Source organism: Streptomyces sp. NBC_01216 (genome assembly GCF_035994945.1).
GTDB lineage: Bacteria > Actinomycetota > Actinomycetes > Streptomycetales > Streptomycetaceae > Streptomyces.
On record NZ_CP108677.1, the window covers coordinates 5,589,457 to 5,647,127 of the forward strand.

Annotated in this window: 46 protein-coding genes and 1 tRNA gene (2 of these 47 only partly in view); 23 read left to right on the plus strand and 24 right to left on the minus strand. The window is 72.5% G+C overall.

The genetic code is table 11. The features are described from left to right. The 5 genes from rbsK to OG393_RS25095 all read right to left on the minus strand — a co-directional run. Window positions 1–139 carry the beginning of a ribokinase gene (gene rbsK, locus OG393_RS25075; protein WP_327376958.1) on the minus strand. 782 nt of this gene lie to the left of the window's left edge, so the window shows 139 of its 921 coding nt (coding positions 1–139); it begins with the start codon at window positions 137–139; its stop codon lies off the left edge, out of view. Continuing rightward, on the minus strand, window positions 136–1,557 hold the full coding sequence (locus tag OG393_RS25080) for an ADP-ribosylglycohydrolase family protein (protein ID WP_327376959.1): 1,422 nt from the start codon (window positions 1,555–1,557) through the stop codon (window positions 136–138). The genes rbsK and OG393_RS25080 overlap by 4 nt, the downstream gene beginning before the upstream one ends. Further along, the gene (locus OG393_RS25085; protein ID WP_327376960.1) at window positions 1,554–2,705 is read right to left on the minus strand and encodes an ADP-ribosylglycohydrolase family protein; all 1,152 of its coding nucleotides are present in this window, start codon (window positions 2,703–2,705) and stop codon (window positions 1,554–1,556) included. The genes OG393_RS25080 and OG393_RS25085 overlap by 4 nt, the downstream gene beginning before the upstream one ends. Continuing rightward, on the minus strand, window positions 2,686–3,873 hold the full coding sequence (locus OG393_RS25090; RefSeq protein ID WP_327378539.1) for an ADP-ribosylglycohydrolase family protein: 1,188 nt from the start codon (window positions 3,871–3,873) through the stop codon (window positions 2,686–2,688). The genes OG393_RS25085 and OG393_RS25090 overlap by 20 nt, the downstream gene beginning before the upstream one ends. Before the next feature lie 167 nt (window positions 3,874–4,040). After that, complete coding sequence (locus OG393_RS25095; RefSeq protein ID WP_327378540.1) at window positions 4,041–5,045, minus strand: ADP-ribosylglycohydrolase family protein; 1,005 nt, start codon at window positions 5,043–5,045, stop codon at window positions 4,041–4,043. Between the two features lie 306 nt (window positions 5,046–5,351). On the opposite strand from OG393_RS25095, the gene OG393_RS25100 reads away from it, so the two are divergent. From OG393_RS25100 to OG393_RS25120, 5 genes are all read left to right on the plus strand, one after another. Further along, window positions 5,352–6,080, plus strand: coding sequence for a VIT1/CCC1 transporter family protein (locus OG393_RS25100; RefSeq protein ID WP_327376961.1), 729 nt, complete (start codon window positions 5,352–5,354; stop codon window positions 6,078–6,080). Between the two features lie 681 nt (window positions 6,081–6,761). After that, on the plus strand, window positions 6,762–11,351 hold the full coding sequence (gene gltB, locus OG393_RS25105) for a glutamate synthase large subunit (RefSeq protein WP_327376962.1): 4,590 nt from the start codon (window positions 6,762–6,764) through the stop codon (window positions 11,349–11,351). Next, window positions 11,344–12,804 carry a glutamate synthase subunit beta gene (locus OG393_RS25110; RefSeq protein ID WP_327376963.1) on the plus strand — a complete coding sequence of 487 codons (1,461 nt, stop codon included), beginning with the start codon at window positions 11,344–11,346 and terminating at the stop codon, window positions 12,802–12,804. The genes gltB and OG393_RS25110 overlap by 8 nt, the downstream gene beginning before the upstream one ends. Before the next feature lie 271 nt (window positions 12,805–13,075). After that, window positions 13,076–13,795 carry a vWA domain-containing protein gene (locus OG393_RS25115; RefSeq protein ID WP_327376964.1) on the plus strand — a complete coding sequence of 240 codons (720 nt, stop codon included), beginning with the start codon at window positions 13,076–13,078 and terminating at the stop codon, window positions 13,793–13,795. 537 nt (window positions 13,796–14,332) lie between these two features. Further along, window positions 14,333–14,845 (plus strand): pyridoxamine 5'-phosphate oxidase family protein, encoded by a 513-nt coding sequence (locus OG393_RS25120; protein ID WP_327376965.1) that lies wholly within the window; start codon window positions 14,333–14,335, stop codon window positions 14,843–14,845. Between the two features lie 93 nt (window positions 14,846–14,938). Here OG393_RS25120 and OG393_RS25125 read toward each other — a convergent pair whose 3' ends face one another. Both OG393_RS25125 and OG393_RS25130 read right to left on the minus strand, forming a co-directional pair. After that, on the minus strand, window positions 14,939–15,964 hold the full coding sequence (locus tag OG393_RS25125) for an acyl-CoA dehydrogenase family protein (protein WP_327376966.1): 1,026 nt from the start codon (window positions 15,962–15,964) through the stop codon (window positions 14,939–14,941). Then, window positions 15,964–17,106: an acyl-CoA dehydrogenase family protein gene (locus OG393_RS25130; protein ID WP_327376967.1), complete on the minus strand. Its 1,143-nt coding sequence runs from the start codon at window positions 17,104–17,106 to the stop codon at window positions 15,964–15,966. The genes OG393_RS25125 and OG393_RS25130 overlap by 1 nt, the downstream gene beginning before the upstream one ends. Window positions 17,107–17,168: 62 nt before the next feature. Here OG393_RS25130 and OG393_RS25135 point away from each other — a divergent pair, with 62 nt between their 5' ends. The 6 genes from OG393_RS25135 (at window position 17,169) to OG393_RS25160 (ending at window position 23,115) form a co-directional block, all read left to right on the plus strand. Continuing rightward, on the plus strand, window positions 17,169–18,302 hold the full coding sequence (locus tag OG393_RS25135; RefSeq protein WP_442817433.1) for an acyl-CoA dehydrogenase family protein: 1,134 nt from the start codon (window positions 17,169–17,171) through the stop codon (window positions 18,300–18,302). After that, window positions 18,299–19,090 carry an SDR family oxidoreductase gene (locus tag OG393_RS25140; protein WP_327376969.1) on the plus strand — a complete coding sequence of 264 codons (792 nt, stop codon included), beginning with the start codon at window positions 18,299–18,301 and terminating at the stop codon, window positions 19,088–19,090. The genes OG393_RS25135 and OG393_RS25140 overlap by 4 nt, the downstream gene beginning before the upstream one ends. A gap of 69 nt (window positions 19,091–19,159) precedes the next feature. Continuing rightward, on the plus strand, window positions 19,160–19,774 hold the full coding sequence (locus OG393_RS25145; protein ID WP_327376970.1) for a TetR/AcrR family transcriptional regulator: 615 nt from the start codon (window positions 19,160–19,162) through the stop codon (window positions 19,772–19,774). Window positions 19,775–19,793: 19 nt separating this feature from the next. Next, complete coding sequence (locus tag OG393_RS25150; RefSeq protein ID WP_327376971.1) at window positions 19,794–20,954, plus strand: acetyl-CoA C-acetyltransferase; 1,161 nt, start codon at window positions 19,794–19,796, stop codon at window positions 20,952–20,954. A gap of 174 nt (window positions 20,955–21,128) precedes the next feature. Beyond that, window positions 21,129–21,332 carry a cold-shock protein gene (locus tag OG393_RS25155; RefSeq protein ID WP_005318814.1) on the plus strand — a complete coding sequence of 68 codons (204 nt, stop codon included), beginning with the start codon at window positions 21,129–21,131 and terminating at the stop codon, window positions 21,330–21,332. Between the two features lie 91 nt (window positions 21,333–21,423). Beyond that, window positions 21,424–23,115, plus strand: a complete 1,692-nt coding sequence (locus OG393_RS25160) for a DEAD/DEAH box helicase (protein WP_327376972.1) — start codon at window positions 21,424–21,426, stop codon at window positions 23,113–23,115. Between the two features lie 214 nt (window positions 23,116–23,329). Here OG393_RS25160 and OG393_RS25165 read toward each other — a convergent pair whose 3' ends face one another. From OG393_RS25165 to OG393_RS25180, 4 genes are read right to left on the minus strand one after another with little or no spacing between them, the layout of a single operon-like run. Beyond that, complete coding sequence (locus OG393_RS25165) at window positions 23,330–24,460, minus strand: NAD(P)H-dependent flavin oxidoreductase (protein WP_327376973.1); 1,131 nt, start codon at window positions 24,458–24,460, stop codon at window positions 23,330–23,332. Next, window positions 24,457–25,206: a CoA-transferase subunit beta gene (locus tag OG393_RS25170; protein ID WP_327376974.1), complete on the minus strand. Its 750-nt coding sequence runs from the start codon at window positions 25,204–25,206 to the stop codon at window positions 24,457–24,459. The genes OG393_RS25165 and OG393_RS25170 overlap by 4 nt, the downstream gene beginning before the upstream one ends. Beyond that, window positions 25,203–26,030: a CoA transferase subunit A gene (locus OG393_RS25175; RefSeq protein ID WP_327378541.1), complete on the minus strand. Its 828-nt coding sequence runs from the start codon at window positions 26,028–26,030 to the stop codon at window positions 25,203–25,205. Before OG393_RS25175 ends, OG393_RS25170 begins: the two co-directional genes overlap by 4 nt. 23 nt (window positions 26,031–26,053) lie before the next feature. Then, on the minus strand, window positions 26,054–26,812 hold the full coding sequence (locus OG393_RS25180) for an enoyl-CoA hydratase family protein (RefSeq protein WP_327376975.1): 759 nt from the start codon (window positions 26,810–26,812) through the stop codon (window positions 26,054–26,056). A 68-nt stretch (window positions 26,813–26,880) separates the two neighbouring features. On the opposite strand from OG393_RS25180, the gene OG393_RS25185 reads away from it, so the two are divergent. Beyond that, window positions 26,881–27,729, plus strand: a complete 849-nt coding sequence (locus OG393_RS25185; RefSeq protein ID WP_327376976.1) for an SDR family oxidoreductase — start codon at window positions 26,881–26,883, stop codon at window positions 27,727–27,729. A gap of 49 nt (window positions 27,730–27,778) precedes the next feature. Next, entirely contained in the window at window positions 27,779–28,666 is an 888-nt protein-coding gene (locus OG393_RS25190) for an SDR family oxidoreductase (protein WP_327376977.1), read from the plus strand. A gap of 70 nt (window positions 28,667–28,736) precedes the next feature. Here the strand turns inward: OG393_RS25190 and OG393_RS25195 are convergent, their stop codons facing one another. Next, the gene (locus OG393_RS25195) at window positions 28,737–30,236 is read right to left on the minus strand and encodes an ankyrin repeat domain-containing protein (RefSeq protein WP_327376978.1); all 1,500 of its coding nucleotides are present in this window, start codon (window positions 30,234–30,236) and stop codon (window positions 28,737–28,739) included. A 111-nt stretch (window positions 30,237–30,347) separates the two neighbouring features. Beyond that, window positions 30,348–31,232, minus strand: coding sequence for a hypothetical protein (locus OG393_RS25200; RefSeq protein ID WP_327376979.1), 885 nt, complete (start codon window positions 31,230–31,232; stop codon window positions 30,348–30,350). A 157-nt stretch (window positions 31,233–31,389) separates the two neighbouring features. Here OG393_RS25200 and OG393_RS25205 point away from each other — a divergent pair, with 157 nt between their 5' ends. From OG393_RS25205 to OG393_RS25230, 6 genes are all read left to right on the plus strand, one after another. After that, window positions 31,390–32,172: a S1 family peptidase gene (locus OG393_RS25205; RefSeq protein ID WP_327376980.1), complete on the plus strand. Its 783-nt coding sequence runs from the start codon at window positions 31,390–31,392 to the stop codon at window positions 32,170–32,172. Between the two features lie 261 nt (window positions 32,173–32,433). Continuing rightward, window positions 32,434–32,739, plus strand: a complete 306-nt coding sequence (locus OG393_RS25210; RefSeq protein WP_327376981.1) for a chorismate mutase — start codon at window positions 32,434–32,436, stop codon at window positions 32,737–32,739. Then, a complete protein-coding gene (locus OG393_RS25215) occupies window positions 32,739–33,728 on the plus strand; it encodes an asparaginase (RefSeq protein WP_327376982.1) in 990 nt (329 codons plus the stop codon). Before OG393_RS25210 ends, OG393_RS25215 begins: the two co-directional genes overlap by 1 nt. Before the next feature lie 67 nt (window positions 33,729–33,795). Next, complete coding sequence (gene pepN, locus OG393_RS25220; RefSeq protein WP_327376983.1) at window positions 33,796–36,291, plus strand: aminopeptidase N; 2,496 nt, start codon at window positions 33,796–33,798, stop codon at window positions 36,289–36,291. Between the two features lie 139 nt (window positions 36,292–36,430). Next, on the plus strand, window positions 36,431–37,828 hold the full coding sequence (locus OG393_RS25225) for a pyridoxal phosphate-dependent decarboxylase family protein (RefSeq protein WP_327376984.1): 1,398 nt from the start codon (window positions 36,431–36,433) through the stop codon (window positions 37,826–37,828). Next, the gene (locus tag OG393_RS25230) at window positions 37,825–39,270 is read left to right on the plus strand and encodes a lysine N(6)-hydroxylase/L-ornithine N(5)-oxygenase family protein (protein ID WP_327376985.1); all 1,446 of its coding nucleotides are present in this window, start codon (window positions 37,825–37,827) and stop codon (window positions 39,268–39,270) included. Before OG393_RS25225 ends, OG393_RS25230 begins: the two co-directional genes overlap by 4 nt. Before the next feature lie 148 nt (window positions 39,271–39,418). Here OG393_RS25230 and OG393_RS25235 read toward each other — a convergent pair whose 3' ends face one another. Further along, window positions 39,419–41,218 carry a bifunctional metallophosphatase/5'-nucleotidase gene (locus tag OG393_RS25235; RefSeq protein WP_327376986.1) on the minus strand — a complete coding sequence of 600 codons (1,800 nt, stop codon included), beginning with the start codon at window positions 41,216–41,218 and terminating at the stop codon, window positions 39,419–39,421. Window positions 41,219–41,352: 134 nt separating this feature from the next. On the opposite strand from OG393_RS25235, the gene OG393_RS25240 reads away from it, so the two are divergent. Beyond that, window positions 41,353–42,033 carry an SIMPL domain-containing protein gene (locus OG393_RS25240; RefSeq protein WP_327376987.1) on the plus strand — a complete coding sequence of 227 codons (681 nt, stop codon included), beginning with the start codon at window positions 41,353–41,355 and terminating at the stop codon, window positions 42,031–42,033. A 191-nt stretch (window positions 42,034–42,224) separates the two neighbouring features. After that, on the plus strand, window positions 42,225–43,661 hold the full coding sequence (gene pyk / locus OG393_RS25245; RefSeq protein ID WP_327376988.1) for a pyruvate kinase: 1,437 nt from the start codon (window positions 42,225–42,227) through the stop codon (window positions 43,659–43,661). Between the two features lie 168 nt (window positions 43,662–43,829). Here pyk and OG393_RS25250 read toward each other — a convergent pair whose 3' ends face one another. Together OG393_RS25250 and OG393_RS25255 are read right to left on the minus strand one after the other, a co-directional pair. Beyond that, window positions 43,830–44,444: a helix-turn-helix domain-containing protein gene (locus OG393_RS25250; protein ID WP_327376989.1), complete on the minus strand. Its 615-nt coding sequence runs from the start codon at window positions 44,442–44,444 to the stop codon at window positions 43,830–43,832. Between the two features lie 99 nt (window positions 44,445–44,543). Next, window positions 44,544–44,618, minus strand: a tRNA-Leu gene (locus tag OG393_RS25255). A 97-nt stretch (window positions 44,619–44,715) separates the two neighbouring features. On the opposite strand from OG393_RS25255, the gene OG393_RS25260 reads away from it, so the two are divergent. Continuing rightward, the gene (locus OG393_RS25260) at window positions 44,716–45,372 is read left to right on the plus strand and encodes an ANTAR domain-containing response regulator (protein WP_327376990.1); all 657 of its coding nucleotides are present in this window, start codon (window positions 44,716–44,718) and stop codon (window positions 45,370–45,372) included. A 93-nt stretch (window positions 45,373–45,465) separates the two neighbouring features. Here the strand turns inward: OG393_RS25260 and OG393_RS25265 are convergent, their stop codons facing one another. The 8 genes from OG393_RS25265 to OG393_RS25300 all read right to left on the minus strand — a co-directional run bounded on the left by OG393_RS25265 (window position 45,466) and on the right by OG393_RS25300 (window position 56,132). Next, entirely contained in the window at window positions 45,466–46,182 is a 717-nt protein-coding gene (locus OG393_RS25265) for an ABC transporter ATP-binding protein (protein WP_327376991.1), read from the minus strand. Continuing rightward, window positions 46,179–47,219 carry an ABC transporter ATP-binding protein gene (locus OG393_RS25270; protein ID WP_327378542.1) on the minus strand — a complete coding sequence of 347 codons (1,041 nt, stop codon included), beginning with the start codon at window positions 47,217–47,219 and terminating at the stop codon, window positions 46,179–46,181. Before OG393_RS25270 ends, OG393_RS25265 begins: the two co-directional genes overlap by 4 nt. A 5-nt stretch (window positions 47,220–47,224) precedes the next feature. Further along, complete coding sequence (locus OG393_RS25275; RefSeq protein WP_327376992.1) at window positions 47,225–48,970, minus strand: branched-chain amino acid ABC transporter permease; 1,746 nt, start codon at window positions 48,968–48,970, stop codon at window positions 47,225–47,227. 5 nt (window positions 48,971–48,975) lie between these two features. Further along, window positions 48,976–49,908, minus strand: coding sequence for a branched-chain amino acid ABC transporter permease (locus OG393_RS25280; RefSeq protein ID WP_327376993.1), 933 nt, complete (start codon window positions 49,906–49,908; stop codon window positions 48,976–48,978). Between the two features lie 106 nt (window positions 49,909–50,014). Then, window positions 50,015–51,247: a branched-chain amino acid ABC transporter substrate-binding protein gene (locus tag OG393_RS25285; protein WP_327376994.1), complete on the minus strand. Its 1,233-nt coding sequence runs from the start codon at window positions 51,245–51,247 to the stop codon at window positions 50,015–50,017. 448 nt (window positions 51,248–51,695) lie between these two features. After that, complete coding sequence (locus tag OG393_RS25290) at window positions 51,696–52,172, minus strand: hypothetical protein (RefSeq protein WP_327376995.1); 477 nt, start codon at window positions 52,170–52,172, stop codon at window positions 51,696–51,698. Window positions 52,173–53,277: 1,105 nt separating this feature from the next. Further along, window positions 53,278–53,772, minus strand: a complete 495-nt coding sequence (locus OG393_RS25295) for a PaaI family thioesterase (protein WP_327376996.1) — start codon at window positions 53,770–53,772, stop codon at window positions 53,278–53,280. Between the two features lie 77 nt (window positions 53,773–53,849). Next, window positions 53,850–56,132, minus strand: a complete 2,283-nt coding sequence (locus OG393_RS25300; RefSeq protein WP_327376997.1) for an FdhF/YdeP family oxidoreductase — start codon at window positions 56,130–56,132, stop codon at window positions 53,850–53,852. A gap of 122 nt (window positions 56,133–56,254) precedes the next feature. Here OG393_RS25300 and polA point away from each other — a divergent pair, with 122 nt between their 5' ends. Beyond that, window positions 56,255–57,671, plus strand: partial view of a DNA polymerase I gene (polA, locus tag OG393_RS25305; RefSeq protein ID WP_327376998.1) — the 5' portion only. 1,295 nt of this gene lie beyond the right edge of the window; the window shows 1,417 of its 2,712 coding nt (coding positions 1–1,417); it begins with the start codon at window positions 56,255–56,257; the stop codon falls past the right edge of the window.

Sequence of the window (57,671 nt, forward strand, 5' to 3'; positions counted from 1 at the left end):
CCACCGCCTGGTTGGCGCCCTTGCCGCCGGGGACCGTCCGGAACGCACGGCCGGTGACGGTCTCTCCGCGGGCGGGGGCCCGCGCGACGAAGGCGACGAGATCCATGTTGGTGCTGCCGAGCACCACGATGCCGGTCATGGGCGTACTGCCTCCAGATGTGTCATTGCGGCGAGGGTGTCGAAGCCGATGCCGTCGAAGGACGGGACCGAGGTCGCCAGCCTGTTCTTGAGGGGGGAGATCCAACGTTCGGGCAGCCGGTCGGGCCGGCCGGCGAGCAGGCCGGCGACGGAGCCGGCGGTGGCGCCGTTGGAGTCGGTGTCCCAGCCACCGGAGACCGCCGCGCAGACGGACCGGGTGAAGTCGCCGTCGCCGTGGGTGAGGGCGGCGGCGAGTACGGCGGCGTTGGGGACGGCATGCACCCAGTGATACCCGCCGAGGGCGGCGTGGAGCCGGTCCACGACCGTGTCGAAGTCCGCGGTGGCGCGGGCGGTCCCGATGCCGAGGCGGACGGCGCGGGCGAGCCGGGAGCGAGGGGGGACCACGGCGAGCCCGGAGGCCAGGGCCTGGTGCACGTCGGCGGTGCCGGTCGCGGCGGTGGCGAGGGTGGCCGCGACGAACATCGCGTCGTAGACGCCGTTGCCGGTGTGGGTGAGCGTCGCGTCCCGGTGCGCCTGCGCGGCGGCGGCGACCGGGTCGCCCGGCCGGGTCCAGCCGTGCACGTCGGCCCGGATCCGGGCGCCGATCCACTCGCGGAAGGGATTGCGGCGGACGGCGGTCGACGGGGGCTCGACGCCGTCGAGGAGGTTGCGGTAGGCGACGCGCTCGGCGGTGAAGGTGCGGCCGGCGGGGAGTTCGTCGAGCCAGAGGCGGGCGACGTCGGCGGTGGTGAAGTCGCGGCCGTACCGCTGGAGGAGCAGCAGGTTGAGCAGGGTGTAGTCGAGGTCGTCGTCCTCCGGCATCCCGTCGATGTTCTCGGCGAGGGAGGTGGCCGCGGAGCGGCGGTTCCACGGGTGGGCGGCCAACAGCGCCGGAGGGACGCCCCGCGCGGTGAACCAGGAGGAGAGCGGCCAGTTCCCGGCGGCCCGGGCGAGTGCGCGGATCGCGGGGAGCGGCAGCTTCTCGACGGGTTTGCCGAGCAGGCATCCCGCGGCGCGCCCGAGCCAGGCGGCGTGCAGGGCCTCGCGGAGCCGGTCCGGGGCACCCGCCCCGGGCGGCGCGGCGGTGCGGGAGAGCGGGGCCGGTCCCCGGGGGGCGGACGGCGCGAGGGTTCCCGCCGGGGTCGCCGGAGCCAGTCTCCGGATGGCGGGGAGCGGGGTGGGTTCCGTCGAGGCGAGCGGGGACGGCAGGGCGGCCAGTTCGTCGAGCAGGGCCTCCGCCAACGTGCGGAGCTCCGGGCGGGGGGTGGCGGAGGCGCCCGACGCCGCGGGCGCGGGACGCCCGCCCGCGGCGGTCCAGCGGGCGGCGGCCGAGGAGGCGTCGCGGCCGTCCTCCGCGGCCTGGCGCAGTTCGTGGCCGACCAGGTCCTCGGGCTGGACCCAGGTGACGCGGAGGTTCATCGAGCCGTGCTCGTCAGGGCCGCGTACGCCGACTCGTGCGCGCGCCGCCGGGCCGTGTCACGGGCGAACACCTCGTGGGTGACCGTGGTCAGGGCCGCCGCGGGGGCGTGCAGGTCCAGCCGGCTCGCGTCCGCCACCTGCTTCGCCCACGCGGCGGGCACGGCCCGCTCCCCCCGCAGCGCGCCGACGATCGCGCCCGCCATCGTCGCGATCGAGTCGCAGTCGCGGCCGTAGTTGACCGCGCCGAGCACCGTCCGCCGGTAGTCGCCCGAGCCGACCAGCAGCATTCCCAGGGCGACGGGCAGTTCCTCGGTCGAGTGGAGCCGGGACGGGCGGCGTGCTCCCAGCGAGGGGGAGCGGTATTCCGGGCCCACCGTGTCGAAGGGCGCCACCGCCGTGCGCAGCGGGCCGATCGCGGACTCGAAGTCGGTGTGCCGGGCGGCGACTTCACACACCGCCTCGATCGCCGACCGCGTCCCGTCCTTGGCCCGCGAGACCGCCGCGTCGACCACTGACTCCGGCGTGGCGCCCGGTGCGCAGGCCGCCGCCACCGCGGCGGCGAACACGCCGGCCGCCTCCCTCCCGTACGAGGACTGGTGGGCGCCCGCGACGTCCAGGGCCTCCGCGTACGCCCCCGCCGGGTTCGCCGCGTTGACCAGGCCGACCGGCGCCATGTACATCGCCGCACCGCAGTTGACGATGTTGCCGTTGCCGGCCTCGCGCGGGTCCACGTGGCCGTAGTGGAGGCGGGTCACGATCCACTTCTCGGCGAGGAAGATCCGGTGCAGTGGCAGGGCCTCCGTCTCCAGCTCCGGGATCCAGACGGGGTTGCCGACCAGGTCGGGGACGAGGTGGTCGGCCACGGCGTAGGCGTCGAGGTGGTCGCGGACCTTCGCGTACACCCTGATCAGGGCGTGTGTCATCAGGGTGTCGTCGGTGACGTGCCCGTCGCCCTTGTGGTACGGGGCGAGGGGGCGCGCGGTGCGCCAGGCGTCGCCGTGCCAGGGGCCGACGACGCCGTCGACCCGGCCGCCGTGACGTTCCAGGATCTGCTCGGGGGTGTAGCCCTCGACCGGTCCGCCGAGGGCGTCGCCGACGGCCGCGCCGAGAAGACTTCCGGTGATCCGGTCATCCAGTGTGGGTGTCATGTCTGAATTGTCCACCTGGGGTGGTCAGTTCCCTGTCTCCGAGCCGCCCGGCGAGTTCGACGAGGTCCGTACCCGCGAGCCGGGGGAGGGCGCAGCCGGCCAGGGTGCGGCAGGCGTCGCGCCAGCTGGCGGGCAGGCCGTCGGCGCCGCCGAGCGCGCCGGTGAGCGCACCCGCGAGAGCCGGTGCCGAGTCGGCGACCCGGGAGAGGCAGGCGGCGGCCGGTACGGCGCAGACCACCTCGCCGCGCGCGGCGGTGGCCAGGGCGAGGGCGACCGGCACGGTCTCGGCGGCGGCGATGCCGTAGCTGTAGACGTGGTCGACGATCTGGTGCTCCAGCGGGGGCACCAGCGCGAAGGCGCTCGTCGCGTCCCGGGCCATCGCCACGGCCAGCCGTGCGTTGCGGCCGATCTCGGTGGCGGCGGGCAGCTGGGCGAGCGCGGCCTCCACGGCGTCGTCGACCGGAGCCCCGCACAGGGCGACGGAGAGGGCGGCGGCCATCGCGCGGGCGCCGTGGACACCGTCGCCGTCCTGGGTGTACCGGGCGTCGAACTCGGCCAGCGCGGCGGCGGAGAGCGGGTCCCCGGGGTGGGCGAGGGCGAGCACGGTGGCGCGCACACAGGCGGCGTCGTCGAAGTAGTGCGGGTTGTCGTGTCCGGTCGCGGGCGGGCGCAGGCCGGTGGCGAGGTTGCCGAGGCCGGCGCGCACGGAGATCCGGGCACGCAGGGGCAGCACGGCCGACTCGACCTCGGGCGCGCGGTCGGCGGCGGCGATCCGGCCCGCCAGGGAGTTCCAGGCGAGGTCGAGGGCGGCTCGCGTCCTGCGCCCGGGCGGCAGCGAGGCGAACAGGGGCCCGGAGGAGGCGAGGAGGGCCTCGGCGGTGAAGACGGCCCATTCGGCGTCGTCGGAAGGGCCCAGACGCAGCGGTTCGGAGGGCTGGTTGAGGGCGATGGGGACGGGAAGCGTCGTGGTGGCGTTCTGTTCGGCGAAGGTGTCGAGTTCGCGGGCGAGGCGGCGCGTCCACTCCGGCATGCGGGCGGCCCGGTGCCGGGCCGCGGGCCAGCCCGCCGCGTCGCCCGCCGCGAGGCCGAGCAACAGGCCCTCGACGCGGTGGCGGGGCGCCCGGACGCCCGGCCGGGTGACCGCCGCCGGACCCCCAGGGGCGAGCAGCGGCCCGAGGGCGAGGCGGGTGGCGCCCGCGACCGGGCCGTCCGTGTCCCCAGCGTCCGGAGCGTCCAGGTCGTCCGGGGAGAAGGTGCCCCGGCGGGTGGCGCCCGGGTACGGGTCGGCCGTCGCGGTGGCCGCGGCGCCGGGGTCGGGGCGGTCGTCCACCGTGGTCACCGGGGTGCCTCCTCGTGCGTCGTCAGCAGATCCGCGACGTCCAGGACGTGGTAGCCGCGCATCGAGGGGAGGCAGCTTCCCGTCACCGGGCCGATGGCGTTCGCCCACTCCGAGGGAACGGCGGACACGCCCCCCGACGCCCCGGCGAGCGCGCCCGCCACCGCCGCCGTCGTCGTGTCCGCGTCGCGCCCCATGTTGACGGCCGTCAGGACGGCCGTGCGGAAGTCCCCGCGGGCCGCCGCGAACGCGCCGAACGCCAGGCCCACCGCCTCCGGGGCCAGATCCGTCCACGGATAGCCTCCGATGACGACCGCCGAGCGGACCGCGCGCTCCCGGGCCGGAGCGTCGGGTGCCGCGCGCCGCGCGGCCACCACCGCGCGCCGCAGCGACCGGGCCGTCCAGGAGTCCATCGGCACCACCGAGAGCGCCGCCGCGACGACCGAGGTCACCGAGGCGCCCCCCATCGCCGCCGCCACGCCGGCCGCCACGGCCTGCCCCCCGTAGATGCCCTCGCCGTCGTGGCTGACGCTGCCGTCGACCGCGACCAGCCGGGCGGCCTCCGCCGGGCGGCCGGCCGCGAAGACGCCGAAGGGGGCGGCGCGCATGGCCAGTCCGTCCGACCAGGCGTGCCGGTGCTGGGCGGAGATCGGGGCGACCAGCCCGCGCCGGAGGTTCTCCAGCGTGCCCCGCTCACTGAAGCCGGCGCCGCGGAAGGGTCCCTCGTCCCGGTCGGCGATCCAGTGGTGCCAGGCGTCCTCCACCTGCCGGACCGTCAGGGCCGCGCCGTGCCGCGCCAGCAGGAGTCCCGAGAAGACGGCGTACTCCGTGTCGTCGGTCCCTGCCGGGCTGTCCGTCACGAACCCCTCGATCCGGCCCCAGCGGCGACGGATCTCCGAGGGGCGAAGGTTCTCGGCGGGCGCCCCGAGCGCGTCGCCGACGGCGAGGCCGAGCAGCGCGCCCCGGCCGCGCTCGCGGGTGTCCTGTGCGGTCGTCGCGGCCACGCTCGTCGTCTCGGTCACCGGCTCGCTTCCCTTCCACGGTCCCTGGATCTGTGCCACGCACAGGGGGAGAGGAGACGGGGAAACGTCACTGTCACCCGGCTGACACCCGTCGGGAAGCGCCCCCGGCGGACCGGACGCGACACCGTGAGCCACCCTCAACCTCCCCCCGTCCGGGCGGAGAACGCTGAGGTGAGCCTTAGTAAGTACGGCCTGGCTTGCTGGCGGGACCCTTACATCGCGCGTATTTTCGAGGCTGTTGAGGGGCGGCGGGGTCGGCCCGACCCGCCGACAAGTCAGGGGAGAAGCATGTCCATCATCGAAACCGAGGCTTCGCTCCACGAGGCCCACCGCGACAACCACACGCACCGCGATGTGAACGGCGGCTGGCTGCGTCCGGCGGTGTTCGGGGCGATGGACGGCCTGGTCTCCAACCTCGCGCTGATGACCGGTGTCGCCGGCGGAGCGGTCTCCCAGCAGACCATCGTCATCACCGGTCTCGCCGGGCTCGCGGCCGGCGCCTTCTCGATGGCGGCCGGCGAGTACACCTCGGTGGCCTCGCAGCGCGAACTCGTCCTGGCCGAACTGGACGTCGAGCGACGTCAGCTGCGCAAGCACCCGGTCGACGAGATGGAGGAGCTGGCCGCGCTGTACGTCTCCCGGGGAGTCGAACCCGCGCTCGCCAGGGAGGTCGCCATGCAGCTCTCCCGGGACCCCGAGCAGGCCCTGGAGATCCACGCCCGCGAGGAACTGGGCATCGACCCCGACGACCTGCCCTCGCCGATCGTCGCCGCCGTGTCCTCCTTCGGCTCCTTCGCGCTCGGCGCGCTCCTGCCGGTGCTGCCCTATCTGCTCGGCGCGACCGAGCTGTGGCCGGCCGTGCTGCTCGCGCTGCTCGGTCTCTTCGCCTGCGGCGCACTGGTGGCCCGGGTGACCGCCCGTAGCTGGTGGTTCAGCGGACTGCGCCAGCTCGTCCTCGGTGGGGCCGCCGCCGCCCTCACCTACGGACTCGGCATGCTCTTCGACGCGGCGCTCTAGAACCACATCGGACCGCGTCGTCGTCCGGGAGCTCCGAGGCGGCCCGGTGACGCGCTCCGGCACGCGACCGGACGGTCCGGCACACGGCGGACGGTCCGGGGCCGTCCGGTCACGGTCCGGGCCCCCGTGGCCGACGGCGGCTGAGAGCCTGCCGGTGGCCTTCGGCCGACAGGCCCCGGCGTCCCGCCGGACCCGCACCGGCCTCCCCGCTCCGTCCCACCCGGAGCCACCCCTCTCGGGCCGCCCCCGCCGTTCCGCGCCGGCCCGCAAGCGCCTCACTCCGTGGAAAGGGCCTGGTGGGGCCCGCTGTGACGTATCTCCCTGAGCGGATGCGGCCCTCGGGTGCGACACTATGCACAGCGCTACATACCTAGCCGTTTCCCGGCGGTTTCGAACCCATTGCCACCGGGCATGAGGCGTAAGCGCGGCGGGCAACGAGGCCCGCCCAGCGACGGTCCGCCGGGGAGTCCCGGATCATCGGACCGTCCCCCATGAGGGCCGGCCGCCCTCATACCCCACAGGTGAACCGACGCCACCGCTCCGTATCGGCGGTGTCCGCATGCTGGAATGAGCTATCCACTTTCCGAGAAGCCAGCCATCATGTAACCTGCACGAAATTTCGCGGAGGGCCAACGTCGTCCCTCGGCTGCTGCATATGCCACGACGACGACGGGAGAGCCGATGCGTTCCGACGCCTGGTCGCCCATGGACGGTCGCCCCGCTCCGCAGGGGATGTACGACCCCCGTAACGAACACGACGCCTGTGGTGTCGGGTTCGTGGCCACCCTCACCGGTGTTGCCAGCCACGCGCTGGTCGAGCAGGCGCTGACCGTACTGCGCAATCTCGAGCACCGAGGCGCCACCGGCTCCGAGCCCGACTCCGGAGACGGCGCCGGCATCCTGTTCCAGGTCCCGGACGCCTTCCTGCGCGAGGTCACCGACTTCGCGCTCCCCGAGCCCGGCGCGTACGCCGTCGGCATCGCCTTCCTCCCCGCCGACGGCTCCGCACAGGCCGTCTCGCAGATCGAGACGATCGCCGCCGAAGAGGGCCTGACCGTCCTCGGCTGGCGCGAGGTCCCCGTCGCCCCCGAGCTGCTCGGCGCCTCGGCCCGCTCCACCATGCCGGTCTTCCGCCAGCTGTTCGTCTCGGCGGGCGCACCCCAGGGAGAAGGCGCCGGCGAGGGCCTCGCCACCGGCATCGCACTGGACCGCAAGGCGTTCGTGCTGCGCAAGCGCGCCGAGCGCGAGGCCGCGACGTACTTCCCGTCGCTGTCCGCCCGCACCATCGTCTACAAGGGCATGCTGACCACCGGACAGCTGGAGCCCTTCTTCCCGGACCTGTCGGACCGCCGCTGCGCCACCGCCGTGGCCCTGGTCCACTCCCGGTTCTCCACCAACACCTTCCCGAGCTGGCCGCTCGCCCACCCGTACCGCTTCGTCGCCCACAACGGCGAGATCAACACGGTCAAGGGCAACCGCAACTGGATGGTGGCCCGCGAGTCCCAGCTCGCCTCCGACCTCTTCGGCGACGCGAACCTGGACCGCGTCTTCCCCGTCTGCACCCCGGACGCCTCCGACTCCGCCTCCTTCGACGAGGTCCTGGAGCTGCTCCACCTGGGCGGCCGCTCGCTGCCGCACTCGGTGCTGATGATGGTCCCCGAGGCGTGGGAGAACCACGACTCCATGGACCCGGCCCGGCGCGCCTTCTACCAGTACCACTCCACGATGATGGAGCCCTGGGACGGCCCCGCCTGCGTCACCTTCACCGACGGCGTCCAGGTCGGCGCGGTCCTCGACCGCAACGGTCTGCGCCCCGGCCGCTACTGGGTCACCGACGAGGGCCTCGTCGTGCTGTCCTCCGAGGTCGGCGTCCTGGACATCGATCCGGCCAAGGTCGTCCGCAAGGGCCGCCTGCAGCCCGGGAAGATGTTCCTCGTCGACACCGCCGAGCACCGGATCATCGAGGACGACGAGATCAAGGCCGGCCTCGCCGCGGAGCACCCCTACCAGGAGTGGCTGGAGACCGGGGAGATCGAGCTCTCCGACCTCCCCGAGCGTGAGCACATCGTGCACACGCACAAGTCCGTCACCCGCCGCCAGCAGACCTTCGGGTACACCGAGGAGGAGCTGCGCGTCATCCTCGCCCCGATGGCCCGCACCGGCGGCGAGCCGCTCGGCTCGATGGGCACGGACTCGCCGATCGCGGCCCTGTCCGAGCGGCCCCGGCTGCTCTTCGACTACTTCACCCAGCTCTTCGCCCAGGTCACCAACCCTCCGCTGGACGCCATCCGTGAGGAGCTCGTCACCTCGCTGCGCTCCTCGCTGGGCCCGCAGGGCAACCTGCTGGAGCCGACCTCGGCCTCCTGCCGCAGCGTCACGCTCCCCTTCCCGGTGATCGACAACGACGAGCTCGCCAAGCTGGTCCACATCAACGCCGACGGCGACATGCCCGGCATGAAGGCCGCCACGCTCTCCGGCCTCTACCGCGTCTCCGGCGGCGGCGACACGCTGGCCGCCCGCATCGAGGAGATCTGCGTCGAGGCCGACGCGGCGATCGAGGGCGGCGCCCGCCTGATCGTGCTGTCCGACCGGCACTCCGACGCCGAGCACGCGCCGATCCCCTCGCTGCTGCTCACCGCCGCGGTCCACCACCACCTCATCCGTACCAAGCAGCGCACCCAGGTGGGCCTGCTGGTCGAGGCCGGCGACGTCCGCGAGGTGCACCACGTCGCGCTCCTCATCGGCTACGGTGCCGCCGCCGTCAACCCCTACCTGGCGATGGAGTCGGTCGAGGACCTGGTCCGCGCCGGCACCTTCATCGAGGGCCTGGAGCCCGAGCAGGCCATCCGCAACCTGATCTACGCGCTCGGCAAGGGCGTCCTCAAGGTCATGTCGAAGATGGGCATCTCGACCGTCGCCTCCTACCGCGGCGCCCAGGTCTTCGAGGCCGTCGGCCTCGACGACGCCTTCGTCGAGAAGTACTTCAACGGTACCGCGACCAAGATCGGCGGCGCCGGTCTGGACGTCGTCGCCACGGAGGTGGCCGCCCGCCATGCCAAGGCGTACCCCGCCTCCGGCGTCCCCTCCGCGCACCGGGCGCTGGAGATCGGCGGCGAGTACCAGTGGCGCCGCGAGGGCGAGCCGCACCTGTTCGACCCGGAGACCGTCTTCCGCCTCCAGCACGCCACGCGCAACAAGCGGTACGACATCTTCAAGAAGTACACCGACCGGGTGAACGAGCAGTCCGAGCGCCTGATGACGCTCCGCGGCCTGTTCGGTCTCACCTCGGACCGTCCGTCGATCCCCGTCGACGAGGTCGAGCCGGTCAGCGAGATCGTCAGGCGTTTCTCCACCGGCGCCATGTCGTACGGCTCCATCTCCCGCGAGGCGCACGAGACCCTCGCCATCGCCATGAACCAGCTGGGCGGCAAGTCCAACACGGGTGAGGGCGGCGAGGACCCGGAGCGCCTGTACGACCCGGCACGCCGCTCGTCCATCAAGCAGGTCGCCTCCGGCCGCTTCGGCGTGACTTCGGAGTACCTGGTCAACGCGGACGACATCCAGATCAAGATGGCGCAGGGCGCCAAGCCCGGCGAGGGCGGCCAGCTGCCCGGTCACAAGGTGTACCCGTGGGTCGCCAAGACCCGGCACTCCACCCCGGGCGTCGGCCTGATCTCCCCGCCGCCGCACCACGACATCTACTCCATCGAGGACCTCGCTCAGCTGATCCACGACCTCAAGAACGCCAACCCGTCGGCCCGCATCCACGTGAAGCTGGTCTCCGAGGTCGGCGTCGGCACGGTCGCCGCCGGTGTCTCCAAGGCCCACGCGGACGTCGTCCTCATCTCCGGCCACGACGGCGGAACGGGCGCCTCGCCGCTCACCTCGCTGAAGCACGCCGGCGGCCCCTGGGAGCTGGGTCTCGCCGAGACCCAGCAGACCCTGCTGCTCAACGGCCTGCGCGACCGGATCGTCGTCCAGACCGACGGCCAGCTCAAGACCGGCCGCGACGTCGTCATCGCCGCGCTGCTCGGCGCCGAGGAGTTCGGTTTCGCGACCGCGCCGCTCGTCGTCTCCGGCTGCGTCATGATGCGCGTCTGCCACCTTGACACCTGCCCGGTCGGCATCGCCACCCAGAACCCGGTCCTGCGGGACCGCTTCTCCGGCAAGCCCGAGTTCGTCGTCAACTTCTTCGAGTTCATCGCCGAGGAGGTCCGCGAGATCCTCGCCGAGCTGGGCTTCCGCACCCTGGAAGAGGCCGTCGGCCACGCCGAGCTGCTCGACACCAGCCGCGCCGTGACCCACTGGAAGGCGCAGGGCCTCGACCTGGCCCCGCTGTTCCACGTGCCCGAGCTGTCCGAGGGCGCGGTCCGCCACGCCCTGATCGAGCAGGACCACGGACTGGAGAAGGCCCTCGACAACGAGCTGATCGAGCTCGCCGCCGAGGCGCTGAACGCGGCCACCGCCGAGGAGGCGCAGCCGGTCCGCGCCCAGGTCGCGATCCGTAACATCAACCGCACGGTCGGCACCATGCTCGGCCATCGGGTGACGAAGAAGTTCGGCGGCGCGGGCCTGCCCGCCGACACCGTCGACATCACCTTCACCGGCTCCGCCGGCCAGTCCTTCGGCGCCTTCCTGCCGAGCGGTGTCACGCTCCGCCTGGAGGGCGACGCCAACGACTACGTCGGCAAGGGCCTCTCCGGCGGCCGGATCGTGGTCCGTCCGGACCGCGGCGCCGACCACCTGGCCGAGTTCTCCACCATCGCGGGCAACACCATCGCGTACGGTGCGACCGGCGGCGAACTGTTCCTGCGGGGCCGTACCGGCGAGCGTTTCTGCGTCCGCAACTCCGGCGCGCTGGTCGTCTCCGAGGGCGTGGGCGACCACGGCTGCGAGTACATGACCGGCGGTACGGCGGTCGTCCTCGGTGAGACGGGCCGCAACTTCGCGGCCGGCATGTCCGGCGGCGTCGCCTATGTGATCGACCTCGACCGGGACAACGTCAACTCCGGCAACCTGGAGGCGGTGGAGGCCCTTTCGGACACCGACCGGGCGTGGCTGCACGACGTCGTGCGCCGGCACCAGGAGGAGACCGGATCGACCGTCGCCGAGAAGCTCCTCGCCGACTGGTCCGCGAGCGTGGACCGCTTCAGCAAGATCATCCCGACCACGTACAAGGCCGTGCTCGCCGCCAAGGACGCCGCTGAGCTCGCCGGTCTCTCCGAGCAGGAGACCACCGAGAAGATGATGGAGGCGGCGACCCATGGCTGACCCCAAGGGCTTCCTGACCACCGGGCGCGAGGTCGCCGAGACCCGCCCGGTGGGAGAGCGCGTCAAGGACTGGAACGAGGTCTACGTCCCCGGCTCCCTGCTGCCGATCATCAGCAAGCAGGCCGGCCGCTGCATGGACTGCGGTATCCCCTTCTGCCACAACGGCTGCCCGCTGGGGAACCTCATCCCCGAGTGGAACGACTACGCCTACCGCGAGGACTGGGAGGCGGCGTCGGAGCGGCTGCACGCCACCAACAACTTCCCGGAGTTCACCGGGCGCCTGTGCCCGGCTCCGTGCGAGGCGGCGTGCGTACTCGGCATCAACCAGCCGGCCGTCACCATCAAGAACGTCGAAGTCTCCATCATCGACAAGGCGTGGGACGCCAACGACGTCAAGCCGCAGGCGCCCGAGCGCCTGTCCGGCAAGACCGTCGCCGTCGTCGGATCGGGCCCCGCGGGTCTCGCCGCGGCCCAGCAGCTGACCCGGGCCGGTCACACGGTCGCCGTGTTCGAGCGCGCCGACCGGATCGGCGGACTGCTGCGGTACGGCATCCCCGAGTTCAAGATGGAGAAGCGGCACATCAACCGCCGCATCGAGCAGATGCGCGCGGAGGGCACCAAGTTCCGCACCGGTGTGGAGATCGGCCGCGACATCACCGCGACCGACCTTCGCAAGCGCTACGACGCGGTCGTCATCGCCGCCGGTGCCACCACCGCCCGCGACCTGCCCGTCCCCGGCCGCGAACTGGCCGGCGTCCACCAGGCGATGGAGTTCCTGCCGCTCGCCAACAAGGTCGTCGAGGGCGACTTCGTGGCCCCGCCCATCACGGCCGAGGGCAAGCATGTCGTCGTCATCGGCGGCGGCGACACCGGCGCCGACTGCGTGGGCACCGCCCACCGCCAGGGGGCGGCCTCGGTCACGCAGCTGGAGATCATGCCGCGTCCGGGCGAGGAGCGGCCGGCCGGCCAGCCCTGGCCGACCTTCCCGATGCTCTACAAGGTCACCTCGGCGCACGAGGAGGGCGGCGAGCGGGTCTACTCCGTCTCCACCACCCACTTCGAGGGCGACGAGGACGGCAACGTCCAGTTCCTGCACCTGGTCGAGGTCGAGTTCGTCGAGGGCAAGCTGGTCCAGAAGCCGGGCACCGAGCGGAAGATCCCCGCCCAGCTGGTGACACTGGCGATGGGCTTCACCGGCACGGACGTCGAGAACGGCCTCGTGGCGCAGTTCGGACTGGACCTGGACGAGCGCGGTAACATCGCGCGGGACGCGGACTTCGCGACCAACGTCGGCGGGGTCTTCGTCGCCGGCGACGCCGGCCGAGGCCAGTCCCTGATCGTCTGGGCGATCGCCGAGGGCCGCTCGGCGGCGCGCGGTGTCGACCGCTTCCTGACCGGTGTGAGCGAGCTGCCGGCCCCGATCCGGCCGACGGACCGTGCCCTGACGGCCTGACCCCGGGGCCGACGGCCCCGGCACCACACGTCCCGTACAACGGAGTACGGAACTGAGCGCGGCGCTCACCCGACTGTCCCCGACCGGACCGGGTGGGCGCCGCGGCGCGTCCGGGACCGGTCGCGGGTCCCGGACGGCCTGGTGCGGCACCGGACGCGCCACGCCCGACCGTCCGTCGGCGGACGGTGCCCCGTTCCGGCGTACGGCCGTCCCCGCACCAGGCCCTCCCGTACGCTCGGCAGTCCGTACGGGACGAGGGAGGGGGCCGTCGGTGGCTCTGAGTCTGCGCAAGGTCGAGGAAACCGCGCCCGCGCTGGTCAGTCTGTACAAGTCGGCGGGGAACTCGCTGGAGAGGCACGGTCTGCGCGGGGAGCGGGCGGCCGTCTACCTCGTCGTGGACCACTCGGGTTCGATGCGGCCGTACTACCGGGACGGCAGCGTCCAGGCGCTGGCCGACCGGGTGCTGGGGCTCTCGGCGCACCTGGACGACGACGGGAGCGTACCGGTGGTCTTCTTCTCCACCGACGTCGACGCCCTGACCGACATCGAGCTCGCGGACCACCGGGGCCGCGTCGACCGGATCGTGTCCGGGCTCGGCCACATGGGCAGGACCAGTTACCACCTGGCCATGGACGCGGTCGTCGACCACTACCTGGACAGCGGGGCCACGGTCCCCGCGCTGGTCGTCTTCCAGACGGACGGCGGCCCCAGCGACAGGGTCGCCGCCGAGCGCTACCTGTGCAAGGCGGCCGGACTGCCGCTGTTCTGGCAGTTCATCGGCTTCGGCGACCCGGACAGCCGGCAGTTCGACTTCCTGCGCAAGCTCGACGAGCTTCCCGTCCCGGCGAGGCGGCCGGTCGACAACGCCGGTTTCTTCCACGCGGGGAAGGACCCGCGCGAGGTCTCGGACGCGGAGCTGTACGACCACCTCGTCGCCGAGTTCCCGCTGTGGCTGGCCGCGGCCCGAGCACGCGGGATCGTACGGGACTGACAGCCTGTCGGGGGGCCTTCGACGGGGCGGTCACACCAGGCCACGGACGCTTCCCGCGTTGCCGGAACATCCCGTTGCCTTCCGCTGCCCGCTCTGGCCGGCGGGGATTCCTGCCGCGGTCGGCTGGCCGTCTCGGTGTCCGGGCCGTCGACGGGCGGGGACGGAGAGCACGGGGGACGAGGCACACCGGAACGGGAACCGGCGCTGAGGCGGCCCGGCCGCTGCGAGTGACCTGTACTTCCGTGGGTGTCTGAACCTCTGGCGGTCGTATGGATCCACTGTCCGGAGGTCCGCGGTGGTCCGGGTCGGTGTTCGCGGGATCTCCGGGCCGGACGCGGCTACGGGCGCACGCGGGGCGCTGCTGACAGGAGCCCCCGCCTGGGGCCGTGACCCACCTGACGGGCTGCTCACCGTCCTCACCGCAGCCCGACGCCCCGACCCTCCCCCGGCAGCCCTCCGCAGCGTGGCGCGTCCCGCGGTCGGACGCGCGGAGTATTCCGGACGGAAGATGTCGGGTATCCGGGGTCTCCTGGAGGCATGGGACACACCGGATACACCTGGTCCGCCTTCGCCGCCGCCGAGCCGGACCTCGCCGCCACCGTGCGGGAACGCTTCGCCCTGCACACCCACCACGTCCTCGCGACCGTGCGGAGGGACGGCTCGCCGCGTCTGACCGGTCTGGAGGTGAACTTCCGGCTCGGGGAACTGTGGCTCGCGATGATGCCGAACTCGCGCAAGGCGTTCGACCTGCGCCGGGACCCGCGTTTCTCGCTGCTCGCGAATCCCGGCAGCGGGACGGACATGGGCGGGGGTGACGTCCGGATCTCCGGGCGGGCGACCGAGGTGACGGACCCGGAGACGGTCGACCGGTTCGCGCGGGACGCCGGGGCGCCGCCGCCGTTCCACCTCTTCCTGGTGGAAGCCGCCGAGGTCGTCCGCACCTCGGTGGAGAACGACGAACTGGTCGTCCGTCTGTGGTCGCCGGGTGGCCGGGTCCGGACGATCCGGCGCGGCAACGACGACGCCCCGCCGGCCGAGGACCGGTCCTGACCGAGGCGGCGCCGCGCCGGCGGACCTCCCGCCCGTGACAGCCGTTCCCTGCCCGTCCGTCGGGGCCGCGGACCGCCCGGCGCCGCCCGCCCCTCACCCCCGGGCCCCAGTGGCGGCCAGCACCCGGGCCCGGCACCAGGACGGTGTGCCCCAGGCGTCCCGCAGCGGCCGGGCCTTGCGCAGCCAGAGCGACAGGTCGAGCTCCTCGGTGTACCCGACCGCGCCGTGCGTCTGGAGCGCGCTGCGGGCGGCGGCGTAGGCGGCCTCACCGGCCGAGACCTTCGCCGCCGCGAGGTCGGCGCCGTCGAAGGTCAGTGCCGCTCCGAAGACCAGCGGCCGGGCGAACTCGAGCCCGAGCAGGGTGTCCGCCAGCCGGTGCTTGACGGCCTGGAAGGAGCCGATCGCCGCCCCGAACTGGGTGCGCCGTTTGGCGTACGCCACCGTCCGGTCGAGCAGGGCGAGCCCGACGCCCAGCGACTGCGCGGCCGTCGCCAGGAGCGCCCAGTCGACCGCGTGCGAGGCCGCCGCCACGACCGCGGGACCGGAGGCCAGCGGCTCGCCCTCCGGCGACGGGGACGCCAGCCGCCGTACGGGATCGGCCGACGCCCGCACGGGCCCGTGCCCGGTGGCGAAGCGCAGCGCGTCGCCCTGTACGACCAGCGTGACACCGGCGACGTCCGCGTCGAGCGCGTAGCGGGACGGAGTCCCGGGCCTGTCCACGTGCGCGTCGCCGGGCAGGACCGCCAGCGTCGCCACCGTCCCGCCCGTGGCGAGGCCCGGCAGCAGGCGCTTCGCCGGACCGTCCTCGCCGCGCCGGGCCAGCTCCGCCAGCAGTGCCGACGCGGCGACCGTCTCCACGAACGGGCCGGGGACCCCGTGTCGGCCCAGTTCGACGCAGGCGACGGCCAGTTCGACGGGCAGTGGGCCTGCGCCCTCGTACGCCTCCGGGACCGCGAGGGTGAAGACTCCGGACATGGCCAGCCGCCTCCACAGGGCGAGCCCGGGCCCCGGGTCACCCGCGGCCCAGGCGCGGGCGACCGCCGGCGTGCCGGCCGCCGTCAGCAGCGCGTCCAGCGAGCGGCCGAAGTCGCGTTGCTCCCCGGTCGGCAGAAACGGCATCAGCGGCGTCCCTTCGGCAGGCCGAGCAGGCGCTCGGCGACGATGTCGCGCTGGATCTCGTCGGTGCCCGCGTAGATCGGGCCGGCGAGCGAGAAGACGTACCCCTCGCCCCATTCCCCGTCGCCGTCCAGCTCGCCCTCCGGGCCCAGCAGGTCGAGCGCCGTCTCGTGCAACGCGAGGTCGTACCGCGACCAGAAGAGCTTGTTGAGGCTCGACTCCGCCCCGATCGTGCCGCCCGCCGCGCAGCGCGCCGCGCCGCCCGCCGTGAACAACTGGTAGGCGCGGGCGCCGATGACCGCGTCCGCGACCCGGTCGCGCACCCCCCGGTCCTCGCCCGTCGCGCGCCACAGACGCAGCAGCCGGCCGGCCGCCGCCAGGAACCGGCCGGGGGAGCGCAGCATCAGGCCCCGCTCGTTGCCGGTCGTCGACATGGCGATCCGCCAGCCCTGTCCCGGTTCCCCGATCACGTCCTCGTCGGGCACGAAGACCTCGTCGAGGAAGATCTCGGCGAAGGCGGGCCTGCCGTCGAGCCGTCCGACGGGCCGGACGGTCACGCCCGGCGCGCGCAGGTCGAACATGAGGTAGGTGAGGCCCAGGTGCGGCCGGTCGGCCCCCGGGTCGCTGCGGAAGATGCCGAACGCCCGGTCCGCGAAGGCCGCCCGGGAGGACCAGGTCTTCTGCCCCGACAGCAGCCAGCCGCCGTCGGTCCGTACCGCGCGTGAGGTCAGCGAGGCCAGGTCGGAGCCGGACTCCGGCTCCGACCACGCCTGTGCCCAGACCGTCTCGCCCGTCGCCATCGGCGGCAGCACGCGGGCCCGCTGCTCCTCGGTGCCGTGGTCGAAGAGGGTGGGGGCCAGCAGGTGGATGCCGTTCTGTGAGACCCGGCCGGGCGCGCCGGCCGCGTAGTACTCCTCCTCGAAGGCCAGCCACCGGAAGACGTCCGCGTCCCGGCCTCCGTACCGCTCGGGCCAGGAGACCACCGACCAGCGCCCGGCGGCGAGTTCGGCCTCCCAGGCGCGATGGGCGGCGAAGCCCTCCCGGGTCTCCAGGGACGGCAGGGGCGGATCGGGCACATGTGTGCGCAGCCAGGCGCGTGCTCGTGCCCGGAAGCGGTCCTCGTCGGCCGTGTGCGAGAGGTCCATCGGACGCTCACTCCTTCCCTAACAAGTGTTTGGTAGGTTAACGTACGGCCATGGGCAGCGCCATGAGCAGCGTCGAGGGCTTCCGCACCGCGGTACGCGACTGGCTGAGGGACCGCCTGGACGGCGAGTTCGCCGCGCTCAGGGGGTGCGGCGGTCCCGGCCGGGAGCACGAGGCGTTCGACGAACGCCTCACCTGGGAACGGCACATGGCCGCCCACGGCTGGACCTGCCTCGGCTGGCCCGAAGAGTACGGCGGACGCGGTGCGAGCATCGAGGAACAGGTCGCCTTCCACGAGGAGTACGCCCTCGCCGACGCCCCCGCGCGCGTCAACCACATCGGCGAACAACTCCTCGGGCCCACCCTCATCGCCCACGGCACCGCCGAGCAGAAGGCCCGCTTCCTGCCTCCGATCCGCTCCGTGACGGAACTGTGGTGCCAGGGCTACAGCGAACCAGGCGCCGGCTCCGACCTCGCGGGCGTCCGCACCCGAGCCGCCCTCGACGGCGACACCTGGGTGCTGAACGGCCGGAAGACCTGGACGTCGCTGGCCCACGTCTCCCAGTGGTGCTTCGTCCTCGCCCGCACCGGACCCGGGTCCCGGGGCCACGCCGGACTCTCCTACCTCCTGGTCCCCATGGACCAGCCTGGCGTCGAGGTCCGGCCGATCACGCAGCTCACCGGGACCAGCGAGTTCAACGAGGTCCTCTTCGACGGAGCGCGCACCCACTCCTCGCACGTCGTCGGCGCGCCCGGCGACGGCTGGCGGATGGCGATGGCCACCCTCGGCTTCGAGCGGGGTGTCTCCACCCTGGGACACCAGGTCGGCTTCCGCAGGGAACTGGAAGCCCTGATCACCCTCGCCCGGCGCAACGGCGCCCTCGGCGACCCGCTGATCCGCGACCGGCTGGTGCGGGCGTGGAGCGGACTTGAGGCCCTGCGCGCGGGCGCCCTGCGCGGCACGGACCCCTCCGCGGCCAAGCTCTCCTGGTCCCACTGGCACCGCGACCTCGGCGAGCTGGCCATGGTCGTGTGCGGCGCCGCCGCCACCGTGACCGGCGCCCCCCGCGCGCTCGACCGCTGGCAGCGCCTCTTCCTGTTCTCCCGCGCCGACACCGTCTACGCCGGGTCCAGCGAGATCCAGCGGAACATCATCGCCGAGCGGGTGCTCGGCCTCCCCAAGGAGCCGCGCCCGTGACACCCCCCTCCGCCCCCGGCTACGAGCCCGGACACGCGCTCCTCGACGGCCGCACCGCCGTCGTCACCGCCGCCGCCGGAGCCGGCATCGGCGGCGCCACCGTCCGCCGCTTCCTGGAAGAGGGCGCGCGGGTCCTCCTCAGCGACGCCCACCCCCGCCGCCTCGAGGAGAGCGAAGCCGCCCTCTCCGCCGAGTTCGGCACCGGGGCCGTCGCCGCCCAGCCCTGCGACGTCACCGACGAGCGGCAGGTCCGGGCGCTCCTCGACACCGCCGAACGCCTCCACGGCGGGCTCGACGTCCTTGTGAACAACGCCGGCCTCGGCGGCACCGCCACCCTCGCCGAGATGACCGACCCGCAGTGGACCCGGGTCCTCGACGTCACCCTGAACGGCACCTTCCGCTGCACCCGCGCCGCGCTGCGCCGTTTCCGGGACTCCGGCCGGCCCGGCGTCATCGTCAACAACGCCTCCGTCGTCGGCTGGCGGGCCCAGGCGGGCCAGGCGCACTACGCCGCCGCCAAGGCCGGCGTCATGGCGCTCACCCGCTGCGCCGCGATCGAGGCGGCCCCGTACGGCGTTCGCGTCAACGCGGTCTCGCCCTCGCTCGCGATGCACCCCCACCTGGCCAAGGTCACCACACCGGAACTCCTCGACGAACTGACCGCGCGCGAGGCGTTCGGCCGGTACGCCGAACCCTGGGAGGTCGCCAACGTGATCGTCTTCCTGGCCAGCGGCTACTCCTCCTACATGACCGGAGAGGTCGTCGCCGTCAGCAGCCAGCACGCCTGAGGACCGTCCCATGCCCGCTTCCGCGCCCCGGACCGCGGCGACCGCGGGAGTGGGGACCACAATGGACACGTGCCGACCACGAAGAAGAAGACCCAGGTGACCGCCACGCCCGAGCGGCGCCGTGAACTCCTCGACACGGCCGCCGAGGTGTTCGCCGCCCAGGGGTACAACGCCACCACCGTCCGCGAGATCGCGGACGCCGCCGGCATGCTCGCCGGCAGCCTCTACTACCACTTCGATTCCAAGGAATCGATGCTCGACGAGATCCTCTCCACCTTCCTGGCCGAGCTGTGGGAGGGGTACGACACCGTCCTCGCCGCCGGGCTCGGCCCCCGGGAGACCATCGAGGCCCTCGTCACCGAGTCCTTCCGGGAGATCGACCGGCACCGCGCCGCCGTCGCCATCTACCAGAAGGAGTCCCGGCACCTGACCGACCACCCCCGCTTCCACTATCTCGTCGACTCGCAGCGGAAGTTCGAGAAGGCGTGGCTCGGCACTCTGGAGCGCGGGGTCGCGGTCCGGGTCTTCCGCGCCGACCTCGACGTCCGCCTCACCTACCGGTTCGTGCGCGACACCGTCTGGGTCGCCGCGTCCTGGTACCGGCCGGGCGGGCAGCACAGCCCGGACGAGATCGCCCGCCAGTACCTGTCGATGGTCCTGGACGGTATCGCCGTACGCACCTGACCCAGCAGGAGGAGTCGCCATGGCCGAGGCATACATCGTCGAAGCGGTACGCACCCCGGTGGGGCGCCGCCGGGGCGGCCTCGCCGCCGTCCATCCGGCCGACCTCGGCGCCCATGTGCTCAAGGCCCTCGTCGCACGCGCCGGCATCGACCCCGCCGCGGTCGAGGACGTCGTCTTCGGCTGTCTCGACGCCGTCGGACCGCAGGCCGGTGACATCGCCCGCACGGCCTGGCTCGCCGCCGGTCTGCCCGAGGAGGTCCCCGGCGTCACCGTCGACCGTCAGTGCGGCTCGTCCCAGCAGGCCGTCCACTTCGCGGCGCAGGGCGTCCTGTCGGGCACCCAGGACCTCGTGGTCGCGGGCGGCACCCAGAACATGTCGATGATCCCGATCGCCTTCGCCTCCCGACGGGCGGCCGAGCCCCTCGGCCTGACCGAGGGCCCCTACGCGGGCTCCCTCGGCTGGCGCGCCCGGTACGGCGACGCCCCCGTCGACCAGTTCCACGGTGCCGAACTGATCGCCGCGAAATGGCGCATCACCCGCCGCGACCAGGAGGAGTACGCCCTGCGCTCGCACCGGCGCGCGCTGCGGGCGGGGGACGAGGGCCGGTTCGCCCGCGAGATCGTGCCCTACGGCCAGGTCACCGCGGACGAGGGGCCGCGCCGCGACACCGGCCCGGAGAAGATGGCCGCCCTGACACCGGTCGTCGAGGGAGGCACGATCACCGCGGCGTGTTCCTCCCAGGTCTCCGACGGCGCCGCGGCCCTCCTGCTGGCGAGCGAGCGGGCCGTGCGGGACCACGGACTGCGCCCGCGTGCCCGCGTCCATCACCTCTCGGCCCGCGGTGAGGACCCCGTGCGGATGCTCTCCGCCCCGATCCCGGCGACCGCGTACGCCCTGCAGCGGACCGGCCTGTCCCTCGACGACATCGACCTCGTGGAGATCAACGAGGCATTCGCCCCGGTCGTGCTGGCCTGGCTCCAGGAGACGGGCGCCGACCCGGACCGCGTCAACGTCAACGGCGGCGCGATCGCCCTCGGTCATCCGCTGGGCGCGACCGGCGCGCGGCTGATGACGACGCTGCTGCACGAACTGGAGCGTACCGGGGGGCGGTTCGGCCTCCAAACGATGTGCGAGGGCGGTGGCCAGGCCAACGTGACCATCATCGAACGACTGTCCTGAGTGTGATGCTCGTCGCTGTCCCGCCCCTCCGGGCGGGACGGCGTGCTAGTGTTTTCGCGTTGCTAGTTTTGGTACCCATGAACTTTATGTGCGCCTGACGGGAATGTTCCTTCAGGCGCAATTTTGTTTTCCGGCATTCTCCGGATGGGGCCCCTACCTGTTCAGGAGATTGACATGGCTACTGGAACCGTGAAGTGGTTCAACTCGGAAAAGGGCTTCGGCTTCATCGAGCAGGACGGCGGCGGCGCCGACGTCTTCGCCCACTACTCGAACATCGCGACCTCCGGCTTCCGTGAGCTGCAGGAAGGCCAGAAGGTCACCTTCGACGTCACGCAGGGCCAGAAGGGCCCGCAGGCGGAGAACATCCTCCCCGCCTGATCGCCGTAACGCGTTTCTCGCAGCCGGGACCCGCACCGCGCAGGTGCGGGTCCCGGCTCGCGCTGTGCTCAGGCCAGGAAGGCATTTCCCCATGACTCGCTCCGAACAGCGGCCCCGCCGGGCCGCGGACTCCACTTCCGGAACCCCGTCCGGAAATGCCTCGGGCCGCCCCGCGCGCGGCTCCGGCTCGCGTCGCGGCTCGGGATCCGGCGGCGCCGGATCCGCGCGGGGCCGCGGCAAGGGCTCCGGCCGCACCCCGTCCTCGCCTCCGCCGCCGCGTGAGTTCACGCTGCCCGAGACGCTGACCCCCGCGCTGCCCTCCGTCGAGTCCTTCGACGCCCTCGACATGCCCCCGGCGCTCGCCAAGACGCTCGCCGCCCAGGGCGTGACCGAGCCGTTCCCGATCCAGGGCGCCACCCTGCCGAACTCGCTCGCCGGCCGGGACATCCTCGGCCGCGGCCGCACCGGCTCCGGCAAGACCCTCGCCTTCGGCCTCGCCCTGCTCGCCCGCACCGCGGGCCGCCGCGCCGAGCCCAGGGCGCCGCTCGCCATGGTCCTGGTGCCCACCCGCGAGCTCGCCCAACAGGTGACCGACGCCCTGACGCCGTACGCCACCTCCGTGAACCTGCGGCTCACCACCGTCGTCGGCGGCCTCTCGATCACCAAGCAGGCGAACGCCCTGCGCCGTGGCGCCGAGGTGCTCATCGCCACGCCGGGCCGCCTCAAGGACCTCATCGAGCGCGGCGACTGCCGGCTCGACCAGGTCGCGATCACGGTCCTCGACGAGGCCGACCAGATGGCCGACATGGGCTTCATGCCGCAGGTCACCGCGCTGCTCAAGCAGGTCGAAGCGGACGGTCAGCGGCTGCTGTTCTCGGCCACCCTCGACCAGAACATCGACCGCCTGGTGAAGATGTTCCTCACCGACCCGGTCGTGCACTCCGTCGACCCCTCCGCCGGCGCGGTCACCACGATGGAGCACCACCTGCTCCACATCGCCGACGAGACCGACAAGAAGGCCGTCACCTTGAGGATCGCGGCCCGAGACGGCCGGACGATCCTCTTCCTGGACACCAAGCGGGCCGTGGACCGGCTGGTCAAGCGGCTCCTCGCGAGCGGCGTCCGGGCCTCCGGCCTGCACGGCGGGCGTTCCCAGCCGCAGCGCAACCGCACTCTGGACCAGTTCAAGAACGGCCAGGTCACCGTGCTGGTGGCGACCAACGTGGCGGCCCGTGGAATCCACGTCGACGATCTCGACCTCGTCGTGAACGTCGACCCGCCGATCGACCACAAGGACTACCTGCACCGCGGCGGCCGGACGGCCCGTGCCGGCGAGTCCGGCTCCGTCGTCACCCTCGTCCTGCCCGAGCAGAAGCGTGACATGAGCCGCCTGATGGCGAACGCGGGCATCTCCCCCCGCACGGCCCAGATCAGGTCCAGTGACGAGGAACTCAGCCGGCTCACCGGCGCGCGCGAGCCGTCGGGGATACCGGTCGTCATCGAGGTCCCGCAGCCGGCCCAGCCCGCCCCCTCGGGCAACGGCGGCCGACGCTCGCGCCGCGGTGGCGGCGGTGGCGGCGGCCGGACACGCTCCGCGTCCGCGGGCCGTACGGCCACGGCCGGCACCGCGGGTGGCGCCGCCGGCCGCACCGCTGCCGCCGGCTCGGCGACGCGCGGCGGCGCCGGTTCCGCGGCCCGTACGGGCGGGGGAGCCGCCGCATCGCGAGGCCGCGCCCGCAGCGCCGGCGGCGCCGGCCGGGGCCGCCGGGGCTCCGCCCAGTAGGACACGCCTCCGCGGGAACCACCGGGACCCGCCCGTACCGCCGTACGAGAAGCGGACCTCGGGCCGTGCCGCGTCGAGGTACTCCCTTCTGGCCTCCGGGACCGGGACGATCCGCTCCGGGTTCCGCGTCCCCGCCCGTCCCGCCCGGCGCGTTCGCGGGCCGCCCGGAGGTCGGCGGGCGCTTGGCGGACAGGCGTTCCGGCGCCCAGGACCGTCAGCGGTGCGCGTCCGGGCAGTGGCATGGCCCGACCTCTCCGACCGGACTTCCGTGCGGGGGTGCGAGGGGGCACCCTCGGGGCAGGGAGCGGAGCACGTGCGCGGCCTCGGACACGATCCGGCGGACGAGCTCCTCGCAGCTCGGGAGGTCCTCGATCACGCCGGCGACCTGCCCGGAGGCCATGACACCGAGGTCGGTGCGTCCCTCGACCATGGAGGCCCGCAGCAGCATCGGGGTGTTCGCGGCGAGCAGGACCTGGCTCCAGGACAGGTCCTTGCCGCGGCGCAGGGCGAGCCCGTCGCGGAGCATCCTCGACCACGACAGGCCCGACAGCCGCCGGAAGCCGGCCACCCGGCGCACGGTGCCCGCCAGCGCCCGTGCCCGGCCCGCCCGTTCGAGAGCGGTGACCAGCTCGGTACGGAGCATCCGGTGGGGCAGCCCGTCCACGGCGGTGGTGACCGTGACGTCCTTGACCGTCGCCGCCAGATACCTGGCCTTCACGGCGTCGGGCACGGTCGAGTCGGAGGTGAGGAGGAAGCGCGTGCCCATGGCGACGCCGGCCGCTCCGTAGGCGAGCGCGGCGACCAGACCGCGGCCGTCGTGGAAGCCGCCCGCCGCCACGACCGGGATGCCGACGGCGTCCACCACCTGCGGCAGCAGCACGGTCGTCGCGATCTCGCCGGTGTGCCCGCCGCCCTCGCCGCCCTGCACGATCACCGCGTCGGCACCCCAGGCGGCGACCTTCTCGGCATGCCGCCTGGCCCCGACCGAGGGGATGACGACCACGCCCGCGTCCTTGAGTTCCGCGATCAGCTCGCGGGAGGGGGCCAGGGCGAAGGAGGCGACCCGCACACCCTCGTCGATGAGGATCCGCACCCGCTCACGGGCGTCGCCCGCGTCGGCCCGCAGGTTCACCCCGAAGGGCCGGTCCGTACGGGACGCGACCTCGCGGACCGCCGCGCGGAGCCGTTCCGGGGACATCGTCGCCGAGGCGAGGATGCCGAGCGCACCGGCCTCGGCGGCGGCGGAGACCAGCCGGGGACCGGAGACCCAGCCCATGCCGGTCTGCACGATCGGGTACCGGACGCCGGTCAGTTCGGTGAGCGCGGTGTCGAAGACGGCGGTCACCGGGCCGGCACCTCGCGGTCGCGCAGCCCGCGCGGGTCGATGACCTCACGGATCAGCCGCAGTTCCCCGGCGGTCGGCTCACGCGTGTACGGGACGTCGCGGTCGACGTCCAGGGCGAAGCCGGTGGCCTCGCGGACCTGCTCCGCGGTCACGCCGGGATGGAGGGAGGCGAGCCGCATCGAACGGTCCGGCGTCTCGAAGTCGAAGACGCCGAGGTCGGAGACGACCCGGGGGATCCGGTGGAACCGGGTGACCCCGGCTTCGGCCGCCCGGTCGTATCCGACCCCGCTGACCATGTCGACGCGCTCGACGAAGACCCGTGGCGAGTGCTTCGGTATCCAGTAGCTGACCGGATTGTTCAGGGTGTTGACGGGCGCTCCGCGGACGCCGAGCAGTTGGCGGGTGGGCCGCGACCAGTCGCCGACACAGGAGATGTTCTGGTTGCCGTGCCGGTCGATCTGGGCGGCGCCCATCATCACGTGCCGTCTGCCGCCGGTGACCAGGGCGAGGTGGCGCCGGTACGGCAGCCAGCCCTCCACTCTCCCGTCGTCGTCGACGAGCATCGCCTCACCGTCGGTGAGCAGGAGTTCGGGGGCGAAGGTGCGCCGGGCGAGCCGGGCGCCGAAGGAGGAGACCGGGGCCATCGCCGCGGCCAGGATCTCGCCGTCGCCGCGCCACGCCTCGGCGCAGGCGACGACGCAGTACTCGGCCCGGGTGGGCGGCGGTGGGGGGACGTGGCCGCTCAACTCCGCTCCTCCTGCCAGGCGCGTACGGCCTGTCGGTAGTCGTCCTCGCTCGTGCCGGACAGGAACCGCCGCGCGAACGCGGGCCAGGGGGTGCCGGCGTACAGCTTCTGGAAGGGCTCGTCGCGTCCGTAGTCGGGTGCGCAGGAGGTGAAGTGGGCGCCGTTCGGTGCCTCGACGACGCCGGTGACACGATGGCGTCCCACCAGCAGGCTCTGCGGTGCCACGTCCCCGAACCCGTCGACGAGCCGCTCGCAGGACACGTACGCGGTGTCGGCGGCCTCGCAGAACAGGTCGTCGAAGTAGGGGTCGGGGCCGAGGTACTGCGCGTTGCCCGACCGGTCGGCCCGGTTGAGGTGGACCAGTGCGGCGTCCATCCGCAGGGCGGGCACGGCCACGAACTCCTCGCCGTCCGCGTAGGGGGAGCGGACCGTACGCAGCCCGGGGTTCACCCGCATCACGTCCGAGCCGAGACCGGCCCGGACGGGCAGGAACGGCAGTCGGTCGGCCGCGGCCCGCAGGCCCTGCATGAGCATGGCTTCGTCCAGTTCCGTCAACGCCAGTCGGCCGCGTTCGCGGGCGGCGCGGAAACGCGGTTCGAGGGCGATCGAGTCGAGGGTGACGAAGGCGGCGACGAGCCGGCGGATGCGGCCCGCCGCCGCGAGCAGTCCCACGTCGGGTCCGCCGTAGGAGACCACGGTGAGGTCGGTGACCTCGGACCGCAGCAGGGCCCGGACCAGAGCCATCGGCTTGCGGCGGGAACCCCAGCCGCCGATCCCGATCGTCATGCCGCTGCGCAGGCGGCCCGCCACCTCGTCGGGCGTCATCGTCTTGTCGCTCGCGCGTGCGGTCACGAGGAGCCTTCCTTCCCGCCGAATCCGGCACGGACGCGGTCGGCGACCCCGCTCAGGTTGGCCTCGAAGGTGAAGCCCTGCTCGAAGCGGTAGCTGCGCCGGACGTCCACCGGGTCGATGCCGTTGAGGGCGGCCTTCGCGAGCCGGATCAGGGAGCCGTCCTTCGCCGCGATCTCGCGGGCCAGACCGAGGGCCTCGTCGTGCAGCGCGCCGCGGGGGACCACCTTCCAGACCGAGCCGTGGGCGTGGAGTTCGGCGGCGGTGACGGTCCGCGAGGTGTAGTACAGCGCCCGCGTCAGATGCTGGGGGACGAGGCGGGCGAGGTGGGTGGCCGCGCCGAGCGCGCCGCGGTCCAGTTCCGGGAGCCCGAAGACGGCGTCCTCGGCGGCGACGATCGCGTCCGCGTTGCCGACCAGTCCGATCCCGCCGCCCAGGCAGAAGCCGGCGACGGCCGCGACCACCGGGACCTCGCACGTGTACACCGCGGAGAATGCCTCCGCGCAGCCGTGGTTGGCGCCGATCAGGGCGCGGTGTCCGGTGCCGTGTTCGCGCTGCATCTCCTTGATGTCGACGCCGGCGTTGAAGCCGCGGCCCTCGGCGGCCAGCACCACGCAGCGGATCTCCGGGTCTCGGCCGGCCGTGCCGACCGCTTCGGCGAGGTCGTACCAGCCCCGCACGGGAAGGGCGTTGACGGGCGGGAAGTCGACGGTGACGAGTGCGACGCCCTCGTCCGGGCGTGCGGTGGAGACACCCATGGGCGGATCAGCTACCTTTCCACCAAACGTTTGTTAGGTGACTGTTCGATGAGGAAAGGTAGCAGCCGATGGAGCTGGACGGGAGGGTCGCCGTCGTCACCGGCGGTACGCGGGGCGTGGGCGCGGGTATCGCCCGGGCCTTTCTGCGGGCGGGCGCCCGCGTGGTCGTCTGCGCCCGACGGCCGCCGGACGCGCCCGTGCGGGAAGCGGGCCGGGCGGCCGTGTTCCTCCCTGTCGACCTGCGCGACCCCACGGCCGTCGAGACCTTCTTCGCGGAGGTCGCGCACCGGTACGGGAGGCTGGACACCCTGGTCAACAACGCGGGCGGATCGCCCTACCGGCTGCTCGGCGAGGGCGGTGCGGAACGCCACGCGAGGGTCCTCGCCCTCAACCTGACCGTTCCGCTGACGGTCTCCCTCGCCGCCCACGGACCGCTGAGGGCGGCGCGCGGCTCGGTCGTCATGATCGGCAGTGTCAGCGGCACCCGGGCCTCGCCGGGCACGGCCGCCTACGGCGCGGCCAAGGCCGGACTGGAGAACCTGGCCCGTTCCATGGCGGTGGAGTGGGCGCCGGACGTCCGGGTGAACACCCTCGTCCTCGGCATGGTCCGCACCGAGGGGTCCGCGCTCCACTACGGCGACGCGCAGGGGGTCGCCGCCGTCGGCCGGACGGTCCCGCTGGGCCGCCTCGCCGAACCCGAGGAGGCCGGCGAAGCGGCGGTGTTCCTCGCCTCCGGCCGGGCCGGCTACGTCTCGGGGGCCTCGCTCCTCGTGCACGGGGGCGGGGAACGCCCCGCCTTCCTCGATGCCGCGACCGCCGGCCGGGAGAACCGGGACGAGCACGACCACAGGGGCGCCGGGACGAATGGGCCGATGGGGCGAGCCGGGACGAGTGGGTCGAGAGGGGCAGCGGGATGAGTGGGTCGATGGGGCGAGCCGGGACGAGTGGATCGAGAGGGGCAGCGGGATGAGCGCGAAGGGACTGTGCGAAGGCCGGGTCGTGATCGTGACGGGCGCCGGACGGGGGCTGGGCCGGGCCCACGCGCTCGCGTTCGCCGCGGAGGGAGCCCGCGTCGTGGTCAACGACCTCGGCGTGGACCTCGACGGCGCCGCCTCGGCCGCGTCGCCCGCACGGCGGGTCGTGGCGGAGATCAGGGCAGCGGGCGGCGAGGCCGTCGCCCACGGCGGCGACATCGCCACGGCCGAGGGCGCGGCCTCGCTGGTCGCCACCGCGCTCGACACCTACGGGCGGCTGGACACCTTGGTCAACAACGCGGGCTTCCTCCGGGACCGGATGCTCGTCAACCTCGGCGAGGACGACTGGGACGCCGTCATGCGGGTCCACGTGAAGGGCCACTTCCTGCCCCTGCGGCACGCCGTCGCGCACTGGCGCGCGGAGGCCAAGGCGGGGCGCGAGGTGGCGGCGCGGGTCGTCAACACCACCTCGGGAGCGGGCCTGCTGGGCAGCGTGGGGCAGGGGAACTACGCGGCGGCGAAGGCCGGGATCGTCGGCCTGACGCTCGTCGCGGCGGCGGAGACGGGGCGGTACGGCGTCCAGGTCAACGCCGTCGCCCCGGCCGCCAGGACGCGGATGACCGAGCGGACCTTCGCCGGCCTGCGGGGACGCCCGGAGGACGTCTCGCCGCTGGTGGTGTGGCTCGGCTCGGCGGCCTCGGAGGGTGTGACCGGGCGGGTCTTCGAGGCCCAGGGCGGACGCATCACCGTGATGGAGGGCTGGCGGCCCGGCCCGACGGCGGACAGGGGCGCCGGCCGCTGGACCCCGGCCGAGGCGGGGGAGACGGCACGGGGACTGCTGGCCGACGCGGAGGAACCACGACCGGTGTACGGCGCCTGACCGACGGCCGGGCGGCGGACACGGAGCGGGACGCTTCCCTTCCCCCGGCCCCGCACCGCTCCGTCCGGGCTCAGCGGATGCGCGGACCCGTCCATTCCAGGCGCGTCCTGACCCGTTCGTTCCCGATGTGCTCCAGCGCGGCCAGCGCCGTGTCGCGGGCCGAACCCCCGGGGTCTCCGTCCGCCAGGATTCCGGCCAGCACCTCCACGGCACGCTGGTCCTGACGCATCGCCAGACCGCGGGCAGCCTCGGCGACGGTGTCCGGATCGGTGTCGTCCAAGCGCTCGGCGAGGGCGGCACGGAGCGGGGGAGTGTCCTCGGGCAGCTCCGCGAGGGCCAGCGTGGCCCAGTCCCGCACTCCCGGGTCGGGGTCCCGGCTCAGCCCCACCAGCACCTCGACGGCCCCCGGACACCCGGCCGGCACCAGCCCGGTCAGCGCGCACCCGAGGGCACGCCGCACCTCGGCGTCGGGGTGCGCGGCGAACGCCAGCAGTTCGGGCAGCGCCGCCGCGTCCCCCGCCGTCCCCAGGGCCGCGACCACGGCGAGGGCGGGCTCCCGGGCCGCCCCCGCGGCCTCCCCGGAGTCCTCGGCGGCGGGCCGGAGCCCGGCGGCCAGCCGGCGCAGGACCGGCAGACCCGCGGCCCTGAAACCGCCCAGTGCGGCCAGGACGTCCGCGCCGAGCGCCTGCCGCCGGGTGTCGCCGCTCCCGCACCAGGCCGACGCCGCGCGGAAGGTCTCCCCGTCGGCGCGCCGGGCGAGCGCCGCGACCGCCTCCGTCCAGTCGTCCTGGGTCCGGTCCCCGCACCGCAGGGCCCGCGTCGCGAGCTCCTCGTGGGGCACGGAAAGTCCGAGCGCGCCCTCCAGGAGCGTGGCGATCGCCGCGTGACCGGTCTGCCGCTCGTCGCCGCTGCCCGGGGCACCGTTCTCGCGCAGCAGTTCGACGACCACGGTGACGCCGCCGTCCTCCGGGACCCGACGGACCACGGACTCGTACGTCGCACCGCCCGCGTATCCGTCGAGCAGTCCGCGCCGCAGCTCGGCCGCGATGTCCACCCCGATCCAGCGGCGGGCCTCGGCCAGCGCGTCGCCGAGCGGCCCGGCGCCGTGCTCCAGGAGTGTCCGCACGCTCGGGGTCGAGCCGCGCCGGGCCGCGGCGACGAGCGGGGTGAGCCCGTCGGGCCCGGGGCGGTTCGGATCGGCCCCGTGCGCGAGCAGGACCCGCACCGTCTCGGTGTGACCCAGCCGTACCGCCCAGGCCGTCGCCGTGAAGCCGTACGACTCCTCCTCGTCCGGCCGCGCGCCCGCCGCGAGCAGGGCCCGGACCACCTCGGCGTGTCCGCCGCAGGCCGCGCCGCACAGCGGCAGGTCACCCGCCCCCTCGCCGCTGCCCCGTCCCGGGTCGGCGCCCGCGGCGAGCAGCAGTCTCACGATCCCGGGTTCGTTCGCGACGGCGGCCCGGTACAACACCGTCTCCCCGTCGGCGTCCGCCTCGGGCGATTCCCCGGCGCGCAGGGCGCGCACGACCGTGTCCTCGTCCCCGCCCGTGACGCCCTCGAACAACGTGCTCATGCGCCGACCTTCGCCTCCGCGCGGGCTTCGGCGCAAACCGGGTTCCGCGGGCCGGACGGAGCACCGCGCACCCGGCGCCACCCGCCGGCCCGCCGAGCGCGGCGACCCGTCTCAGCTCCCGCACTCCAGTACCGAGCCGCACACCCCGCAACGCGCCGTCAGATGCCGCCCGGCCGGCACCCGCAGGAGCTGATGGCACACCGGGCACGGGAAGGAGACCCGCAGCGAGGCGCCCGTGCCCTCGAAGGCGTACGGCGCCCCGGCCGCGGCGCGCCCCTGGCGGCGGGCCTTGGTGTACCGGTGGCGCGCCGCCCAGCCGGCGCCTGTCAGCGGCGGCCGCCGTCCGTCGCGGGCGGCCTCGGCCCGGCCGCGTTCCCACGCGTCGTACGCCTGCGGGCTGGTGAACCACGGCGAGGGGTCCTCACCGAAGACCTCGGCCCGCTTCGCCAGGACGTACCCGAACTCCTCGGGGGTGAGGTAGCCGAGTTTCTGGCTGGAGACGGAGTCCTCCCGGTAGGCGTCGAGCAGGAGCCAGCCCGCCCCCAGATAGGCGGTCACCACATCCGTGAGGATCTCGTTGTCCCCGGTGTGCGGGAAGCCGAGGTCGAGGCGGTGGAGCAGAACATGGGTGATCTCGTGGGCCAGCGCCGCCCCGACGTCCCTGCGATGCCGCCGGAAGCGGTCGTTCAGTTCGATGAAGTACTCGGGGCCCGCGGCCAGCTCGACGCTCGCCGCGTGCCTCATCGGCCGGAAACTCACGATCATCCGGGCCTGCGGCAGCCGCAGGTGACGGACGAGCGCCCCGGCCACCCGCTGTGCGCCGAGGTGGAGTTCGTCCTCGTCGGCGAACGCCACGTCCGCGGCCGGGACGCTCGCGTCGTACCGCCGGACCCCGTCCGCGGACAGTCTCCGGTACAGCGCGGTGATCGAGGCCCGGACCGTGTCGAGGTGCGGGAACCCGTGGACGACCGCGTTTCCCTCGTTCTCGTTCGGCACGCCGGTACCCCCTTCGCCCCACTGTACGGCCCTGGCCCGGCTTCGCGCCCTGGCCGAAATCCCGGCCTTGTGACCCCGTCGGGCCCTGCCGATAATCCGGACCGAGCCTTGACGGATACATGCCATCAAGGTCCAACCCCCCACGAAAGGCAACCACGTGAAGAAGAACAGGCTCCTTCGCGCGTTGCGGCGGATCGCCGCGACCGGCGCCGTCGTCCTCGCCGCCGTCAGCCTCCAGCCCTCCACCGCCTCCGCCGCGCCCGCGCCTGTCGTCGGCGGCACCCGGGCGGCCCAGGGCGAGTTCCCCTGGATGGTCAGGCTCTCCATGGGCTGCGGCGGCTCGATGCTGACGCCGCAGATCGTGCTCACGGCCGCCCACTGCGTGAACGGCTCCGGAAACAACACCGGCATCACCGCCACCGCCGGGGTCGTGGACCTCCGGAGCGGCAGCGCGATCAACGTCCGGTCGACCAAGGTCCTGCGAGCCCCCGGCTACAACGGCACCGGCAAGGACTGGGCCCTGATCAAGCTCGCCTCGCCGATCACCTCGGTCCCCACGCTGAGGATCGCCGACACGACCGCCTACAACAGCGGCACTTTCACCGTCGCCGGCTGGGGCGCCGCCCGCGAGGGCGGCGCGCAGCAGCGTTACCTGCGCAAGGCGACCGTCCCGTTCGTCTCGGACGCCGCCTGCCAGGCGGCGTACGGATCCAGCCTCGTCCCCGCCGAGGAGATCTGCGCCGGGTACAACCAGGGCGGGGTCGACACCTGCCAGGGCGACTCGGGCGGACCGATGTTCCGCCGGGACGACGCCGGCGCGTGGATCCAGGTCGGCATCGTGAGCTGGGGCGAGGGCTGCGCGAGGCCCGGCTACCCCGGCGTCTACACCGAGGTGTCGACGTTCGCCTCCGCCATCACCGCGGCCGCGGCGACGCTCTGACCTCCTGACCCGGCAGCCCGTGTACGGGGGCGGCGCCCCCGCCCCCGTACACGGTCCGCCTCCCCACGCCGCCTGCCTGCCTCGGGCCCGTCTCCCGGCCGCCCACCCGCCTCCCGCGGCTGTGACCCGACGGGTCGGCACCCCGCCCGGCCGCTTCCGCGCCCCACGGGCACCCGCTGCCCCCGGCGGCCGGGGCAACCGCGTTCCGGATCCCGAACACCCTCCGGCGGTCGCCGGGCGCTCCGTCTAAGCTCGCTGCTCATGAGCGACATCGACGAGTCCGTACAAGCGGAACTGACCCGGCTGCGCGAGAGCATCGACAACATCGACGCGGCGGTCGTCCACATGCTCGCCGAACGCTTCAAATGCACCCAGCAGGTCGGCGTCCTCAAAGCCCGGCACCAGCTCCCGCCCGCCGACCCGGCACGCGAGTCCCGCCAGATCGCCCGGCTGCGGGAACTCGCCGAGAGCGCGAAACTGGACCCGGCGTTCGCGGAGAAGCTGCTGAACTTCATCATCGCGGAGGTCATCCGGCACCACGAGACGATCGCGGACGGAGCACACTGATGACCCGCGTCACGGTCTTCACCCTCGGAGGGACGATCTCCGCACGGGACGGGGACGCGGCGCGCCTGACCGGCCACGAGGTGCTCGCCGGACTCGGCACCCCCGGAAGCGACCTGGAGATCCGCGACTTCCGCCGGATGCCCAGCGCGTCCCTGTCCTTCGAGGACCTGACCGGCCTCGCCGACGAGGTGCGCGCCACCACGGCGGCCGGCTCCGGCGTCGTCGTCGTGCAGGGCACCGACACCCTGGAGGAGACCGCCTTCCTCCTCGACCTGCTCTGCCCGGCCGGCGAGCCGGTCGTCGTCACCGGCGCCATGCGGCGACCCGACCAGCCCGGCGCCGACGGCCCGGCCAACCTCGCCGCGGCGCTCGCCGTCGCCGCCGACCCCGCCTGCCGCGACCTCGGAGTCCTCGTCGTCCTCGCCGACGAGATCCACGCCGCCCGCCACGTCCGCAAGACCCACACGACCTCCGTCGCCACCTTCGCCTCACCCGGCGCCGGACCTCTCGGCGCGGTCGTCGAGGGCCGGCCGAGAATCATGTTCCGCCCGGCCGCCCCCTCCACGATCCGCCCCCTGCGGCTCGACCCGGACGTCCGCGTCGCCCTGATCACCCTCTCCCTCGGTGACCGCGGCGAACTCCTGGACGGCATCGACACCCGCTTCGACGGCCTGGTCGTGGCCGCCTTCGGCGCCGGTCACGTCCCGGCCCGGCTGGCGGACCGGCTGGAGGAGATCACCCAGCGCATCCCGGTCGTCCTCGCCTCCCGCACCGGCGCCGGCCCCACCCTCTCGCACACCTACCGCGGCCCCGGCTCCGAGGACGACCTCCTGCACCGCGGCCTCGTCCCCGCCGGTCTCCTCGACCCCGCCAAAGCCCGTCTCCTCCTCCACACCCTGCTCTCCAGCGGGGCCGCGGGCGAGGCCGGCTACGACCGCCCCCGCATCACGGCCGCCTTCACCCACCTCACGGGCAGCGGGCTCGCCTGAGAACCCCCTCTGAGCCGTGGGCGGAACACCGTTCCCCCACCCGGCCCCATCAGGCAGCATGGAGCCCATGTCCGTACTGACGCGCGACGAAGCGCAGACCCGTGCCCAGCTCCTCGACGTCCACCACTACCGGGTCGACCTCGACCTGACCACCGGGGACGAGACCTTCCGGTCGAGGAGCGCCATCCGGTTCACCGCCCGCACCGCCGGGGACACCTTCGTCGAGCTGAAGCCCGAGACCCTCCACACCGCCACCCTCGACGGCGAACCCCTCGACCCCGGCGCCCTCGACGACAACCGGCTCCCCCTCAGCCTCACCGAGGGCGAGCACACGCTGGAGATCAGCACCACCATGCGCTACTCGCGCACCGGCGAGGGCATGCACCGGTTCACCGACCCCGTCGACGGCGAGACGTACGTCTACACCCAGCTCTTCATGGAAGACGTCCAGCGGGTCTTCGCCGCCTTCGACCAGCCCGACCTCAAGGCCGTCTTCGAAGTCGGCGTCGACGCCCCCGAAGGCTGGACCGTCCTCGCCAACGGCATCACCGAACGGCAACCCGACGGCCGCTGGACGGCCGCCCCCACCCCGCTGCTCTCCACCTACTTCGTCTGCGTCGCCGCCGGCCCCTGGCACTCCGTGCGCACCGAACACGCCGGACTCCCCTTCGGCATCCACTGCCGCCGCTCGCTCGCCCCCCACCTCGACGCCGACGCCGACGAGATCCTCGACATCACCAAGGCATGCTTCGACCGCTTCCACGAGAAGTTCGAGGAGCCCTACCCCTTCGACTCCTACGACCAGGCATTCGTACCCGAGTTCAACGCCGGCGCGATGGAGAACCCCGGCCTCGTCACCTTCCGCGACGAGTTCGTCTACCGCTCCGCCGTCACCGTCACCGAACGCCAGACCCGCGCCATGGTCATCGCCCACGAAATGGCCCACATGTGGTTCGGCGACCTCGTCACCCTGCGCTGGTGGGACGACATCTGGCTCAACGAGTCCTTCGCCGAGTACATGGGCTACCAGACCGTCAACGAAGCCTGCTCCGACCGCTTCCCCGACACCTGGATCGACTTCGGCGTCGTACGCAAGGCATGGGGCTACGACGCCGACCAGCGCCCCTCCACCCACCCCGTCGCACCCGACCCCGAGGCCGTCCCCGACACCGCCTCGGCCCTCCTCAACTTCGACGGCATCTCCTACGCCAAGGGCGCCTCCGCCCTCCGCCAGCTCGTGGCCTGGATGGGCGAGAAGGACTTCCTCGCCGGCATCAACACCCACTTCGCACGGCACAAGTTCGGCAACGCCACCCTCGCCGACTTCATCGACAACCTCGCCTCCGCCACCGACCGCGACGTCCACGGTTGGGCCGAGCAGTGGCTGCGGACCACCGGCGTCGACACCCTCACCCCCGAACTCGGCGGCGACACCACCCGCACCACCCTCACCGTGCGCCGCGACGGCAGCCGCCCCCACCGCATCGCCATCGGCGTCTACGACCGCGACCTCCTCGACACCAAGCGCCTCGTCCTGCGCGCACGCGTCGAAGCCGACATCCCGCACACCACCCCCCTCGAACTCCCCGGCCCGCGCCCCGCCCTCGTCGTCCTCAACGACGGCGACCTCACCTACGCCAAGGTGCGCCTGGACCCGAACTCCCTCCAGACCGCCCGGCGCTGCCTCTCCGGCATCCCCGACGCCCTCACCCGCGCCGTCGTCTGGAACACCCTGCGCGACATGGTCCGCGACGGCGAACTCGCCCCCGAGGCATACCTGGAGACGGCCCACACCCACCTCCCCGAAGAGACCGACCTCGCCCTCGTCCAGGGCGTCCTCGCCTTCGCACGCCTCCAGATCGCCGACCACCTCCTCGCACCCGACCAGCGGCCCGCCGCCCTGGCCCTGATCACCTCCCTCGCCCGCGACCTCATCCGCCGCACCGAGGACGGAGACGCACCCGGACTGCGCCTGACCGCCGTCCGCGCGTTCATCGGCAGCGCCACCCAGCCCGACACCATCGCCGCCTGGCTCGCCGAGGACACCGTCCCCGGAGGCCCGGAGACCGACCCCGAACTCCGCTGGCGCATCCTCGCCCGGCTCGCCGTCCTCGGCGCCCTCGACGAGGCCGCCATCGACACCGAACTGGCCCGCGACCCCAGCGCCACCGGCCAGGAAGGCGCCGCCCGCTGCCGCGCCGCCCTGCCCGACCCGCAGGCGAAGGCCGCGGCCTGGTCCCGCCTCTTCGACTCCGACGACCTCTCCAACTACCTCTTCACCGCCACGGCGCAGGGCTTCTGGCAGCCCGAACAGGACGAACTGCTCAAGGACTACGTCGCCCGCTTCTACCCCGCCGCCATCGCCCTCGGCGACCGACGTGGCCCGGCCATGTCCGAAGCCGCCGGCCGGCACGCCTTCCCCGCCCACATGATCGACCGGGAATCACTGGCCCTGGGCGAGACCCACCTCCGGGACGACACGATGATTCCGGCCCTCAGGCGCAAACTCGTCGACCAGCTCGACGACCTCCGCCGGGCCCTGCGCGTCCGCACCGAGGCATAGCCGCGACGGGCCGCACCGCGACCCGGCCCCGACGCCCCCCACCACGAGGGACAGGGACTTGTCCAGGCCCTGTCCCTCGTTCGGGTTACAGACCCCCGCTCACCGGACAAACCCAGAAAACCCCCGCCAGGGTGGGGCCATGTGTGCCGCGCCCACCCCGCCCGCCCCGCCTCCGGCCCTCGCCGGAGGCGAAACCGGCCCCGACGCCCTGCGCCCCCTCCTGGCCACCGTCCTCGACGCGCTGCACGACGGAGCCACGGCACGACGCGGCCCGATCCCCGCCGGCGGCCCCGACCGGGTCGCCGCCCGGATCCGCGACACCCTGGGACCGGCCCTCCCCGACACCGGAACCACCCCCGAGACCGCCCTGCGCACCCTCGTCACCGCCCTCGCCGAAGGATCCGCGGACCCCGCCGCCCCCCTCTGCGCCGCACACCTCCACACCCCGCCCCTCGCGCTCGCCGTCGCCGCCGACCTCGCCGCCTCCGCGCTGAACCCCTCCCTGGACTCCTGGGACCAGGCACCCGCCGCCTCCGCCCTCGAAGCCCTCGTCACCGCCGCCCTCGCCGCCGAGGTCTACCCCCACACCCTCCGGCCCGACGCCCTCGTCACCACCGGCGCAACCGAGTCCAACCAACTCGCCCTCCTCCTCGCCAGGGAACGCCACGGCACCGTCCAGGCCATCGTCGGAGCAGCCGCCCACCACTCCTTCCACCGCGCCGCCTGGATCCTCGGACTGCCCGCACCGGTCAGCGTCCCCACCCCCAACGGAACCCTCGACCCCGTCGCCCTCGACGAGGCACTCACCGACCTTCACGGCCCCCTCCTCGTCGCCGCCACCGCCGGCACCACCGACACCGGCCGCATCGACCCCCTGCCCCAGATCGCCGACCTCTGCGACGCCCACGGAGCCGACCTCCACGTCGACGCCGCCTACGCCGGCCCCGCCCTCTTCAGCGCCACCCACCGCCCCCTGCTCAGCGGCCTCGACCGCGCCCGATCCGTCGCCCTCGACCTGCACAAACTCGGCTGGCAACCGGCCGCCGCCGGCCTCCTCGCCGTCCGCGACACCGCCGACCTCGCGGTCCTCACCCACACCGCCGACTACCTCAACGCCGACGACGACACCGAAGCCGGTCTCCCCAGCCTCCTCGGCCGCTCCCTGCGCACCACCCGCCGCCCCGACATCCTCAAGATCGCCGTCACCCTGCGCGCCCTCGGCCGCGACGGCCTCGGCGCCCTCGTCGACACCTGCTGCGCCCTCGCCAGGGACCTCGCCGACCTCGTCGACAAGACCCCCGGCCTGGAACTGTACGAGCGGCCCACCCTGAGCACCGTCCTGTTCCGGCCCCGGGACGCCGACGACGACACCGTCGCCGCCATCCGCCGCACCCTCCTCACCGAGGGCCGGGCCGTCCTCGGCCGCGCCCACGAGGACGGCCGGCTCTGGCTCAAGGCCACCCTGCTCAACCCCCACGCCACCACCGGCGACCTGGAAGAGATCCTCACCCTCGTGGAAGGCGGCACCGACCGATGACCGGCGACACCCCCCAGCACGACCCGTCCCCCCAGGCCCAGGGAGCGTGGGGGGACCCCCACCCGCCCTGCGACCTGGTGGGCATCGGCATCGGCCCGTTCAACCTCTCCCTCGCCGCACTCGCCCACGGCATCCCCGACGGACTCTCCACCGCCTTCTTCGAACAGAACCCCGCCTTCCACTGGCACCCCGGCCTCCTCATCGAGGGCGCCACCCTCCAGGTCCCCTTCCTCGCCGACCTCGTCACCCTCGCCGACCCCGCCAGCCCCTGGTCGTTCCTCAGCTACCTCCGCTCGCGTGACCGCCTCTACCCGTTCTACTTCGCCGAGAAGTTCCACATCCAGCGCGCCGAGTACGACGCCTACTGCCGCTGGGTCAGCGGCCGGCTCCCCGGCCTCCACTTCGGCCACCAGGTCGACTCCGTCCGCTGGAACCCCGAACGCTCCCTGTTCGAAGTCGACTTCACCCAGCTCGACGGCGACGGCGAAGCCGAGGCACTCGGCCGCGTCTACACCCGGAACATCGCCCTCGGCGTCGGCACCCAGCCCCACGTCCCCGAACCCCTCCGGCCGCTCGCCGAAGCCCCCGGCGTCCCCGTCGTCCACTCCGCCGACTACCTCGACCACCGCGCACGGCTCCTCGCCGCCGAACACGTCACCGTCGTCGGCTCCGGCCAGTCCGGAGCCGAGATCTTCCTCGACCTGCTCCGCGCCCGCCCGGCCGGCGCCGAACGCATCCACTGGCTCACCCGCACCGAGGGCTTCGCACCGATGGAGTACTCCAAACTCGGCCTGGAACACTTCACCCCCGACTACACCCGCTACTTCCACGCACTGCCCGAGTCCGTCCGCAACGAACTCGTCCCCCGCCAATGGCAGCTCCACAAAGGCATCGACACCGACACCATCGCCGCCATCCACGACGAGCTCTACCGCCGGACCCTCGACGGCGGCTGGCCGGACGCCGTCCTCACCCCCGGCGTCCGCGTCCGCACCGCCGGCCGCGTCGCCACCACCAAGGTCGAGCTCCACCTCGAACACGTCCAGCAGTCCAGCCGCTCCCGCCTCACCACCGACGCCGTCGTCCTCGCCACCGGCTACCGCGAACGCCCCGTCGACCGCATGCTCGCCGACCTCGACCCGTACCTGCGCCACGACTCCGCCGGGCGCGCCCGGATCGACGAGGAGTACCGCCTCGTCCTCGACGACTCCGTCAGCGGCTCCGTCTACGTCCAGAACGCCGAGCAGCACACCCATGGCGTCGGCGCGCCCGACCTCGGACTGGCCGCCTGGCGCAGCGCGACGATCCTCAACTCGCTCACCGGCAAAGAGCCCTACCCCCTGCCCCGCCGCACCGCCTTCACCAGCTTCGGCCTCGAACGACGGGAGACGCCCCGCATTCCGGCCCAGGGCCAGGCGCTGAAGCCCCTCGCCCGGAACTGACCTCACCTCGCACGGCACGCTCCCGCCCACCGATCCGGGTCCGGGGACGCCCCGCGGCGTCCCCGGACCCGACGGCCCGCCCGGACATACCGGATGCACTTGACATGTCGGATGTGTGCCACGGCGTGCACGTGACCTGACGCGGCTCTCAGAACACCGGCACACCCTCCCGCGTCAGCCTCCAGTCCACCGACGCGAACCGATCCGGGTCGACCGTCCCGTTCGCCCGCACCCACTGGATGATCGTGTTGCGGATCTCGTCCGAGTTCGCCCACAACTGCGGCGCCCCCGCCACATGCGGGAACGCTCCGCCGCCACTCGCCCGGTAGTTGTTCACCGCCAGCACGAACCGCGCCTCCGGATCGATCGGCTCACCACCGAACGACAGGTTCACGATCCGCGAACCGGCCGGCTGAGCGATGTCGATCTCGTACGTCACCCCGTACACCACGTCGTAGTTGTAGTCCGGCGTCCCGTCCGCGTTGGTCAACAGCGCCGTGTCCACCGGCGCACCGGCCGGAGTCCTGACGTAGTACCGCGCCGAGAACTCCAGATAGTCCTTGACCTGCGCACCGGTCAGCAGCCGCGCCTCCAGGGTGTTCTCGAACACGTAGAGACCCGCCGCGTCCCTGATGGTCACCTCACCGGCCGGGATCGCCGCCGTACGGGAGAAGCAGGACGCCTGCGACAGCACCGGAAGCCCGGCGTACGCGCCACCGGCCAGCGCCTCCTTCACCGTCTCGGCCTGGACATGGCTGATCAGGTCGATGATCGGCTCGTCCTTCCACGGCGCATCGACCGTGGTCATCGCCGTCGTCGACGAACCGATGACCTGGTTCACGTAGGCGACGACCTTCCGGTGCTCGTCCGCAAGCAGACCCGTGATCTCCGGGTCCTCCGCCACCGTGTTGGAGTTCAGGACCTGCGCCGCGACCTTCTCGACCGTCCAACGGCCCTTCTCCCACACCAGGTCGAAGTCGAACAGCGTCAGCCGCTGGCCCCACTTCAGCGGCTCCGACAGCACCACCTCCGCACCGGTGTCCTCGTTCCGCACCCGGTACTCGGGGATCTCGGTATGGGCGTGCCCGACGAGAATCGCGTCGATGCCCGGCACACGCTCCGCGACGAGGCCGGCCGCGTTCTCGACGTACGGGAGCTGGTCGCCGTACGAGGAGGTTCCGCTGGAACCGGAGTGAGCCGAGACCACGACCACGTCCGCACCCATCGAGCGCAGCCTCGGCACCCACTTCGCCGCCTGCTCCTCCAGACCGGGGAAGACCATCCGGCCGGTGACGTTGGCCTTGTCCCAGATCGCGATGCCCGGGTTGGTCAGACCCAGCACCGCCACCCTCACGTCCCGCCCGTGCGGCGTGCGCAGACGGTGCATGCTGTACGGGGGAAACGCCGGCCGGAGCGTCTTCGCGTCGAGCGCGTTCGCACCGAGCAACGGGAAGTCGCACTGCTCCTCGAACTTCCGCAGCACCGGGATGCCGTAGTTGAACTCGTGGTTGCCCAGCGCCGCGGCGTCGTAGCCGATGGCGTTCATCGCCCGCGCCATGGGGTGGACCGGGCCGCCCTGTCGCGTGATCGGGTCGACCTTGGCGTAGTAGTACGACAGCTGGGTGCCCTGGATGGTGTCACCGGCGTCGATGAGCAGCGTGTTGCACCGCCCCCGCCGCCTCCGCACCTGGTCGACCAGGGTCGAGATCTTGGCCAGGCCGACGTCGTTGTGTGCCTTGTCGTCGAACTCCTTGTCCGTGAAGTAGTCCCAGTTGAAGACGTTGCCGTGCAGATCGGTGGTCCCCATCACGGTGAAGGAGTACCGCTTGGCCGGCTTCGGATGACGACCCGAAGCCTGCGCGGGAGCGGCGGCGACGCCCGCCGACAGGGCGGCGCCGGCTCCGACGACGGCGGAACTCTCCAGGAACGTGCGGCGGTTCAGCGGCATGGGTTCTCCTTGGTTCAGTGGCGCACAACGCGCGTAGATTCTGGCTCAGACGACACTCCCGCAACAGACCTCCCGGGTTAAGGAGTGGGAAAGTGTCCGGGACCCCGGCCGCAGACCGTACGAGGGAGCCCACCGTGACGACCGCATACCACCCGACGCCGGACACCCCGCACCTCACGGTCCGCGGACAGGCACACCTGGAGGTCGACCCCGACATCGCCCACATCGGGGTGACCGTGCACGCACGCGGCGCCGACCGTGCCGTCACGCTGGCCGACCTCACCCGCCGCAACGGCCAGGTGCTCGAACTCCTCAAGTCCTACGGCGACGCGGTGGAGAAACCGGAGACCGGACGCTTCTCGATCGGCCCCGAACCCCGGCGCGGCCGCGCCGAACGCCCCACCGTCTACCGGGGCCAGGTCCGCGTGACCGCCGAACTCGCCGACTTCACCACCCTCGGCGAGCTCACGGCCCGCCTGAGCGACCTGGAACAGACCAGCGTGGAGGGACCGTGGTGGGCCCTGCGGCACGACGCCCCGGCCTACGCCGAGGCACGCCGGCTCGCCGTGACGGAAGCCGTGCGACGGGCGCGCGCCTACGCCGGCGCCCTGGGCTCCTCCCTCGCCGCCCTCCTGGAACTGTCCGACACCGAATCCTCGCCGCCCTCGGCGCTGCGCCATGTGTCCGGAGGGGTGCACATGGCCTTCGCCGGCGAGGGGGCCGAGGAGCTTCCCTCCCTGGATCTCGAACCGCAGCGCCAGACGGTCACGGCCGAGGTCACGGCCCGCTTCACCATCACCCCACCGGCGCTCTGAACCACGAATCCGCGGCGGGGGTCGGCCCCCGCCGCGGCCCCGCCCGTCAGCCCGCCACCCGGGCCCGGAACCGCTCATCGGAGCACTCGCCCGCACATATTCAAGACTTGTCAACAAGCTTTCACATAAAGGTTGTTGGACAGACATGCCGGGCCCGTTCGCTACCCATCGGTAAGCCCTAGGCTCGAACCATGCGCCGAGCGAAAATCGTCTGCACCCTGGGACCCGCCACCGACTCGTACGACCAGATCAAGGCACTGGTCGATGCCGGAATGGACGTGGCCCGGTTCAACCTCAGCCACGGCACCTACGCCGAACACGAGGAGCGCTACCAGCGCGTACGCAAAGCCTCCGACGAATCCGGCCGCAGCGTCGGCGTCCTCGCCGACCTTCAAGGCCCGAAGATCCGCCTCGGCCGCTTCCGCGAAGGCCCGGTACTCCTTGAACGCGGCGACGAGTTCACCATCACCGTGGAACCCCTCGAAGGCGACCGGCGTATCTGCGGCACCACCTACGACGGACTCGCCGCCGACGTCACCACCGGCGAGCGCATCCTCATCGACGACGGCCGCGTCACCCTCGAAGTCACCGCCGTCGACGGCCCCCGCGTCCACACCCTGGTCATCGAGGGCGGCATGGTCTCCGACCACAAGGGCCTCAACCTCCCCGGAGTCGCCGTCTCCGTCCCCGCCCTGTCCGACAAGGACATCGAAGACCTCCGCTGGGCCCTCCGCATCGGCGCCGACGTCATCGCCCTCTCCTTCGTCCGCAACGGCCGCGACATCCAGGACGTCCACCGCGTCATGGACGAGGAGGGCCGCCGCCTCCCCGTCATCGCCAAGATCGAGAAGCCGCAGGCCGTCGACAACATCGACGAGATCGTCGCCGCCTTCGACGGCATCATGGTCGCCCGCGGCGACCTCGGCGTCGAAATGCCGCTGGAACAGGTCCCCATCGTCCAGAAGCGCGCCGTCAAACTCGCCAAGCGCAACGCCAAACCGGTCATCGTCGCCACCCAGATGCTCGACTCCATGATCGACAACTCCCGGCCCACCCGCGCCGAGGCATCGGACGTCGCCAACGCCGTCATCGACGGCACCGACGCCGTGATGCTCTCCGGCGAGACCAGCGTCGGCGCCTACCCGATCGAGACCGTCCGCACGATGAGCCGCATCATCGAAGCCGCCGAAGAGGACATCCTCACCAAGGGCCTGCCCCCGCTGACCGAGCGCAACAAGCCCCGCACCCAAGGCGGCGCCGTCGCCCGCGCCGCCGCCGAGATGGGCGACTTCCTCGGCGCCCGCTTCCTCGTCGCCTTCACTCAGTCCGGCGACACCGTCAAACGGCTCTCCCGCTACCGCTCACCCATCCCCCTCCTCGCCTTCACCCCCGACCCGGCCACCCGTTCCCAGCTCAACCTCACCTGGGGCGTCGAGACCTTCCTCGGCCCGCACGTCGAATCCACCGACGCCATGGTCGCCCAGGTCGACGAGGAACTCCTGCGGATCGGCCGCTGCCGAAAGGGCGACATCGTGGTCATCACCGCCGGCTCCCCACCCGGAGTCAGCGGCTCCACCAACCTCGTCCGCGTCCACCGCATCGGCGAGGACGACAGCCCGAAGGAGTGACACCCAGGCCCCGCCGCCCGACGACACCCCGGCAGGGCGAGAGAAGTGACACCATGTCACATCAACCCGGCGGGCCCGCCCCCACTCTCCCCAGCACGACGCCCGCCTGGACCTCACGGATCTCTTCGCCTTCACGGTCCCCGGCGGACCCCGCCCTGATCATGGGCGTCACCCCCCTCGCGACCAGCGGGGGCGCCACCTTCCACCCGGACGCCGTCTACCGCGTCGACATCGACACCAGCGACCCCTCTGGGGCACGGCGATCCGCGGCCCGCACCCCGCCAGGACCGACCCCGGGGCGCGAGGCGACGGGCCACGCCGGGCGCACCTGGTGCATGGCGGGCCCGCCTCTCCGGCCGGCCGCGGCACCCCGCCGCCCCGCGGTGTCAGTGCTTCAGGCCCACATGCCGGTCCATCAGCGCGACGGAGGCCCGTGATCGCCTCGCGGCAGGCATCGATCTGTCCTGGCCAGGCGTCCGCGCAGGCGATGCGCAGGTGGTGGCCGTCTCGTGGGTGGTCGCTGATGCAGCCGTCGCCGAGGTGGAGCCCCAGGAGGTAGGCGTACGCCTCGGCGTCGTCGGGTGCCCTCGGAGTGGGGTGGCACCGGACGTAGGGGGCGGCCTGGTTGCCGATGCTGGGCAGGGGTTCCGGTCGTTGTCGCCAGGAGCGCACCGCATGGCGGGAGACGCCGGTCTGCCTGCTCACGGAGTTCAGGCTGTGCCCAGCGGCGATGAGAGCCAGGGCACGCCTGCGTGTGTCGAGGTCGTACACGGAGGCGAGCATGGCCGAAGGGTCACCGAGGTTGCCCTGGCTTCGAGCGGATGTTCACCGATGTGAGTGATCTTCGATGCGGGCGTTGTAACCTTGGAATCGAAGGAAAAGTGCCCCAGGTGGGATTCGAACCCACACTGTCCGCTGTTTGAGAGCGGCCTCTCTGACCAGTTGGAGTACTGGGGCCTTGGAATCGCAAGGTCCCGAAGGTCCTGCGGATCACCACTTTACAGGAGCTAGGTAGGCTCAGGGGAGCAGTTCTGCCCCGCAACGAGGAGCCCCCGTGACCGCCCCCGAGTCGCCCCAGCCCGCCGCCGACGACGATCAGTCGCACGTCCCGCCGCTGACGACCCGTGTCGTCATCGCCGAGGACGAGGCCCTCATCCGTCTCGATCTCAAGGAGATGCTCGAAGAAGAGGGCTACTCGGTCGTCGGCGAGGCCGGCGACGGGGCCCGGGCCGTCGAGCTCGCCCGTGAGCACCGGCCCGACCTCGTCATCCTCGACGTGAAGATGCCCGTCCTGGACGGCATCTCGGCAGCGGAGAAGATCGCCGGTGAGTCGATCGCCCCGGTCCTGATGCTGACCGCGTTCTCCCAGCGGGAACTTGTCGAGCGGGCGCGGGACGCAGGTGCCATGGCGTATCTCGTGAAGCCGTTCAGCAAGAGTGATGTCGTGCCCGCGATCGAGATGGCCGTGTCGCGCTTCGCCGAGCTGAAGGCGCTGGAGCAGGAGGTCGCCGACCTCTCTCTGCGGCTGGAGACCCGCAAGCTGGTGGACCGTGCCAAGAGCGTTCTCCAGACGCAGTACGGGCTGACCGAGCCGGCCGCCTTCCGCTGGATCCAGAAGACCTCCATGGACCGCCGCATGTCGATGCAGCAGGTCGCGGAGGCGGTCATCGAGGACGCCGAGGAGAAGAAGGCCGCGAAGGGCCAGCAGTAGTCCGCGGTTGCTCCCCCCGGGGCTTCGCGCCGGGATGTGAGGAAGGCCCGCCCCCGACAGGGGGCGGGCCTTCCTCGTGTGCGGTGGTGCCGCCTACTCCTCGCCGAGGTACGTCTTGCGGACGTCGTCGTCGTGGAGCAGGTCCTGGCCGGTACCGGACAGCTTGATCGTGCCGACCTCCAGCACGTAGCCGTAGTCCGCCAGCGAGAGGGCGGCCTGGGCGTTCTGCTCGATGAGCAGGATCGTCATGCCCTCCGCCTTCAGGGTGACGATGGTCTCCATGATCTTCTGCATCATGATCGGGGAGAGGCCCATCGACGGCTCGTCGAGCATCAGCAGTTTGGGCTGGGACATCAGCGCCCGGCCCATGGCGAGCATCTGCTGCTCACCGCCGGAGAGGGTGCCCGCGGCTTGCTTGCGACGCTCGCCCAGGATCGGGAAGAGGTCGTAGGCGCGCTCGATGTCCCGCTCGATGCCGTCCTTGTCCTTGCGGAGGAAGGCGCCCAGCTGGAGGTTCTCGGCGATGCTGAGCCGCGGGAAGATGTGCCGGCCCTCGGGGGAGTGGGCCAGGCCGAGCGAGACGACCTTGTGGGCCGGGATGCCGTTGAGCACCTGGCCGTCGAAGGTGATCTTCCCGCCGGAGGGCTTGAGGAGCCCGGAGAGCGTGCGCAGGGTGGTGGTCTTGCCCGCTCCGTTGGTGCCGATGAGGCTGACGACCTGGCCGGTCTCGACGGAGAAGGAGATGCCCTTGACGGCCTCGATCTTGCCGTAGGCGACCCGGAGGTCCTCGACCTCGAGAAGTGCGGTCACTTGGAGTCTCCTTCCTTGGTGCTGTCCGCGTCGTCGGACGCGGGCTCCGGAGTGGTCTCCGGGGCGTCGGCCGGGGCCTCGGGGGCGTCGTCCGCCGGTGCCTCGTCGGTCTCCGGCGTCTCCGTCGCGGGGGCTTGGGCGGCCTCGGGGGTGGTCTCGGCCGCCGGCTCGGTGGCCGCCGCCTCCGTTTCGGCGGTCTCGGCCCCGGTGGTGTCCGCCGTGGCAGGTGTGGCTTCGAACGGCTCGCCCAGGTAGGCGGCGACGACACGTTCGTCGCCCTGGACGACCTCGGAGGTGCCTTCCACGAGCTTCTCGCCCTGGACCAGCACGGCCACCCGGTCGCACAGGTTGAAGATGAACTTCATGTCGTGCTCGATGACGAGGACGGCGATGCCCTGGTCGCGGATCGCGAAGACGAGTTCCTCGGTGGTCCGCGTCTCGTTCTGGTTCATGCCGGCGGTGGGCTCGTCGAGGAGCAGCAGTCCGGGGTCGCTGGCCAGGGCCCGGGCGATCTCCAGTTTGCGTTGCTCGCCGTAGGGCAGGTTGCGGGCGAGGTGTTCGGCCTTGGCGGAGAGGCCCACGAACTCCAGGAGTTCCATGGCCCGCTCGCGCGAGGCGGCCTCCGCCTTCTTGAAGCCCGGGCCGCGGAGCAGCGCGGACCAGAGGCCCTCCTTGGTCCGGGTGTGGCGTCCGACGAGGACGTTCTCCAGGACCGTCATGTTGGCGAAGAGGCGGATGTTCTGGAAGGTACGGGCGATGCCGGCCTTGGTGACCAGATGCGGCTTGGGGGGCAGCACGGTGCCCTTGTAGCTGACCTGTCCCTCGGTGGGGACGTACAGGCCGGTGAGGCAGTTGAAGAAGGTGGTCTTTCCGGCTCCGTTGGGGCCGATCAGACCGACGATCTCGCCCTCGCGGACGGTCAGGTCGACGTCGCGTACGGCGGTGAGTCCGCCGAAGCGCATCGTGACGCCGCTGGCGTCCAGGACGGTGGCCGGTGCGGCCTTGGTGGCCGTGGTGTCCGTGGTCGTGGTGGTCATGGCGTTCACGCCCCCGCCTTCGCGGTGCCGACGCCGGACTCGGCGGATTGCCGGGGTTCGGGTACGTCGGGCTGTTCGTCGTTCTCGTGGTATTCGAGCTTCGCCCGCTTGTTGGCGATGAGGCCCTCGGGGCGGAAGCGCATGAGCAGGATGAGGGCGATGCCGAAGCCGAGCAGCTGGTAGTCCTGGAGGAAGGACAGCTTGGCCGGGATCAGGAAGAGCAGGGCCGCGCCGAGGATCGGGCCTCGGACGGTGCCCATGCCGCCCAGGATGACGGCCGCGAGGAGGAAGGCGGAGTTCGGCGGCACGGGGCCGGCGAAGACGTAGTTCTCGGGGACGACCGTGGTGTTGACGTGGGCCTGGACGGTGCCGGCGAGGCCGGCCAGGGTGGCGCCGAGGGCGAAGGCGATCAGCTTGACGCGGAAGCCGTTGATGCCCATGGCGGTGGCGGCTGTCTCGTCCTCGCGGATGGCGACCCAGGAGCGGCCGATGCGGCTGTTGGTGGCCCGGGAGAAGATGATGATCACGAGCGCCATCACCGCCAGCATGAGCAGGTAGTAGTTGGCGTAGGCGCCGAGCTCGATGCCGAGGACGGTGTGGGGCTCGCCGAAGTTGTATCCGAAGAACTCCAGCTGCGGGATGTTCGGGATGCCGTTCGGGCCGTTGGTGATCTTCGGTCCGGAGACGCCGTCGAGGTTGCCCATGGCGATGCGGAAGATCTCTCCGAAGCCGAGGGTGACGATGGCGAGGTAGTCGCCGCGCAGGCGCAGGGTCGGGGCGCCGATGACGACGCCGAAGACGAGTGAGGCGAGGGCGCCGGTGAGCACGGCTGCCCAGAAGGGGAACTGGACGCCGAAGGCGGAGGAGGTGGCTCCGGAGACCAGTGCGGCGGTGTAGGCGCCGACTCCGAGGAAGGCGACGTAGCCGAGGTCGAGCAGGCCGGCGAGGCCGACGACGACGTTCAGGCCGAGGGCGACGGTCGCGAAGATGAGGATGTTGACCGCGATGAGGGTGTAGGTGTCGCCGCTCTGCTGGATGAACGGGAAGGCGATCGCCGCGGCCGCGGTGGCGATGAGCGTCACCTGGCGGTTGTGTGTGGTGAGGGTGGAGACGCGTTCGACGATTCCGGACTTGATCAGCGCGGTCGTGGTGAAGCCGACGAGGATCAGGTACGCGATGAAGAGCTGCGGTTCGCTGTCCTTGGTGTCGATGCCGAAGGTGATCACGTAGAGGCCGAGGGCGAAGACTCCGGTGATGATCAGGATTTCGGCCCACGAGGGGAGGCGTCGGGCGGGGGCGGCCTTGCGGGTGTCGTCCGGCAGCTTGTACGCGGCGGCGGCCGGGACGGCGGAGGCGAGGACGGCGATGCCGGCGCCGGGCTCCAGGTCCACCAGGGCGCCGAGTTCCCAGATGATGGAGAGCGTGGTGAAGAGGGTGGTGGCGAAGGTGCCGAGGGCCAGGATCCACAGGGCCTTGCGGCTGCCGGTGGGCGTGAGCCATCCGAAGCCCTTGACGCCGAGCGCGGAGAGCGCGTGGGCGGCGGTGAGGAGCGCGCCGACGAGGGTGAGGAGCTGGAGCGGAGCCGGGTAGCCGTAGAGGGTGAGGTTACCGGGGAAGGCGGTGGTCCAGGTCCAGGCCAGGAAGGCGCTGGCGGCGGTGGCGACGCTGCCGCCGGCGATCGTGTAGAGCAGGCCCTGGGGCAGGGTGCGCTGTGCCGGGGCGGGGGTCTGTGCGGTGGTGTCTGTGGTCATGTCTCTCACGCCCGATCCGCGACGCGCTCGCCGAGCAGACCCTGTGGTCTGACGAGGAGGACGACGATGAGGAGGACGAAGGCCCAGACGTTGGACCAGGCTCCGCCGCCGAGCTGCTGCATGCCGGGGATGTCCTCGATGTAGGCGATCGAGAGGGCCTCGGCGAGGCCGAGGACGACGCCGCCGACCATGGCTCCGTAGATGTTGCCGATGCCGCCCAGGACGGCGGCGGTGAAGGCCTTGAGGCCGAGGATGAAGCCCATTTCCCAGCCGATCTGGCCGCGGTCGAGACCGTAGGCGACGGCTGCGACGGCGGCGAACGCGGCACCGATGGCGAAGGCCATGACGATGATGCGGTCGGTGTTGATGCCCATGAGCTTCGCGGTGTCGCGGTCCTGTGCGGTGGCCTGCATGGCGCGGCCGCTGCGGCTCTTGGCGACGAAGACGCCGAGGGCGAGCATGCAGAGGGGGGCGAGCGCGAGGATGAAGGCGTCGGCGCGCTGGATGGTGAGGTGTTCGGTGATCTTGAAGGCGTCGCCGCTGAACTCGGGGAAGCTGACGGCCACCTTGGCGTTCGGGTAGAACTGCCAGACGAGCTGCTGGAGCGCGATCGAGAGGCCGATGGCGGTGATGAGCGGGGCGAGTCGTGGTGCGCCGCGCAGCGGCCGGTAGGCGAACCGCTCGGCGGCGGTCGCGACGGCCACGGAGGCGATCGCGCCACCGATGATCATGAGCGGTATGGCCACCATCAGGGAGGTGCCACTCGGGAGAGCGGTGTAGGTGGTGAGGGCGCCGAAGCCCCCGATCATGAAGATCTCGCCGTGGGCGAAGTTGATGAGCTGGACGATGCCGTAGACCATGGTGTACCCGATGGCGACGAGGCCATAGAGGGCACCGAGGGCAAGGCCGTTGGCCAGCTGTTGCGGCAGTTCGTTCACCGCAGGGCCTCCGATGAGCGTGTCGGATATGACTCCGCGCGAGGGCGCTGTTTGCGCCCTCGCGCGGTGTGGTTCATTTGGTCAGGACGAGGTCAGAGCGGGGTGACTACTGGTTGAACGTGTCGCTCTTGACGTCGATCCACTTGCCGCCCTCGACCTTGTAGACCGTGAGCTGCTTGTTGGTGGTGTCGCCGAACTCGTCGAAGGAGACCTTGCCGGTCACGCCGTCGAAGGAGACCTTGCCGAGCGCCTCGGTGACCTTGGCGCGGGCGTCCTCGGGAAGCTTGCCGTCGTTGGCGGCGACGACGGCCTTGACGGCCTGGACGATCGCCCAGCCGGCGTCGTAGGAGTAGCCGCCGTAGGCCGCGTACGGGTCCTTGTAGCCGCCGGCGTTGTAGTCGGCGATGAACTTCTTGGCGGTGTCGAGCTTCTCGACCGGGTAGCCGATCGAGGTGGCCAGGTCACCGTCGTTGGCCTCGCCGGAGGCGCTGATGAAGGCCGGGTCGTAGATGCCGTCGCCGCCCATGGTGGGGATCTTGGCGCCGGTCTTCTTGATCTGGTCGGAGAGCAGGCCGCCCTCGGGGTACTGGCCGCCGAAGTAGACGGAGTCGGCGCCGGAGCTCTTGACCTTGTCTGCGGTGGAGGAGAAGTCGGTCTCCTTCACGGTGACGTGGTCGGTGCCGACGACCTTGCCGCCCAGGCGGCTGAACTCGGCGGAGAAGATGGCCGCGAGGCCGGCTCCGTAGGTCTGCTTGTCGTCGACGACGAAGACCTTCTTCTTGCCGGCGTCGTTGAAGAGGTACTGGGCGGCGAACTTGCCCTGGACCACGTCGGTGGCGGCGGTGCGGAAGTAGGTCGGGAAGGGGCGCTTGAACTCGCCCTTGCCCCAGTTGTCGCCCTGGCTGAGGGAGGGGTTGGTGTTCGCCGGGGAGACCTGGGCGAGGTTGGCCGCCGCGAAGACGCCCTGCATCTGCTGGGCGACGCCGGAGTTCAGCGGGCCGACGACGCCGAGCACCTCCGGCTTGCCGACGAGCTTGGTGGCGTTGGCCTGGCCGGAGGCCGGGACGGCCTGGTCGTCGAGGGCCTCGACCTTGAACGTGACGCCCGGGACCTCGTTGTTCTTGTTGGCGGTCTTGGCCGCCAGGTCCACGGAGTTCTTGATGCCCTGGCCCAGCGCGGACAGCGAGCCCGTGAGCGGCGCGTCGACGCCGATGACGACGGTCGTGGTGCCCTTCGAGTCGTCGCTGCCGCCCTTGTCGTCGCGCGAACCGCAGGCGGAAAGGGTGAGAGCTCCCGTGGTGATCACGGTGGTGAGGATGAGCAAGGAACGACGTCGCACGATGAATCCTTTCCCTGGCGCGGCCCCCTCGAGCTGAGGCGGTGCCGTGAAGCTGTGTAGCTGGAGGTGCCGTTTTTGAGTGGCCGGGCCGTACTGGGGTGACTGGTGTTACTGGGTCGTGCAGCAGAAGCGCCCGGCGGCGCGGTGACTGGCCGTGACTCTAAGCGCAGGTGGGGGAGGTGGGGAGCGGCGAGGTCAGGATGTGACTGTCTTGTTATCGCGAGGGGGAGAGGAGGTGCGCAGGGGGTGGGCAAACCGGTACATAGGTGTCGGCAACATGGTGTTCACATCGTGAGAACGCGCAGTTCCGCTAAGGGGCTTGAGCGGATCATGCTCCTGTCGGTCCTGGTTCACCGGCTCTCCGGATACCGGACGGGCGGCCTGGTGTCAGCGGACGGACGGTGGGGCGTGCCGTGCGGCTTGATCAGCGCGTCGATGTCACGCAGCGTCATGATGGGGAGGGGAGTGAAGGCGGGTGTGCCGGAGAGCCGGGGGCGGGGTCCGGGCCGCCCGTGCCGGCGGGGGAGGCGGCCGGACTCCCGGGCGGTCTCCAGTTCTCCGAGCTTCCCGTCGCGCCGTGTGCGGCCTCGCACCGGCGGCGGCTCTCCCGGTCGATCTCGGCCAGTGCGGCGGCCCGTCCCTCCGTCCGCTCGGTGGCCCGGGCGTCCGCGAGGACCTCGTCGTGAATCCCCAACTGCTCGTTGGACAAGCCCTTCTGCTCCCAGTCCAGGCCCGCCCAGCTGCTGCCCTCGACGGCTTCCTTCGCCCAGTACGACACGAGGCTGGTGCAGACGTCGGCGGGGGTCGAGGTGTGCGGAGCCGGGTCGGCCGTCCCGCCCGTGCAGCCGGGAGTGGCGGCCAGGAGTCCGAGGATCAGCGGCGTGCGCAGGGCGCTCCTGATCGACGTGCGCGCCGAGTGCCCCATGGCGGGCACGCTAGGGGAAGCCGAAGGGCGGCGCAACAGGCCCGAGCGGTGAGGGGGTTGGAGGAGTTTCGGGGGTGGCCCCGGGCCGTGGGGTACCGGTCCGGGGAGGGTGGCGGGTGTGCCGGTGGTGACGGAGGGGCGTGCGTGGCGTTCGGGGTGGTCGCGGACCGCTCACCTGGCGCGGCGGCAGGTGTGGGCGGGTCGCTCGGTGCGCGTGGCCGGCCGGGGGTGGGGTTCCTCGCGGGCCGCATCCGGTGCGCCGGGGTCCGCGGGTGGCTCCGGGGGGTGCCGGGGCGCGACGGGGAGTCTCCCGCGTGGCCGGGGGCCGGGGCGGGTGTGGTGTCTCTGGGGTGCCGGGGGTCGCGCCGCGCCCTTCCGCGTGGCCCTGGTTCCGTGTCCGCGGGTGCGCCGTCGGCCGAGCGGGTGGGCGGGGCAAGGCGGTGTGGGGCGCGGGGTGTTGAAGCGGGGCCGGCGGGTATCCGGACGGCCGTGTGCGGAGCGCCGGGCATCCTCCCGGGAGGGTGTCGACGAGATGTGGCGGGTCGGTCGGCGGGTGCGGCTCGGTGCGGCGTGCGCAGGAGCCGGTCGTGAGGTGCGCGGGCCGCGCGGTGCGGACCCGCAGTGTCCGGAACGCGACACCCCGGGTCCGGAAGCCGGGGCGGCCGGCCGGGGGCGCGACGTCCGGAAGCCGACGCTCCGCGTCCGGGGGCCGGTGTTCGGGAACCCGGTGTGCCGGAGTCCGCGACTGTGCCCGAAACGGTGCTTCCGTCACCCTTGGGGGCGGGTGCCGGGAGGTGTGGCGCCGTGCTCCGGGATCACGCCCCCGGTGACTCCCGGTGACGGTGACGGCCCCGGTCACCTTCTCGATCCGGCCTCGGTCGGCCGCCCTGCCCTCCGCTCGTCCGGCCTCCTGGTTCGCGGCGGTCTCCGCGGTGGCCGTGCGGCGCAGCACGGCCCGGATGGGAGTGTGCCGTCGCGGTCCGGCGGGCGGAGAACGGAAAAGAAACCGGAAGAACGTGGAAACAAGCGGAAGGCAAGGGACCGGGGGAGGAGGGGCGTGGAAGCGGGGAGGCGCGGAGGGGGACGTCGGGAGACGGTGGTGCGGTCAGGCCGCGCCGCCACCCGGGACGTTGTCCGCGTCCTTGGCCGTGACCTCGCGGAGCAGGCAGGTCAGCCGGGCCGAGCAGACCCGCTTGTCCTGGTCGTCCGTGATCACGATCTCGTAGGTGGCCGTGGAACGACCGCGGTGGACCGGGGTCGCGACCCCGGTGACCAGTCCGCTGCGGACGCCGCGGTGGTGGGTGCAGTTGAGATCCACTCCCACGGCGATCTTGGAGACGCCGCCGTGCAGCATCGAGCCGATCGACCCCAGTGTCTCGGCGAGCACGGCGGACGCGCCGCCGTGCAGCAGGCCGTAGGGCTGGGTGTTGCCCTCCACCGGCATCGTGCCGACGACCCGCTCGGCGGACGCCTCGACGATCTGCACGCTCATCCGGTTGCCGAGGTGCCCGGCGGAGAAGAGCGCCTGCAGGTCGACGCCGAGGGCGGCGTACTCGGCGAGGACCTCCTGCGGGAACTTCACGTGCTGCTGCTCACCCATCGGCCCGGCTCCGTTCGTCTTCGTACGGCTTCTGATACGGCTGCCCTGCCGGCCAGCGCGCCCGCCTGAGCGAACGCTTAGACGGACTGTGATTGTTCCAGACGCACGATCACGGACTTGCTGGCGGGGGTGTTGCTGACGTCCGCGGTCGACTCCAGCGGTACCAGGACGTTGGTCTCCGGGTAGTACGCCGCCGCGCAGCCCCGCGCCGTCGGGTAGTGCACGACCCGGAATCCGGGTGCCCGTCGCTCGCTGCCGTCCGTCCACTCGCTGACCAGGTCCGTGTAGGCCCCGTCCGCCAGGCCCAGCGCCGCCGCGTCCTCCGGGTGCACCAGGACGACGCGCCGGCCGCCCCGGATGCCGCGGTAGCGGTCGTCGAGACCGTAGATCGTGGTGTTGTACTGGTCGTGCGAGCGCAGGGTCTGCAACAGCAGCCGGCCCTCGGGCACGACGGGGTACTCGACCGGCGCGGCGGTGAAGTTGGCCTTGCCGGTGGCCGTGGGGAAGCGGCGTTCGTCGCGCGGCGCGTGCGGCAGGGCGAAGCCGCCCGGGTGCGCGGCGAGCCGGGCGTTGAAGTCGGAGAAGCCGGGGACCACGCGGGCGATGCGGTCGCGGATCGTGGCGTAGTCCCGCTCGAACTCCTCCCACGGCGTGGCCGAGGCGGCGCCGAGCACCGCGCGGGCCATGCGGGCCACGATGGCCGGCTCGGACAGGAGGTGAGGGCTCGCCGGCGGCAGGTTCCCGCGCGAGGCGTGCACGAGCCCCATGGAGTCCTCGACCGTCACGAACTGACGGCCGCCGCGCTGGACGTCCTTGTCGGTGCGGCCCAGCGTGGGCAGGATCAGCGCCCGGGTGCCGGTGACCGCGTGCGAGCGGTTCAGCTTGGTCGAGACGTGCACCGTCAGCCGGGCCCGCCGCATCGCCGCCTCGGTGACCTCCGTGTCGGGCGTGGCCCCCACGAAGTTGCCGCCCATCGCGAAGAAGACCTTCGCCTCGCCGTCGCGCAGGGCCTGGATCGAGCGCACCACGTCGAAACCGTGACGGCGCGGCGACACGATCCCGAACTCCTGGTCCAGCGCGTCCAGGAAGGCGGGAGCGGGACGCTCGAAGATCCCCATCGTGCGGTCGCCCTGCACGTTGGAGTGACCGCGGACCGGGCACACACCGGCGCCGGGCCGCCCGATGTCGCCGCGCAGCAGGAGGAAGTTGACCACCTCGCGGATGGTGGGCACGGAATGCTTGTGCTGGGTGAGTCCCATCGCCCAGCAGACGATCGTCCGCCGCGAGGCGAGCACCATCTCCAGGGCCCGCTCGATCTCCCCGCGGTCCAGACCGGTCGCGGCGAGCGTCTCGTCCCAGTCCGCGGCGCGGGCGGCCGTGGCGAAGTCCTCGTATCCGTGGGTGTGCGCGCGGACGAACTCCTCGTCGACCGCCCCCTCCGTCTCCAGGATCAGCCGGTTGAGCAGACGGAACAGAGCCTGGTCGCCGCCGATGCGGATCTGCAGGAAGAGGTCGGTGAGCGCGGCTCCGCTGATCATCCCCCGCGGGGTCTGCGGGTTCTTGAACCGCTCGAGGCCCGCTTCGGGCAGCGGGTTCACCGAGATGATCCGGGCTCCGGCCGCCTTGGCCTTCTCCAGCGCCGAGAGCATCCGCGGATGGTTCGTGCCCGGGTTCTGCCCGGCCACGATGATCAGGTCGGCCTGGTGGAGGTCCTCCAGCGAGACGCTGCCCTTGCCGACGCCGATCGTCTCGTTGAGCGCGGAGCCGGACGACTCGTGGCACATGTTCGAGCAGTCCGGCAGGTTGTTCGTGCCGAACTCGCGGGCGAAGAGCTGCAGCAGGAACGCGGCCTCGTTGCTCGTGCGCCCCGACGTGTAGAAGAGCGCCTCGTCCGGGGAGGCGAGCGCCCCCAGCTCCTCGGCGATGATCGCGAAGGCACGCTCCCAGCTGACCGGCTCGTACCGGTCCGCGCCCTCCGGCAGGTACGCCGGTTCGGTGATCCGGCCCTGCTGCCCCAGCCAGTAGCCGCTGCGGTCCACCAGGTCGGACAGCGGGTGCGCGGCGAAGAACGCGGGAGTGACCCGGCGCAGGGTCGCCTCCTCGGCGACGGCCTTCGCCCCGTTCTCGCAGAACTCCGCCACGTGCCGCTCGTCGCCCTCCGGCCAGGCGCAGCCCGGGCAGTCGAAGCCGTCCTTCTGGTTGACCTTGCGGAGGGTCCGCGCGGTGCGCCGCACACCCATCTGCGCCTGCGCGATCCTGAGGGTGTGGCCGATGGCGGGCAGCCCGGCCGCGGCGTGCTGCGGCGCCCCGACCTGTGGGGCGTCCTGGACCGGGTCGCCGGCGGGCGGCTTGCTGACCATCGCGCTCTCCCTTGAGCGTCCGTGCGGTGACGTACCCCCCGATCCTGTCACGCGTGACCGACAAAGCTCCACGTAAGGTCGGTGTGGAGGGGATTGTCAGCGGTCCGTGGCAGGATCGACCCGTGGCCGAGACAGCATCGAAGAAGACCGCAGACCCCCGTCCCCGCCTGCTCCTCATGGACGGGCACTCCCTCGCGTACCGGGCTTTCTTCGCACTGCCCGCGGAGAACTTCACCACCGCGACGGGGCAGCCGACCAACGCCATCTACGGCTTCGCGTCGATGCTGGCGAACACGCTCCGCGACGAGGCGCCCACGCACTTCGCGGTCGCGTTCGACGTGTCCCGCAAGACATGGCGCTCCGAGGAGTTCCCGGAGTACAAGGCGAACCGTTCCAAGACCCCGGACGAGTTCAAGGGGCAGGTGGAGCTGATCGGCGAGCTGCTCGACGCCATGCACGTGGAGCGCTTCGCGGTCGAGGGCTTCGAGGCGGACGACGTGATCGCCACGCTCGCCACGCGGGCCGAGGCGGAGGGCTTCGAGGTTCTGATCGTCACCGGCGACCGGGACTCCTTCCAGCTGATCACCGACCACGTGACGGTGCTGTACCCGACCAAGGGCGTCTCCGAGCTGACCCGTTTCACCCCGGGGAAGGTCGAGGAGAAGTACGGCCTGACTCCCCGGCAGTACCCGGACTTCGCCGCCCTGCGAGGCGACCCGTCCGACAACCTTCCCGGAATCCCTGGCGTCGGCGAGAAGACGGCCGCCAAGTGGATCAACCAGTTCGGTTCCTTCGCCGAGCTGGTCGAGCGCGCCGAGGAGGTCAAGGGCAAGGCGGGGCAGAATCTCCGGGACCACCTGGAGGCCGTGAAGCTGAACCGGGTGCTGACCGAGATGGTCCGCGACGTGGCGCTGCCCCGCACGGTCGGCGACCTGGAACGCGCCCCATACGACCGTACGGCCGTCGCGCTCGTCCTCGACACCCTGGAGATCCGCAACCCCTCACTGCGGGAGCGGCTGCTCGCCGTGGACCCCGGAGCGGGTGAGGAGCAGGCCCCGGAGCCGGCCGCGGGCGTCGAGCTGGACGGCTCGGTCCTCCGTGCCGGCGAGCTCGCCCCCTGGCTGGCGGAGCACGCCGGGGAGCCGCTGGGGATGGCCACAGTCGACAGCTGGGCGCTCGGCACCGGCAACGTCGCCGAGATCGCCCTCGCCACCGCGGAGGGCCCCGCGGCCTGGTTCGACCCCACGAGGCTCGACGAGGCGGACGAGCGCGCCTTCGCCGAATGGATCGCCGCCCCGGACCGGCCCAAGGTGCTGCACAACGCCAAGGGCGCGATGCGGGTCTTCCCGGAACACGGCTGGAGCGTCGCCGGTGTCACCATGGACACCGCGCTCGCCGCCTACCTGGTGAAGCCGGGCCGACGCTCCTTCGCGCTCGACGCGCTGTCCGTCGAGTACCTCGGCAGGGAGCTGGCCCCGGCCGCCGCCGCCGACGGCCAGCTCGCCTTCGGCGCCGACGACACCGCCGAGGCCGAGGCCC

What these genes read in the sequence shown, in the direction of transcription:
- OG393_RS25110 (WP_327376963.1), top strand. Translation starts at nt 11,344, where the DNA reads ATGGCTGACCCCAAGGGCTTCCTGACCACCGGGCGCGAGGTCGCCGAG.
- OG393_RS25080 (WP_327376959.1), bottom strand. Translation starts at nt 1,557, where the DNA reads ATGAACCTCCGCGTCACCTGGGTCCAGCCCGAGGACCTGGTCGGCCAC.
- pepN (WP_327376983.1), top strand. Translation starts at nt 33,796, where the DNA reads ATGTCCGTACTGACGCGCGACGAAGCGCAGACCCGTGCCCAGCTCCTC.
- OG393_RS25290 (WP_327376995.1), bottom strand. Translation starts at nt 52,172, where the DNA reads ATGGGGCACTCGGCGCGCACGTCGATCAGGAGCGCCCTGCGCACGCCG.
- OG393_RS25155 (WP_005318814.1), top strand. Translation starts at nt 21,129, where the DNA reads ATGGCTACTGGAACCGTGAAGTGGTTCAACTCGGAAAAGGGCTTCGGC.
- OG393_RS25250 (WP_327376989.1), bottom strand. Translation starts at nt 44,444, where the DNA reads ATGCTCGCCTCCGTGTACGACCTCGACACACGCAGGCGTGCCCTGGCT.
- OG393_RS25190 (WP_327376977.1), top strand. Translation starts at nt 27,779, where the DNA reads ATGAGCGCGAAGGGACTGTGCGAAGGCCGGGTCGTGATCGTGACGGGC.
- OG393_RS25230 (WP_327376985.1), top strand. Translation starts at nt 37,825, where the DNA reads ATGACCGGCGACACCCCCCAGCACGACCCGTCCCCCCAGGCCCAGGGA.
- OG393_RS25120 (WP_327376965.1), top strand. Translation starts at nt 14,333, where the DNA reads ATGGGACACACCGGATACACCTGGTCCGCCTTCGCCGCCGCCGAGCCG.
- OG393_RS25160 (WP_327376972.1), top strand. Translation starts at nt 21,424, where the DNA reads ATGACTCGCTCCGAACAGCGGCCCCGCCGGGCCGCGGACTCCACTTCC.
- OG393_RS25295 (WP_327376996.1), bottom strand. Translation starts at nt 53,772, where the DNA reads ATGGGTGAGCAGCAGCACGTGAAGTTCCCGCAGGAGGTCCTCGCCGAG.
- OG393_RS25185 (WP_327376976.1), top strand. Translation starts at nt 26,881, where the DNA reads ATGGAGCTGGACGGGAGGGTCGCCGTCGTCACCGGCGGTACGCGGGGC.
- OG393_RS25100 (WP_327376961.1), top strand. Translation starts at nt 5,352, where the DNA reads ATGTCCATCATCGAAACCGAGGCTTCGCTCCACGAGGCCCACCGCGAC.
- OG393_RS25180 (WP_327376975.1), bottom strand. Translation starts at nt 26,812, where the DNA reads ATGGGTGTCTCCACCGCACGCCCGGACGAGGGCGTCGCACTCGTCACC.
- OG393_RS25275 (WP_327376992.1), bottom strand. Translation starts at nt 48,970, where the DNA reads ATGACCACAGACACCACCGCACAGACCCCCGCCCCGGCACAGCGCACC.
- OG393_RS25300 (WP_327376997.1), bottom strand. Translation starts at nt 56,132, where the DNA reads ATGGTCAGCAAGCCGCCCGCCGGCGACCCGGTCCAGGACGCCCCACAG.
- OG393_RS25195 (WP_327376978.1), bottom strand. Translation starts at nt 30,236, where the DNA reads ATGAGCACGTTGTTCGAGGGCGTCACGGGCGGGGACGAGGACACGGTC.
- OG393_RS25150 (WP_327376971.1), top strand. Translation starts at nt 19,794, where the DNA reads ATGGCCGAGGCATACATCGTCGAAGCGGTACGCACCCCGGTGGGGCGC.
- OG393_RS25210 (WP_327376981.1), top strand. Translation starts at nt 32,434, where the DNA reads ATGAGCGACATCGACGAGTCCGTACAAGCGGAACTGACCCGGCTGCGC.
- OG393_RS25235 (WP_327376986.1), bottom strand. Translation starts at nt 41,218, where the DNA reads ATGCCGCTGAACCGCCGCACGTTCCTGGAGAGTTCCGCCGTCGTCGGA.
- OG393_RS25085 (WP_327376960.1), bottom strand. Translation starts at nt 2,705, where the DNA reads ATGACACCCACACTGGATGACCGGATCACCGGAAGTCTTCTCGGCGCG.
- OG393_RS25270 (WP_327378542.1), bottom strand. Translation starts at nt 47,219, where the DNA reads ATGACCACCACGACCACGGACACCACGGCCACCAAGGCCGCACCGGCC.
- OG393_RS25130 (WP_327376967.1), bottom strand. Translation starts at nt 17,106, where the DNA reads ATGGACCTCTCGCACACGGCCGACGAGGACCGCTTCCGGGCACGAGCA.
- OG393_RS25215 (WP_327376982.1), top strand. Translation starts at nt 32,739, where the DNA reads ATGACCCGCGTCACGGTCTTCACCCTCGGAGGGACGATCTCCGCACGG.
- pyk (WP_327376988.1), top strand. Translation starts at nt 42,225, where the DNA reads ATGCGCCGAGCGAAAATCGTCTGCACCCTGGGACCCGCCACCGACTCG.
- gltB (WP_327376962.1), top strand. Translation starts at nt 6,762, where the DNA reads ATGCGTTCCGACGCCTGGTCGCCCATGGACGGTCGCCCCGCTCCGCAG.
- OG393_RS25135 (WP_442817433.1), top strand. Translation starts at nt 17,169, where the DNA reads ATGAGCAGCGTCGAGGGCTTCCGCACCGCGGTACGCGACTGGCTGAGG.
- OG393_RS25225 (WP_327376984.1), top strand. Translation starts at nt 36,431, where the DNA reads ATGTGTGCCGCGCCCACCCCGCCCGCCCCGCCTCCGGCCCTCGCCGGA.
- OG393_RS25175 (WP_327378541.1), bottom strand. Translation starts at nt 26,030, where the DNA reads ATGACGCCCGACGAGGTGGCGGGCCGCCTGCGCAGCGGCATGACGATC.
- OG393_RS25125 (WP_327376966.1), bottom strand. Translation starts at nt 15,964, where the DNA reads ATGCCGTTTCTGCCGACCGGGGAGCAACGCGACTTCGGCCGCTCGCTG.